This is a genomic window from Endozoicomonas sp. ALD068 (genome assembly GCF_049310145.1).
Taxonomy (GTDB): Bacteria; Pseudomonadota; Gammaproteobacteria; order Pseudomonadales; family Endozoicomonadaceae; genus Endozoicomonas_A.
Window position 1 is genome coordinate 3225001 of record NZ_JBLYNU010000004.1, and the last position, 56881, is coordinate 3281881.

A 56881-nucleotide genomic window follows, 5' to 3' on the forward strand; every position below is an offset into this window, starting at 1 on the left:
ATTCAGCGGTCAGCGCTGTTCAGCGAGGCCGCTATCTTACCGCGACCGTTTTTGTTGTCAAGTGCTTGTTTTCTAAGTCACTTTTCAACTTACCAAGACCGCATTCGTTCACTCAGTGAGCGTTGCGTTTCTGTCTCAGCGGCGGTGCATTCTACGCTGTTCGATCCGATTGTCAATCACCGTTTTAAACGCTGTTGCAATGGATCCTTGCGTGCTCTTTGAGAGCCATGCACCATTCAGTGGAGGCGCATTATACAGGGGAGGTTTGTTCTGCCAACCCCCGGTGAATACCTACACCAGCAGGTCAACTTTCCAACCTTTGGTTATGATCAGTCTCTTTTCATTTTCTTTTCTTTACCAATTAATACATTTGTTTTTTTCACAGTTATTCGTCGGTTAGCGTATATTTAGCTCTTCATTTCGTCATTCCCTTCAGGAGAGATCTGTGAAAAAAATACTCCTCTTTGTTTCAGCGCTTGTAATGAGCCTGAACGTTCAGGCCATTGAGCTAGATGGTGTAAATGTTCCAGAAACGCTAACCCTGGAAAACCAGACTCTGAAACTCAATGGTGCAGGTGTCCGCTCCAAATTTTTTGTTGATCTGTACGTAGGCTCGCTCTTCACCACGGAAAAAGCCAGTGAAGCCAGCAGTGTCTTGAACAGCACAACGCCTGTAGCCATTCAGCTGTTCATCACCTCCACGCTGATCACTTCTGAAAAACTCACTGAAGCCGTTAATGAAGGATTTGAGAAGTCGACCGGTGGCCAGATCGCACCTCTCGAAGATCGACTGACCGCCTTTATCGATGTTTTCAAAGACGAGATTGTTAAGGGTGATAACTTCGTAATGTTTATCACCCCCGGCAAGGGCGTTAATGTCTATAAGAATGGGAAAAAGCTGGCTACCATCGAAGGTGATGACTTCAGCAAAGCTCTACTGGGTGTCTGGCTGGGAGATCAACCTGCCGACGCTGACCTCAAGGCTGATATGCTGGGCCACTGATACTTTCGCAGCCAGTTTACTGGCTGCTTACTCCTGAACCTTTAGCTCTGATCACTGAGAAACTGCTGTTCAATAGTTTCCACGGCATGACAAAAGCGGTCTCCCTGCATTTCACCAAGACATTCTTTCTGCAGATAACCCACCATCGCCTCCCCTATCATGGTGATTACCATTTTGCGATTGTAGAGAGGCAGACTGCTTGCATAACCCAGAGCAAACTGCCTGAGCGGATTCACTATGCAGTCATAGGCAACCCCACAATAAAACCCCTTCCTGGTCTGAGCATCAGAGGCCATTTCAGCCAAACTTCCCACCACTTCCTCAAGATCTTCATGCACATAGGCTGGCTCACCAAATTCGCCAATGGTCTCCGCCAGGTCCACCAGGTAGATTCGATCAGATTCCTGGTCATAGATTTCATTATTTCCATTTCGGTCCGGAAGGTGTAACCGAACCATCCGGCTCAACATTTCGGCAATATTTTTGGCGGGCCGTCTTGGATCTAAATGAGCCAGAGCCAATACCTGCCCATAACGGTAAAAAGCTTTTCTCAGCAAAATTTTCTGTTTGGTATTCAGGGCATGATCTGAGGCAAGATACTGTTGATAGAACAGTTGCAGCCATTCCGGGAAGAAATAGGCATAATGTGAAGCAAGATACTGTTGATTGTAAATGTCACTCAAGTTCCTGCCCGGAACCAGAGGATAACTCAGGATGTAATGCTGCTTTTGATTGAGCATGAAAGTAGCAGCACGATCCGGGAGTACCAGTTCAGCATTCACCCTGACCAACCAGAGGTAAAGCGAAAGCTTCTTTTTCAGCAGCCATTCAGACTCAAAGCGTATCAATTCACATCCATAACAATCTTCTCGAAAGATTTTGACAAACCATTCAGTACCATCAAACAAAACGGTGTAAGCCCGATCGAGCTCGCCACCGGCGGTTATGATTTCTTTAAAGTTTTTACCTTTACCCTGAAATAGCTGGTGTATGGCCTCTTCATAGGTTTGCAGTTCAGAGAAGTCCGGCACCTTCGGTAATTCAACAAATTCTGCCCTGGAGGCACGACTGAGGATGAGTAACAGGATCAGAAAGGAAGATCGGAGAGCGGTCATTTGAAAAAAGCCTCTGATAGCTTAATAACCGTTTTATCGACCTTTAGCCCTATCCCTTAATAAATCAGGCAAGCCAGAGTAGCAGAATGACACTACTCAGAATCAGAGCCATACCACAATATTCACGAGGCGAATGTTTTTCCCTGAACAGACGACTGGAGATAATCAGCGTGAAGAAGAATTCAACCTGCCCCAAGGTTTTGACCAGGGCCGGGTTTTGCAGACTGAAAGCTGTAAACCAGCCGATGGACCCCAGCAGACTGAGAAGCCCGACAGCGCCACTTAACTTCCATTGCTGAATGAGCTTTCCCAGAGTCTGAGGCTCTTTTAACCAGATAAAGCCACCCAAAAGCACCGTTTGCATAAGAACTGTGACAGTCAGTGTATAGGCCGAAGCCACGAGCGGATCATCATCCAGCGACAAACTCGCCTGTCTGACCCAAAGGGTGGTCAAAGCCAGAAGGAACCCTGCGCCGAGGCCAAACGCAGCAGATACCGAAAACAGGGATCGCCATCCTTGCTGCCCGGGCGGGTTCAAAAAGATCAACCCAACCGTCCCCAACAAAACACTGATCCAGCCCGCCCAGCTGAGCATCTGGGAAAAAATAATGGCACCCAACACAGCCACCAGAACCGTCTCAGACTTGGAATAAATAACCCCAATCGCAAAGTTTCTCAGGTGAAAGAGCTTGACGATAACAACCGTAGCAGCGATTTGAGCCAATCCGGCGCCGAAACTGTAGAGCAGGAAAGTGGAAGAGATTTCAGGCAGCTCAGAATCCTGCCAGTGCAGTTGCAGATACAAATAAACCCAAACCAGGGGAAGTGAGAAAACATATCGGGAAAATGTGGTCCCCCAGACACTGACTCGCTCAGAAAGTGTTTTTTGACATGCCGTGCGAAATGCCTGAGCAACAGCGGCCATCAAAGTCAGCCAGATCCAGGTAGACACTGTTTCTCCTCCCTGAAAAAGATGAAGCACACCATCTTACCCATTGGACTTGGTGATGTGGGTAGACGACAAACTTGACATGTGTTCCAAAACCCCGGTGTTGAGCAATGAGGTTTCGGAACAGTCAAATAAAATTGCAACAATCGCAAAATCAATTACGCTAGACACAAGATAAATCATTAAAAGGTAAATTTATCTTGTGGGTTTCAGCTACAAAGCTAGCCAAGATTGAAAGCGTAACCAGCCAAACTATAAGGCGCAAGATCGAAAGCGGTCACTACGAAAAAGTGAAGCAAACCAGTGGTGGTCACTTCCGCATATTCATTAGCCAGTAAAGGAAGATATGCTATGCAAGAGTCAGTTCTGGAGAGCAAAAATCCAGCATTGACACGCAAAAGCATATCTTACTCCAAAAACATCCTGACGCAGAATTTATCAGCGATATTGCCAGTGCTTTCAACTTTAAGCGAAAAGGACTGCAAACCATTCTGGAATCAGCGGTGTGCGGAAATCCAACCCATATTGTGGTTGCCACAAAAGATCGCCTTGCCCGATCAGGATTTGAACTTATCAAGTGGCTTGTTGAATTATCGGGAGGACAAATCGAAGTTTTGGATGACCCGGATAACGCCTGTGAGCCATTCGACACCCAAGAGCTTATCGGTTTCATTACCTCATTCTGCAATAGCCACTACGGGAAGCGATCTGCTAAAAGACGCAAAGGACGCAAAGATAGTAGCGTCAAAAAAGATCAGGTTTTACCCAGAGAATGAGCAAGCCTATCACGATGCCCTGATACTCTATCGCAGGTCGTACAACCTTGCTGTTGAGCGTTTCCGCAATGATGACTATAAAGATGCCAGCGGAAAATTCATCAACATGCGACCCGCCATTAAAGCTCAAGTGGAGCAGGAGCAAAAAGAAAGTGGCAGGGCTTATAACTCGATTGTTTCTGATAATGGAACACTGGCGGCAGCGACCACATTCAAAGCGGTCTGCAAGCACAACAAGAAGCTCAAGGGAGCTAAAGAGGGCTTTGCAGAAATCAGTTTCAAAAGCCGCAAAGGTAGCAGGCACTCATTCTCTATTGACCGTTTGCCAAAGGGATTAAATCCCTGCGTAGAGGCTCTTGGCAAGATTCACCTGACAGAAGATCTGCCAACAGAAGCGATTGGCAAGTCTTGTGTCATAACCTACGACAAAGGTCGCTGGTTCATTCAGGTTCAACAACATATTGAGCTAAATCCCGAAATCCAAGGGAAGGTTAGATGCGTTGGAGTTGACCCCGGAGTTCGCACCTTTGCCACTTGCTACAGCGAAAAAGAGGCGTTGATAGCGGGTAATAACGTTGCAAAAACAAAGCTGTTCCCACTGATGAAGCAAGTGGACAGCTTGATCAGTCAAAAGCAAAAAATCCTGAACACTCAGAAGGGCGTTGAGTTCCCCGATATGCCCCAATGGGCAAGAGATCGGATTATTCATTTCAACAGGGAAATTGACCGGCTGAAATGCAAAAAGGATGACATTGTTCTTGATCTGCATAACCGGCTGGCGTTCGAGTTGGTGTCGAACTACGACGTTGTATTTTTGCCAACCTTTGAGACAAGAGGTATGGTCACACGCAAAGATAAGAAGGTTCGCACCATTCGCCGTAACACCTGCCGCCAGATGCTTGACCTCAATCACTACCAATTCAAAAAGCGGCTTAAGTGGTACGCCAAAAAGTATGGAAAGCATGTAGTTGATTGCAACGAAGCCTATACATTCAAGACTCAATCATGGAACGGGACCATTGACGAAAAATTAGGTTCTTCCAAAATTATTAAGGGTGAGGGCTTCACCGTTGATCGTGATATCAACGGTGCCAGAAATGTCTTTCTTAAGTGTTTGACAAGGTAGCTTGAACCTTAGCCATAACAGCGAGTGTTGCGCTCGTTGCGGTTTTAATCAAGAGGATAGACCTCAGTAGCAAAGCTGGTCGAATTGAACCCTTTCTTCCAGCAATTCTGCCAAGGCCTCCAGACCTTTTTGGTCTTCTTCATCAAAACGGGAAGTGATCGGACTGTCGATGTCCAGAACCGCTTTCACCTCACCCCCTTTAGACAACGGAATCACGATCTCGCTCTGACTGGCTGAATCACAGGCAATATGACCAGGAAATGCAGTCACATCAGCCACTAGCTGGGTGGTTTGGTCCCGGGCAGCAGTACCACAGACGCCCCGGCCAAACGGGATGCGAACACAAGCAGGATTACCCATAAACGGCCCCAGTACCAGCTCATTGCCCCGGACGATATAAAACCCGGCCCAATTTACCTCTGCCATGGTCGTAAACAGCAGGCTGGCAACATTGGCGAGATTGGCTAGTGCATCCATTTCACCCTCAGTCAATGCCTTTGCCTGAGCCACCAATATTCGATAAAAGCTGGCTTTATCCTCCGGCATCTCAACAACTTTAAACATACTTGCACTCATTTAGATACAGCTTGATACAGCCCTAAGTTAGTAGCAGTTCGCAGCAGAGTACGTAGCCACTGCCGTTATTATCACCATCAGAGCCAGTTTATATACAAGTTCAGAGACTCCAAGGGGAACTTATGTCTCTAAAGTCACTCTAACTAATTATAAGGCTAACCGTGCACTTTCCCGAAGCCCGTCTAAGCTGGACTAGTGTTAAGAAGGGGGTGTGTGTTCAAAAGCACAATTAACAGAGAGGCTGTAATGTTCAATTTACATCGAATTCTTGAAGAAATGTCGACCACCGGATGGATCATCGTGGCTTTCTGCCTGGTGGCATGGATTGCCGCTACCTACCTGATGGGAGAGATTTCCGACAAACATTGGGGCGACAGGGAATCCGGTGCTTTGGTAGGCTTCTTCGTACCCGGTATTCTCTTTGTAATTGGCCTTTATATGCTCTGACATTTCTGTCTGGTTGATTCAGCCTGCATCAGCCAGACAATTCACTTTCTGGCTGACCGACCTGGACAAACAGACTGATGAAAAGCATTCTGCACATTTAATAATTAAGAAGGGAATCGGTGCCAGGGAAAGGAATTGTATTGCAGCAACGAATGATTGAATTATCTTTTCGATCATCTCAATTTATTCATCACTTCAAAGATAAATGGCATCCCGTAGGGGACTCGAACCCCTGTTACTGCCGTGAAAGGGCAGTGTCCTAGGCCACTAGACGAACGGGACACAATATTTAGCTAACACCAGGAAAGTGTTAAATTGGTGGAGCTAAGCGGGATCGAACCGCTGACCTCAACACTGCCAGTGTTGCGCTCTCCCAGCTGAGCTATAGCCCCAAAATCTGATGAGTATTATGCAGTTATTTTCTCAATGATCAAGTAGTAGATACTACCGAGGTCTGTGACACTCCCCGCCGTGCGGAGGGTTTACGGCGATTTTGTCAAAAAGCAAATTCATTAAGAGCTCAATCGAACTTTATAAAGACATAAAAAAAACAGTCAAATGACTGTTTTTTTTATGAAGCATTATTATGGTGGAGCTAAGCGGGATCGAACCGCTGACCTCAACACTGCCAGTGTTGCGCTCTCCCAGCTGAGCTATAGCCCCAATTGGCATCCCGTAGGGGACTCGAACCCCTGTTACTGCCGTGAAAGGGCAGTGTCCTAGGCCACTAGACGAACGGGACATAATCTTTTGTGTCTATATGCTTGTGCATACAGCCTTTAATTTGGAGCGGGAAACGAGACTCGAACTCGCGACCCCAACCTTGGCAAGGTTGTGCTCTACCAACTGAGCTATTCCCGCATTTTAAATGGCATCCCGTAGGGGACTCGAACCCCTGTTACTGCCGTGAAAGGGCAGTGTCCTAGGCCACTAGACGAACGGGACACAATCTTTTGTGTCTGTATGCTTGTGCATACAGCCTTTAATCTGGAGCGGGAAACGAGACTCGAACTCGCGACCCCAACCTTGGCAAGGTTGTGCTCTACCAACTGAGCTATTCCCGCATTTTAAATGGCATCCCGTAGGGGACTCGAACCCCTGTTACTGCCGTGAAAGGGCAGTGTCCTAGGCCACTAGACGAACGGGACACAATCTTTTGTGTCTATATGCTTGCGCATACAGCCTTTAATTTGGAGCGGGAAACGAGACTCGAACTCGCGACCCCAACCTTGGCAAGGTTGTGCTCTACCAACTGAGCTATTCCCGCAATGAAGATTATTTAGGACTTCTTCAAAGTCCGGAGCAGGAAACGAGACTCACTCTTTAACTCTGAGGCGACCCCAACCTTGGCAAGGTTGTGCTCTACCAACTGAGCTATTCCCGCAATGAAGATAATTTAGGACTTCTTCAAAGTCCGGAGCAGGAAACGAGACTCACTCTTTAACTCTGAGGCGACCCCAACCTTGGCAAGGTTGTGCTCTACCAACTGAGCTATTCCCGCAATGAAGATTATTTAGGACTTCTTCAAAGTCCGGAGCAGGAAACGAGACTCACTCTTTAACTGTGAGGCGCCCCAACCTTGGCAAGGTTGTGCTCTACCAACTGAGCTATTCCCGCTTAATCAGTGCATTCAACAATGAACTGAGCGACGCAGTCTAATGACTTAGCCGGTCAGAACAATCAGTAAAAATACTATTCACCGACTTTGAAAATGGCATCCCGTAGGGGACTCGAACCCCTGTTACTGCCGTGAAAGGGCAGTGTCCTAGGCCACTAGACGAACGGGACACAATTTTTTATTCAAACGCCCATGACGAACAAAACGTCTGGCTTTGAAAATTTGGTGGAGCTAAGCGGGATCGAACCGCTGACCTCAACACTGCCAGTGTTGCGCTCTCCCAGCTGAGCTATAGCCCCAAAATACTCCTTAACACTCCGGCTCACCCTACCCTTCCTGAAAAGATGTTTGGCTGCCCCGAAACGCAGGGCGAATGATATGGATGCCCCCCTGACCTGTCAAGCTCACTTATGAAAAAATGTTTAATTGAAGCAGATAGTTATATAGTTTTTGATCGCTGGACGCTTTACCGCTCAGGCTTTAAACAAAGCTTCAACCCCTGATAAAGAAAAAGCCGGAAAAATCCAGCCTTTTCTATAGTGAGGGATGAGTCAGGTTTACTCAGACCCAGCTCCCAGTACCCTGAACTCTTTTTCAAAACGCTTGGTTTCTTTCTTGGACAATCCACCCAGAACATCGACCGCATGGCGAAGACGGGCTCGAGTCATGTCGGCACCGAGAATGGCCATAGAATCCATTACCGACCAGGAGTTCGGTGTCCCGGCAATGGCGATAAAGATTGGAGGATTAAAATCTCCCAGCTTCAATCCCATCTCCCCGGCAAGGGTTTTCACTTCAGCAAAGATATTTTCTTTGTTCCACTGCCTGAGCTGCTCCAGTCTCCAAAGGGTGAACTGTAGCACTTTCTTTACCTCAGCCAACGCAAGCTTTTTATGTATAAAGTCTTCTTCTGACAGCTCTAACATGCCAGAGAACATAAAGCTGGCCATGGGAGCAAAGTCAGCCAGAGTTTCGACACGCCCCTGGGCGAAAGGCAGGAACTTCATAATGTAGTCGCTGTTGAGCAACCATTTATGAAGGCGATCGGCAAACTGCTCGGTGCTCAGATCCTCACGAATCCAACTGGCGTTCAGCCACGACAGTTTTTCCTGGTCAAAAATCGGACCACCCAGGGAAATACGCTGGATGTCAAAGTTTTCAACCATCTCTTCCAGGTTAAACTTCTCGCGCTCATCCGGCATCGACCAACCCATACGAGCCAGGTAATTCAGCAGCGCTTCTGGCAGGTAGCCGGCATCCCGATAATAGGTAATACTGGTTGGATTCTTGCGTTTGGATAGCTTGCTCTTGTCCGGATTTCGCAGCAGTGGCATGTGGCAGAGCTTTGGCATTTCCCACTCAAAGTATTGATAAAGCAGCTGGTGCTTGGGTGCAGAACTGATCCACTCTTCACCCCTGATGACATGAGTAATACCCATCAGGTGATCGTCGACCACATTAGCCAGATGGTAAGTAGGCATACCGTCTGCTTTAACCAGAACCTGCATATCCACCTGAGACCATTCAATTTCGATGGTGCCACGCAACATATCTTCTACTTTGCTACTGCCTTGAGAAGGTACCTTCATGCGAATAACATGGGGCTCGCCTGCAGCCATCTTGCTCTGCACTTCTTCTTCAGACAAATGCAGACAGTGACCATCATAACCTGAGCCCTGTTTGGTTTCAGCCTGCTCTGCTCTCAGGGCATCCAGACGCTCAGCGCTGCAGAAGCAACGAAAAGCATGCCCTTTATCAAGCAGCGCTTGCGCGTGCTCGTCGTAAATTTCACGTCTTTCACTTTGACGATAAGGGCCATGAGGACCGCCCACATCAGGGCCTTCATCCCAGTTCAGCCCCAGCCAGCGCAAAGAGTCGAGAATCTGCTGTTCAGATTCAGCGGTACTTCGCGCCTGATCAGTGTCTTCTATGCGAAGCAGAAACTGCCCACCCTGACTTTTGGCGAAAGCCATATTAAACAGGGCAATATAGGCCGTTCCCACATGGGGATCGCCGGTAGGTGAGGGAGCTACGCGAGTACGAACAGTCATGATCTACTAATGAGTAAAGTTTTAAGTGGCCGCTAGTCTACACCCTGCAGGGCCGCATCGACAACGAATCAACGACCGGTTAATACTTGAGGCCAACAATCCGTTCATTAGCGTTGCTCTTGATTAAATCCGCAACGAGCGCAACACTCGCTGTTATGGATAAGGTTCAAGCTACCTTGTCAAACACTTGAGAAAGACATTTCTGGCACCGTTGATGTCACGATCAACGGTGAAGCCCTCACCCTTAATAATTTTGGAAGAACCTAATTTTTCGTCAATGGTCCCGTTCCATGATTGAGTCTTGGATGTATAGGCTTCGTTGCAATCAACTACATGCTTTCCATACTTTTTTGCGTACCACTTAAGCCGCTTTTTGAATGGGTAGTGATTGAGGTCAAGCATCTGGCGGCAGGTGTTACGGCGAATGGTGCGAACCTTCTTATCTTTGCGTGTGACCATACCTCTTGCCTCAAAGGTTGGCAAAAATACAACGTCGTAGTTCGACACCAACTCGAACGCCAGCCGGTTATGCAGATCAAGAACAATGTCATCCTTTTTGCATTTCAGCCGGTCAATTTCCCTGTTGAAATGAATAATCCGATCTCTTGCCCACTGGGGCATGTCGGGGAACTTAACGCCTTTCTGCGTGTTCAGGATTTTTTGCTTTTGACTGATCAAGCTGTCCACTTGCTTCATCAGTGGGAACAGCTTTGTTTTTGCAACCTTATCACCCGCTATCAATGCCTCTTTTTCGCTGTAGCAAGTGGCAAAGGTGCGAACTCCGGGGTCAACTCCAACGCATCTAACCTTCCCTTGGATTTCGGGATTTAGCTCAATATGTTGTTGAACCTGAATGAACCAGCGACCTTTGTCGTAGGTTATGACACAAGACTTGCCAATCGCTTCTGCTGGCACATCTTCTGTCAGGTGAATCTTGCCAAGAGCCTGTACGCAGGGATTTAACCCCTTTGGCAAACGGTCAATAGAGAGTGAGTGCCTGCTACCTTTGCGGCTTTTGAAACTGATTTCTGCAAAGCCCTCTTTAGCTCCCTTGAGCTTCTTGTTGTGCTTGCAGACCGCTTTGAATGTAGCCGCTGCCGCCAGTGTTCCATTATCAGAAACAATCGAGTTATAAGCCCTGCCACTTTCTTTTTGCTCCTGCTCCACTTGAGCTTTAATGGCGGGTCGCATGTTGATGAATTTTCCGCTGGCATCTTTATAGTCATCGTTGCGGAAACGCTCAACAGCAAGGTTGTACGACCTGCGATAGAGTATCAGGGCATCGTGATAGGCTTGCTTATTCTCTGGGTAAAACCTGATCTTTTTTGACGCTACTCTCTTTGCGTCTTTTAGCAGATCGCTTCCCGTAGTGGCTATTGCAGAATGAGGTAATGAAACCGATAAGCTCTTGGGTGTCGAATGACTCACTGGCGTTATCCGGGTCATCCAAAACCTCGATGTGTCCTCCCGATAATTCAACAAGCCACTTGATGAGTCCAAACCCTGATCGGGCAAGACTATCTTTTGTGGCAACCACAATATGGGTTGGATTTTCGCACACCGCTGATTCCAGAATGGTTTGCAGTCCTTTTCGCTTAAAGTTGAAAGCACTGGCAATGTCGCTGATAAATTCTGCATCAGGGTGCTCTTTGAGTAAGATACGCTTTTGCGTATCAATGCTGGATTTTTGCTTTCCAGAACTGACTCTTGCATAGCATATCTTCCTTTACTGGCTAATGAATATGCGGAAGTGACCACAACTGGTTTGCTTCACTTTTTCGTAGTGACCGCTTTCGATCTTGCGCCTCATAGTTTGGCTGGTTACGCCTTCTATCTTGGCTAGCTTTGTAGTTGAACCCCACAAGATAAATTCACCTTTTGACGATTTATCTTGTGCCTGGCGTAATTGATTTTGCGATTGTTGCAATTTTATTTGACTGCTTATTACCGCTTTCACGATGAATCATTAAAAGGGTTATCCCCCCAGCTTTTTCATAGCTTCTCTAACTATGATGTAGTGTTGATTGACACCCAGCTTTCTCATCAGCCAGTTTACTGTAGTGCCCTGAACCAGAAGAGAGAACAAAATCACAGCCAGAGTCATGTCCATAATCAGTTTTTTCTCGGGAATACTGTCAGGAATCGACAGCATCAGTGCAACAGGCACTACACCTCTCAAACCACCCCAAAACATAATGGCTTTGATTTTGTTATCCACCGGACGCCCCACCGGCAGGCGGTTAGATATGGGCAGGAGCAGATAGACGACGACCAAACGACCAATCAAAACAGAAGCAATGGCGATCAACAGGTAAGGGTAATAGTACTGTAAGTGGTCCAGATTTCTGAATAACAGGTTTTCTTTCATCCCCAAAAGCAGGAAAATCAGGCTGTTAGCAATAAAGGCCACAAACTCCCAAAAAGGCGTAATAAAGCTGCGCACCTGTTGAGACAATACTTTTCCTGAATTGGATCGAGTAACGATACCCGCAGCAATAGTTGACATAACACCGGATACTCCCAGAACGTGGTCAGCAACGATAAAGCTGCTATACGCCAGGATAGTGGTATGAGCAATCTGCACAAAGGGCTCGTTTCTGCCCAGCTTCAATAGCCAGTCCATACCGATACCCATGACCAAACCAACCAGTATTCCGCCAAAGAAGATTTCGATAAATGACCAGACTCCGTCGAACAGAACACCGACGCCGAGGCCGCCACCGGCCTGAATAACCGCCAGGACAATCCCGAAGATAACAATTGCTGTGGCATCATTAAACAGACTCTCTGCATCCATCAGCATAGACATTCGAGCCGGCGCTCCAACTTCCTTGAACAGGGCAATAACGGCAACGGGGTCCGTTGCAGAAATCAGCGCCCCGAACAGCATAGCTCCAGCGAGACTGAGAGGAGTCAGCACATTCATGATGACCCCAACCACCAGCATAGAAAGGATTACGCCAAATATGGCCAGATTCAACACCGAAGTCATCTCACGAAACAGATATGGAGGCTTTATGTTGATAGCCGCATCAAATATCAACACCGGAAGCAGGATATACATGATCAGATCATGGGACAGTTCGACCTTTAATAAGGGCCCCAATACGTCAGTGTATTGCGCCAGAATTCCCAGAGCCATGCCGATTACTACCAGACCAATGGTATAAGGAAACCGCAATTTTTTTAGTAATATGGCTGAGCTGGTGGCAAGCAGCAGCAGAGCAGCCAGTATCAGGACCTGTGTAGCAAGGCCGGTTTCATGCATATCAAAACCTCTGAAAACGATTCAATGAGACATCAGGATTATGTCGATTCGGGTAGACCAGGAAGAACAATTGCGCCTGAGGTACCAAGGAAAAATAGCATCCCACCGAGGAATTGACAGCTCAACCAGGAGACTGGTGCAGAGCTTACATCAGCCGTTAACTCCATAGGTTACAAAGACGTAAAGGTGAAGACAATCAGACATCTTAAAATTCAGTATTGTGCTCAACCAGTTTAAAATACAAGCGTTACCCTAATCAGAACCTCAACATGCACATCACACTGAAACAGCTCAAGACATTCCGGGCTGTCGCAAGTCTCGGACAGGTTCGCCTGGCTGCCCAACAGCTTAGCCTTTCTCAACCCGCTACCAGCATGGCCCTTGCCGAGCTGGAGAATCAGCTGGGCTGCCAGCTTTTTGACCGCACTGGCAACAAGCTCCTGATCAATCACCAGGGCGAGCTACTCATGCCTCTGGCCTCCGAGTTACTGGATCGGACGTCTGAAATAGAAACTCTGTTTAGAGATCTGCAAAACACCGAATCGGGTCATCTTCGAATCGGTGCAAGTACCACAATTGGCAACTATTTGTTACCCGATATTCTGGCCCGGTTCAGTGCAGACTTTCCCAGGATCAGCTTTAACATGGATATCCGTAATACCGAGACCATCATCAAGCGGGTAACCAGTTTTGACCTGGATATTGGCTGTGTAGAGGGTCCCTGCCAGCATGAAGATATTGACGTCATCCCCTGGAAAGAAGATGAACTGCTGGTCATCTGCAGCCCTGACAACCCTATAGCTAAACGGGGGGAAATCTCACTGGAAGAACTCAATCACCAGCAGTGGATTCTCAGGGAACCGGGCTCTGGCACCCGAAATATTTTTGATCAACATCTGAGCCAAAAGCTGACTGACCTGCCTATCAAGATGGAACTAAACCAGTCAGAAGCCATCAAAAAGCTGGTACAGTACGGTCAGGGCATCGGCTGCCTGTCCCGGCTTTGCGTCAGCCATGAACTGGAGCTGGGCGAACTGGTTGCTGTCAAAACCTCCGGAATCACCATGAAAAGAACCCTCTCTCTGTTGCTTCACAGGAAAAAGTATCAGAGCCAGATCATTCAACTGATACTGAAAGCTCTTCGCTGACAGAAACCGGAATATTGACTATTTTAAGTGAGCTACTGATGAACAGCGTACAGGGATATTATTTTGCAGCTCACGGCAAAGCCTTCACACTCAAAACCGCTTTTTACCAGCAAGACCATCTGGAATATTGTTTTTCTGATTCTGGCATTCTGGTTGGCCAAAGCTAATGCCTCCGAGTCTGAAGAGACCGAGCCTGCATCGAAAATAAGCAATGCAGAGCTGGAAAAGCTGGATGTCAATGAACTGAAAATGACTGTGCTTACGGACATCTCCAGCACAATAATCAGTGACGAAGAGCTTGCCAGCAGTATCAAGACCAACATCGCAAGCCTGGTCATCAGCCCCCTCATGCTCACACCTGAAGTTCAGGTTGTCGGCAGTGATGAGTTCACACGCCCAATAGCTGTCAGTTTTCAGAAAACCTTTGAGCAGAGCTTGATGAATATGCTTGATGAAGCCCTCCTCAGTCATGCAATAGCGATTATCCACACCCGCAAACCGACCACCCCGCTATGCAATCCTGTGGGCAAAGCACTCAGACAAACCATGTCAGCTTCCATGCAGGATGACCCGCACCGGGTTAAAACCATTCAGGACAGGACTTTCACCCTGCGCAGAATGGCGCAGAAAGGTTCACCTGTGGAGCTTTATGTGGCGTACACCAAAGGCGGTCTGGATAAACGCTCGCCCGAGGAACAGCAGATTTATAAAAAAGAGGTTAATAACACTGCCAATTCCAGTCTCCGTGACAAAGAGATGACCTGCACTGAAATGCCTGATGAAATAGTAGGCGCCTCCTACTTACTGACCACTAAACGAGGAAACACGCTCTTCTTTAGCACTAATGGTACTCAGGCGGCGGATGCTGCTGGCAGTACTGTCTGGAGATTCTGGTTCGGAAGTTTGAAAGATGCTTCCGTCGAAAAGCGTTACAAAGAAGTGATCAAGTACCTCAAAGAAGGTGGTCTGGATATTCCTGTTAAGTAATTGTACCTGAATCGGCCAGTTACCCCCCCTCACTACGATGACAAAGCCCTGACAGGTGATTAGAATCCGCAAACTAAAATTGGTAAACCGCCCCAGATAACTTAAGTATTATGCACAAAGTCATTGAAACCCCGGATGCACCACCTGCCATTGGCCCATACTCCCAGGGGATTCAGTTTGGCAACCTGATTTTCACCTCCGGCCAGCTGCCCATTGAGCCTGAGACCGGAGTAATGTCTGAAGACACCAAAGAACAGGCTCATCAGTGTCTGAAAAATCTAAAGTCTGTTCTGGAAGCCGCAGGCAGCAGCCTGAATAAGGTCAAGAAAGCGACGGTGTTCGTAAAAGATATGAATGACTTCACTGATATCAATGAAGTTTACAAGCAGTACTTTACCTTCCCTTTCCCTGCTCGCAGTTTGGTAGAAGTGGCTCGCCTGCCCAAAGATGTGAAGGTAGAAATTGAAGTCATTGCCACCACTGAGTAGTCAGTTGCGTCAGTAAGGGGGCCTGAACGCCCCCAGTGCTTCACCACATCAAATCGTCCGGAATTTCATAATCCGCGTACCACTCCTGCTCTTCTTGGGTCAGCTCGCTCTGACTTTCAGACTGAACAACCACAGCAGCAGGTTGACGCTCTTCAATCTTTCTGGCCACTGTTGCGGGAATCACCCGATATTCTTCTTCGTCTGCCTGACTCAGAATACCGATCGCATAAAGCCCCCGACTCAGTCTGTTTTGCATGTCTTCAGAGACATAGATCTTTTTAACCTTGCCATCCACCACAAAGTTATAACCCACATCACCGACTTCCCGGGGAATAGTGTTCATCTCAATGAGCTGACAAACCTGTGCAGCAAGCGCCTTTTTCTGACGTTCTTCCTCCAGTTTGCGATTGAGCTCACGATCACGTTCTATCTGGTCGGCTTTCTGCTTTTCCAGTTCAATACGGCGTTTTTCCTGATCGGTCAGCTCACCAGTCTTGGCAGCCTGCTTCTTCTTTTTCTTATTACTGGATTTGGCTTTCAATGCCTGTTGTTTGGTTGCCAGACCAGCGCCCATCAGCTGGTCTCTTAATGATTTACTCATGGATTGCTCAAAATAGATGGATCGAAGATGGATAAAATCTCAGGAGTGATATCTTAGCAGCCGCGTGATTTCGGAGCCAGCCGAACTCTGGTAGATAAGACACATGCCTTCAACAGAGGACTTGCAGTTGAGCATTCAGGTGTTTGAAAATAGGCCACTAAACTCTGGAAAGCAGTCACGGGTGACGCTAACAATGAAAAACAACATCACACTGATCGGTATGCCAGGCGCTGGAAAAAGTACTATTGGTATTATTCTGGCCAAAGATCTGGCCTTTGGCTTTCTGGATACCGATGTACTGATCCAGATCAGCCAACAGAAAACCCTGCAGGATATTGTTGACGGATCAGGCTATATGTCTCTTCGAGACATTGAAGAAGCAGAACTGCTCAAAGTTAATCTTAAACGGCACATCATTGCCACCGGGGGCTCAGCCGTTTACAGCGAAGCCGCCATGAAACATCTTGCTAAAGAATCGGTCATCGTCTTTCTGGATCTGGACCTTGAGCAGATTCGTCAGCGCATTCATAACTTTGATACACGGGGTATCGCTCGTGCAGAAGATCAAACCATTGAGGATCTGTTTGAAGAACGGGTGATGCTTTACAAAAAATACGCAGATGTAACTATCGATTGCCGAACCCTCTGTCAGGACTCGCTGGCACTGGAAATCATTGAGCAGGTTAAACCACTTCTTCAAACAGATTGAGTGATCACAACTACCCGGGGAAAAACAGCAGATAACAAAAAGCCCATGACAGATATTCCGACATGGGCTTTTTTACGCTAACAGACTGTCAATCAGTGAATATCTTTCCAGTATTCGCGCTTGAGCAGCAGAGCTACGATGAAGAGCAGAACCAGGAACAACAAGACATAGATACCCAGCTGCTGACGCTTCTGCTTCACAGGCTCAGCAGAGTATGACAGGAAGTTGGTCAAGTCATACATCGCCTGATCGTATTCAGCCGGAGTCAGGGAGCCTTTGCGCTCAGGATCCACAACCAGACCACAAATCTTCTCACCGGTCAGAGGATCACGCTCGGTCGGGCTTGCACCCTGACAGCTGTCAATCTGAACACCTTGAAGCTCCATCAGCACATGAGGCATACCCACGTCAGGGAATACCTTGTTATTCACACCCCACGGACGCTTTGGATCTTCATAAAAAGTACGCAGATAGGTATAGACCCAGTCTTCACCACGTACCCGGGTCACCATGGTCAGATCCGGTGGCGCAGCACCAAACCATACCTTGGCTTCATCCTTGCGCATACCGTTCTTCATAAGATCACCGATCTTGGCAGACTTTGGTACCAGATTTTCCATCATCAGATCGTGTGGAATACCGATATCGTCGGCTACACGCTCGTAGCGCTGGAACTGAGTCGCATGACAGCCCGCACAAAAGTTCTGATAATACATGGCACCACGCTGCAGCGATGCCTTGTCAGAGTGATCAGTCTCAATCGGATCCAGAGGATAACCTGAACCACCCGCCGCAAATCCAAGCACTGGGACCAGCGAAAACAACAGGGTAATTATTGTTTTTTTCATTATCCGGTCACCCTCTCCGGTACAGGTTTGGTTTTTTCCCATCGTGTATAAAACGGCATCAACAGGAAGAATGCGAAGTAATACAGGGTGCAAAGCTGTGCAATCAGTGTGTAGGTTACTGTCGCCGGCTGAGTTCCTAACCAGGTCAGCACCGCAAAGACAATGGCAAACAGGAAGATCCCAACCTTGCTGATAATACCCTTGTAGCGCCAGGATCTGACCCGGCTGCGATCCAGCCATGGCAGGACAAACAAAATAGCAATCGCTGCCCCCATCATGATAACACCACCGAGCTTGGAGTCGATCGGACCTATGTCAAAGGTGATCGCACGCAGGATGGAGTAGAAGGCTCCGAAGTACCATACCGGTGCAATATGCGCTGGAGTCTTCAGTGCATCGGCCTGCTCAAAGTTAGCGTACTCAAGGAAGAAGCCACCCATTTCAGGGAAGAAGAACATGACACTACAGAACACAAACAGGAAGACTGCAACCCCTACCAGGTCTTTCACGGTGTAGTATGGGTGAAATGGAATACCATCCAGAGGTACGCCGTCCTTGTCTTTCAGCTTCTTGATATCAACACCGTCAGGGTTGTTGGAACCCACTTCGTGCAGGGCAATGATATGCAAGACCACCAAACCCAGAATAACGATAGGCAGAGCCACAACGTGCAGAGCAAAGAAACGGTTCAGAGTAATACCCGAGATCAGGAAGTCACCCCGGATCCACTGCTGCAGGTCTGGACCAATAACAGGGATAGCACCGAACAGGGAAATGATAACCTGGGCACCCCAGTATGACATCTGACCCCATGGCAGCAGGTAGCCCATAAAGGCTTCAGCCATCAGTGCCAGATAAATGGCCATACCAAAGATCCACACCAACTCCCTTGGAGCTCGGTAAGAGCCGTAGATCAGACCACGGAACATGTGGAGGTAGACAACGATAAAGAAGAAAGATGCGCCGGTAGAGTGCATGTAGCGAATCAGCCAGCCGTATTCCACATCACGCATGATGTATTCAACGGAAGCAAAAGCCTGCTCTGCACTGGGCACGTAACTCATGGTCAGCCAGATACCGGTCAGCAACTGGTTAACCAGAACCAGTAGCGCCAGAGAGCCGAAGAAATACCAGAAGTTAAAATTCTTTGGTGCGTAGTATTTACTGAGATGATCTTCCCAGACCTGGGTGACAGGTAGCCTGGCATTAAGCCAATCCATGAAGTTGCCCATTACGTATTCTCCTCATCTTGGCCGACAATGATGACTGTGTCGCTCTCAAAGGTATAAGGAGGCACTTCCAGATTGGTGGGCGCAGGCACTCCCTTGAATACACGACCAGCCAGATCGAACTTCGAACCATGACATGGGCAGTGGTAACCACCTTTCCATTCAGGGTCAAATTCCATCGGTTTAACTTCAGGCATGTATTTGGGTGAACACCCGAGGTGGGTGCAAAGACCGACCAGAATCAGGTACTCATCCTTCACGGAACGGTACTCATTTGCTGCGTACGCTGGCTGTTCTGATTTCTCGGACCTGGGGTCTCTCAACTTGTCATCCAGAGACCTTATATTATCCAGCATGGCCTGGGTTCGTCTTACCACAAACACAGGCTTACCGCGCCATTCAACTACAATCTGCTGTCCCGGCTCCAACTTGCTGAGGTTCACCTTCACAGGAGCACCAGCAGCCTTTGCTTTGGCACTGGGATTCCATGACTTGATAAAAGGTGTAGCGACCCCAACGGCCCCGGCAGCCCCCACCACCGAAGTCGCAGCCACGAGAAAGCGGCGCCGGCTGTTATTTACGCCGTTGTCACTCATTTAACCTACTCTCCCCATCCAGGCAAATGCCCAAAAACTTCTTTTAATTCACGGGTGGGATATTAGCAGGGAGTACAAGAGTTACGTCTCTTACTAAGAGAAAAATCTTTAAATGACCTTTCTCTCACCCCCTGTCAAAGCCTTGTCTGATTATTTGTCCCACCTAAGCAGCAGAGCGTAATGATACTGGTTTTAGTTTCTATACAAAAGCCTTACATGAAGTTTTCCTTAACCTCTGAATCAAACCCTTACGCCACAGGAACTCCAGCCCCCCCCATTGTCCAAGGGCATATTCTATTACATCCAGCCCAGGCCATATTTGTTAAACATCCAACACTGATTAAGTTTGTTTTTTATACAAACAACCTTCGCCAAGGATACAAAACACCAGCGATCGTACCGTTTTCTTTTTTTCAGCCAAAAAAAACGCCCGCATAAAGCGGGCGTTTTCTGCAGCGCCTGAAAACAGGCGCCAGCGACATCAACGCTTGGAGAACTGTGGACGCTTACGCGCTTTGCGCAGACCCACTTTCTTACGTTCAACTTCACGTGCATCACGAGTCACATAGCCAGCTTTACGCAGAGGAGAACGCAGGCTCTCATCGTACTGGATCAGCGCACGAGTGATACCGTGACGGATAGCGCCGGCCTGACCGGAACCACCACCACCGTTAACGGTGATTTTAATGTCGAATTTTTCCAGCAATTCGGTCAGTTCCAGAGGCTGGCGAACAACCATACGAGCAGTCTCACGACCGAAGTATTCGTCCAGGCTACGGCCATTGACAGAAATACTGCCAGAACCAGATTTCAGGAAAACGCGAGCGGTAGAAGACTTACGACGTCCGGTACCGTAGTATTGAGTCACTGACATGGCTACCCCCGATTAAATGTCCAGTTTCTGTGGCTGTTGAGCAGCATGCGGATGCTCAGTACCGGCGTAAACTTTCAGCTTACGGTACATGTCGCGACCCAGAGGGCCTTTTGGCAGCATACCTTTAACAGCTTTTTCAATGACCATTTCTGGCTTGTGCGCAATCAGCTTTTCAAAACTGGCTGAACGCAGGCCACCAGGGAAGCCAGTGTGACGGTAATACATTTTGTCAGACGCTTTACGACCAGTAACATGGACCTTCTCGGCATTAACAACAACGATGTAATCGCCAGTGTCAACGTGAGGAGTGTATTCTGGCTTATGCTTGCCGCGCAGACGGGTTGCAATTTCGGTAGCCAGTCGCCCCAGGGTCTTGCCTTCAGCGTCGACCACGAACCAGTCACGTTTTACGGTTTCTGGCTTTGCACTAAAAGTTTTCATTAAATTCGCCTCAGTAGTATTGCTCTCGCAATACCTGTTCTTACTTGGCCGCCCCTCTCAGGGAACTGATCAGGGATCGAAGCAAGGCTAATAGCTCCGGCAACGACCTGTTCAAACATGGGCGCTCAATTGGGAAACGGGAGCGGTATTATATCGTCTGTTCACAGGAATGAAACCCCCTTCCGACACATTAGAGGATTCCTACGTATCCGCTGATACAAATAATCTGCAAATACCCTTGTGAACATTGTAAATCCGGAGTTATTCTGCCATCAGGCTGAAACCTTTGGAGCTTGATTTCAATGGAATACAGAAAACTGGGGCGCACCGATATTAAAGTCAGCGTCCTTTGTCTCGGCACTATGACCTGGGGCGAGCAAAATACCGAACAGGAAGCATTCGCTCAGCTGGATCGAGCTGTGGACTATGGTGTCAATTTCATTGACACTGCAGAAATGTATCCGGTACCGGCCAGGGAAGAAACTTATTCCCTTACAGAATCTATCATTGGCAACTGGATAAAGCAGCGCGGTAAAAGCAATGATCTGGTCATTGCCACCAAGGTCTGCGGTCCCGGCCTGACATATATAGACGGTGGCCGAATGATGACACCGAATCATATCCATAAAGCCATTGACGGCAGCCTGAAACGACTGGGCGTTGAAGCTATTGACCTTTATCAGCTGCACTGGCCTGATCGTAACACCAACTTCTTCGGAAAGCTCGGTTACGCTCACCAGCACGGCTTCGACGGGACGCCGGTAGAAGAAACACTTTCAGCCCTGGATGAACTGGTTAAGGTCGGCAAGATCAAACACTACGGCCTCTCCAATGAAACCCCCTGGGGTGTTATGGAGCACCTCCGTATCAGCAGCGAAAAGCACCTGCCAAGAGCCGTCAGCATTCAAAACCCCTATAATCTGCTGAACCGTTCTTTCGAGGTAGGTCTTGCTGAAATAACCCACCGTGAGCAGGTCGGTCTTCTGGCATACTCACCATTGGGGTTTGGCGCTCTTTCGGGCAAATACATTGGCGGCGCGCGACCTGAAAACGCTCGATTAACGTTATTCCCTCACTACCAGCGCTACGACTCACCCCAATCTCGCAGGGCCATCGAGGCCTATGTACAGCTGGCAAAAGATTCAGGTCTGGACCCTGCTCAGATGGCACTGGCATTTGTCACATCCCGCCCTTTCCTGACCAGCAACATCATTGGCGCTACCAACCTGGAGCAACTGGAGAGCAACCTCGCTTCCAGTGAATTGCAGCTGTCAGAACCCCTGCTGGAAGAGATTGAAAGCATTCACACCCTGCAGCCGAACCCCGCCCCCTGATTTATTACACCCTTGTTCATCGGGTGTCAGCCTCAATGACACCCAACACCCCTGAAACAACGAGCCTCTTCCAGTGAGCAAAAGGTCAAAACACCGCAAAGCTTCAGGCACTTTCTGAAAGCACGACTCAATCTAGTCAGTCCACCTACTTGAAGGTGAATACTTTTTTGTTAAGAACTGACATCGGCTGGGCAAAAGTCTAAAATCCCCCACATTTCTGATCGGAACTCACCGGAAACCAAAACATGCGTGACTTTATTATCGCCCCCAGCATACTTTCGGCTGACTTTGCCCGTCTTGGAGAAGAGGTGGACAACGTCATTGCTGCCGGAGCTGACTGGGTACACTTTGATGTCATGGATAACCACTACGTACCCAACCTGACCATTGGCCCCATGGTTTGCAAGGCCCTGAGAAAGCATGGCGTTACTGCTCCCATCGATGTCCACCTGATGGTCAACCCGGTAGACCGCATAATCGGAGATTTTATTGAAGCCGGGGCCAGCATGATCACCTTCCACCCTGAAGCCTCTGATCATATTGATCGCAGCCTGCAGATGATTCGTGAAGGTGGCTGTAAAGCCGGTCTGGTATTGAATCCGGCAACCTCTCCCGACGTGATTGAATATGTGATCGACAAACTGGATATGATTCTGCTTATGTCCGTAAACCCGGGCTTTGGTGGCCAGAAATTCATTCCTTCGACTCTGCGCAAACTGCGCCATGCTCGCAAAATGATTGACGACAGTGGGCTGGACATTCGTCTGGAGGTAGACGGCGGCGTCGGTGTACAGAACATTCGCCAGATCGCTGAAGCCGGTGCAGATGCTTTTGTTGCCGGCTCAGCCATCTTCAATGCTGAGGATTATCATGATGTTATCAGCCAAATGCGGACAGAGCTTTCCAAGGCAGAATCCCTCTGAAGCTGACCTCAGGGAGTAGAGTCGCCTGCTGACTCTGTTCCTTCTAAAACCTCGGCCTCTATTACTTCTTCCCTCTGGATATTTGAAAACAATGAAGTTGTTTGAATTGTTGAGCAGTCCCGTTCAATTAATCATGTACGATCTCGATGGCACACTGGTTGATAGTGTTCCCGATCTGGCTATAGCCCTGGATAAAATGCTGACAGAACTCAACCTGCCTGAAGCTGGTGATGAAAAAGCCAGGCTCTGGGTAGGCAATGGTATTCCATCCCTGGTCAAAAGAGCTCTGGCCGATGACATGATGGGAGACCAACCCGGTGTTGTTGAAGAAGGCATCTTTACCAAAGCTATGGAACGGTTCAAACACCACTACGCCATTGAAGTTGGCCAGCACAGCGCTCTTTACCCCGGCGTATTCACCTTCCTCAACCAGATCCACAAGGCGGGCGTCAAACAGGCTGTAGTAACCAACAAATCCGAAATCTTCACCGACTCACTGTTAAAGCATATGGGCATTGACCACTTCTTTGAACTCAGCATAGGTGGTGACAGCCTGAACGAGCAAAAGCCCCACCCGCTGCCCCTTCAGCACACCATGAAGCACTTTGGCTGTACTACGCAGAACAGCCTCATGATCGGGGACTCCAGCAGTGACGTAAAAGCGGCCAGAGCTGCAGATGTAAAAGTGGTGGGCCTTCGCTACGGCTATAACCATGGAGAGCCGATTGAGTCTGCACACCCGGACCTTGTTATCGATAGTCTGACGGATTTGCTATGAAATCTGACCCTGAGCCTGACAGACTGCCAAACTGCAAAGACTCAGGGGAGAGGCAATAAACTACACAATTCAGTAGTCCCAGTGTTTGCATTAACCCTTGCAGTCATATAGTCTCCAACTCTTACTCATACAACTGCGCCCAGAATAATTGCGGAGCCAGCAGTGATAGCAAGTCATTCAGAGACATACATCAATATAAGAGCCACTGAACGGTCAGTGAGACCTTCCACCCCTACCTCAAAGCTTTCCTCCCGGCGATGGCATGGCTGGCCCTGCGCCTGATTAAAAAGCCCCAACTCAGCCAAAACCCTGCGTTTTTTAGTACTTTTTAAACAGCCTGATAATAAAGAGGCCAGTATGACGCCTGAAGCTTTTTCTCGTCTGGCCCGCGAAGGATATAACCGTATTCCTGTAACGCGGGAAATCCTGGCGGATCTGGACACACCCTTGACCACTTACCTGAAGCTGGCCAATGGTCGCTACTCATACCTGCTTGAGTCCGTGGAAGGCGGAGAAAAGTGGGGACGCTACTCAATGATTGGACTACCGTGCAGAACCATACTCCGGGTGTCAGGCTACAACCCCGACTGCAAGGTCACACTGGAAACCGATGGCCAGATTGTTGAAGAGCATAACCCTGAAGATCCTCTGACCTTTATTAAGCAGTTTCAACAGGGCTACAAAGTGGCCGAGCTGCCTGATCTGCCTCGCTTTACCGGCGGACTGGTAGGCTACTTTGCTTACGACACGATCCGTCATATTGAAGAACGGCTGAAACGAACAGCGCCAAAAGATGAGCTAAACAACCCGGACATCATGTTGATGGTTTCTGACGAACTGGTGGTATTTGACAACCTCAGTGGCAAGTTGATTATGGTGACCCATGCTGACCCGGCAGAATCTGCTGCCCTGGAAAAAGCAGAGTTTCGACTGGATGACCTGGTGCGGAGACTGCAAACGACCAATCTACTGCCACCGGCACAGGCTTCACTGAACCCTGCCCGGGAAAATGATTTCAAATCCGGTTTCGGTCAGGATGCCTTTGAAGCTGCAGTAGAAACCATCAAAGAATACATTCTGGCCGGAGACGCTATGCAGGTGGTTCCATCCCAGCGCATGACCATTCCTTTTGACAGCTCACCCCTTAACCTTTACCGGGCTCTGCGCACTACTAACCCATCCCCCTATATGTATTACATGGATCTGGGTGATTTTCATGTCGTAGGCTCATCACCTGAGATTCTTGCCCGTCTTGAAGACGGTGAAGTCACCGTCAGACCTATTGCCGGTACTCGCAAACGCGGTGCCACCGAAGAGCGGGATAAGGCACTGGAACAAGAACTGCTGAATGACCCCAAAGAACTGGCAGAACACCTGATGCTCATCGACCTGGGAAGAAACGACGTTGGGCGTGTAGCTAAAACAGGCAGTGTCAGCCTGACCGACAAGATGATCATTGAACGTTACTCTCACGTTATGCATATCGTATCGAATGTCACCTGTCGTTTAAAAGACGGTATGGATGCCATGGACGTGCTCAAAGCGACACTACCAGCAGGTACACTCAGTGGCGCACCGAAAGTACGTGCCATGGAAATTATTGATGAACTGGAACCTGTCAAGCGCGGGGTTTACGGCGGAGCAGTGGGTTATCTGGCATGGAACGGCAACATGGATACTGCCATTGCCATTCGCACTGCCGTGATCAAAGACCGCAAACTCCACGTTCAGGCTGGTGCGGGCATTGTCGCCGACTCAGTTCCCGAAATGGAATGGAAAGAAACCATGAATAAGGGGCGAGCCCTTTTCAAAGCCGTTGCCATGGCTCAGACAGGTTTGTCTGCTGCTTCCAGCAGCCAGAAGCAGACAGGGGAGCGAAACTAAGATGCTTTTAATGATCGACAACTACGATTCGTTCACCTGGAATCTGGTTCAGTACTTTGGCGAACTGGGTCAGGAAGTGGCAGTGCATCGTAACGACCACATAACTCTGGAACAGATCCAAACCCTAAACCCGGAACGTATAATTATTTCACCCGGCCCCTGCACACCCAATGAGGCCGGTATCTCCATGAAAGCTATTGCTCACTTCAGTGGCAAAAAGCCTATTCTTGGTGTCTGTCTGGGACACCAGAGCATAGGCCAGGTCTTTGGTGGCAAAGTAGTCCGGGCCCGGCAAGTCATGCATGGAAAGGTCTCACCTGTTTATCATAAGGGGCTGGGGGTGTTCACAGGCCTTCCCAACCCGGTCACAACGACCCGCTACCACTCACTGGTTGTTGAAAAAGAGAGCTTGCCAGACTGTTTTGAAATTACCGCCTGGACCCAGCACGAAGATGGCAGCATGGATGAGATCATGGGGATTCGCCACAAGACTCTACCCCTGGAAGGTGTCCAGTTCCATCCGGAATCCATCATGACCGAACGAGGCCACGACATGCTGGAAAATTTTCTGAAGCAATCCTGAAGCAATAAAGCCTTTGGTGACAGAAGCCAGGCCATAGACAACAGACATTCAGACGAACGATTGAGAACACCGACTGGAGCCAGATTACATGAATATTAAAGAGGGCATTTCCCGCGCTGTCAGCCATCTTGACCTGAGCCGTGACGAGATGATGAGCATCATGCGCGACATCATGACAGGCCAGTGCACCAATACCCAGATCGGCTCATTCCTGACCGCCATGCGCATGAAAAGCGAAAGCATTGAAGAAATTACCGGGGCTACCCAGGTACTCAGAGAAATGGTTACTGCGGTTGAAGTTAACGCTGACCACCTGGTGGATATTGTCGGCACCGGTGGAGATGGTGCACACCTGTTCAATGTATCAACAGCTTCCTCGTTTGTCGCCGCCGCCGCCGGTGCCTCTGTTGCCAAGCACGGCAACCGGGGAGTATCCAGTTCCAGCGGCAGTGCTGACCTGCTGGAAAGAGCAGGCATTCAGTTGGACATCAGTCCTGAACAGGTAGCACGCTGTATTGAACATGTGGGCGTAGGCTTCATGTTTGCTCCGGCTCACCACTGTGCCATGAAAAACGTTGTCGGTGTCCGCAGAGAGCTTGGCATAAGAACCTTCTTCAACATCCTGGGACCTATGTCCAACCCCGCCAGTGTAAAAAACCTTGTCATCGGTGTGTTTACCCGTGAACTCTGCCGCCCTATGGCCGAGGTTCTGCGCGAGCTGGGCAACAAGCACATCATGGTCGTACACTCTATGGATGGTCTGGACGAAATCAGTATCGCCAGCGAAACTTTTATAGCTGAGCTGAAAGATGGCGAAATTCATGAATACGTGATCAAGCCAGAGAACTTTGGCATTGAATCCCGGAGCCTGATCGGGTTGAGTGTAGAAGGTTCCGGGGACTCACTGGCGCTAATCAGGGATGCCCTGGGTAAACGGGAAGGCGAATACGCCAGCAAAGCGGCAGACATGATCGCGCTGAACGCTGGTGCGGCCATTTATGTTTCCGGTGTCGCCACCAGTCTGCAGGAAGGGATAGCCATGGCACAGGATGCTATTGCCAGCGGGCTGGGCCTGGAAAAAATGCGTGAGCTGGCCAGCTTCACACAAGTGATTGCGGAGGGGTAACAATGTCTATGCCAACCATCCTCAACACAATTGTTGAGAGAAAACGTGAAGAAGTCGCAGAGCGTCAGGCAACACTGTCCATGCAGGAGGTTATTACCAGAGCCCGTCACACTGAAGAGTCCCGTGGCTTTGCCAAAAGCCTGGAAGCCCGGACAGAAGCCCGGCAGGCAGCGATCATTGCCGAAATCAAAAAAGCGTCTCCCAGCAAGGGGGTGATTCGCGAAAATTTTGATCCGGCCAGCATTGCCCGGAGCTATGAAAAAGCGGGCGCCAGCTGCCTGTCCGTATTGACTGACAGGGACTTTTTCCAGGGTGCTGAAAGCTACCTTCAGGAAGCCCGCTCAGCCTGTGCCCTGCCTGTTTTGCGCAAAGACTTTATGATCGATCCATGGCAGATTTATGAATCCCGCATGATTGGTGCAGACTGCATCCTGCTGATCGCTGCCTGTCTCACAGACGGTGAACTTCAGGAGTTCAGCAGTACTGCCCTGGACCTGGGGATGGATGTTCTGGTAGAGGTCCATGGTGCCGATGAGCTGGAACGTGCTTTACCTCTGGAAGGTACATTGCTGGGCATCAATAACCGAAACCTGCATACTTTTGAAGTCACATTGGACAATACGTTCTCTCTGCTTACTGAGATTCCGGAAGGCAGAAAAGTGATTACAGAAAGCGGCATCCATACAACAGAAGACGTGGATAGTATGTTTTCGAAGGGTGTAAACAGCTTCCTGGTCGGTGAAGCATTTATGCGTCAGGAAGATCCGGGTGACGGGTTGAAAAAACTGTTTAGTCAATACCTTTAACGCCTTAGATTGAGGACCAGCAGCCAAGATCAAACTGTTTTCTACCCAGGCATCAGAGGCTGTCGCAATACTGCCTCCAGCCCCCAGGAGCCTGTCGGACTTAAGACTGTCCTACACGGCAACTGCTCCTGCGTTGCTCTAGCTCCTGCATCCATGCAGTCGTGCGGTTGCGATAAATTGGTCTAAAAATCCTTGTTTCTTCGTCAAATAGCTCGCTACTCCCCTCAGAAACAGAAATTTTTATCCTCAATTTCTTGCAATCCTCGCTACGGACGCTTAAGTCCGACAGGCTCCTGGCCCGGGTTTCGTCTGCTCAAGCAGAAGCTCTCAAAGCCCAACGGATAACTACTTGATGACCCCGCAGGCAATCCTTGAATCGGCGCCTTCTGGCGTGTTATTGCCAATGACAGCAGTGCCGGAGTGGATAACCAGCGAGCGCTCTTTCAGATCAGTCAGTTTCAAATTCTTGGCAACCACCGGAACTGTGGCGAAGCCCTTGTCGTCTACATCAAGCATGGGCAGATCATCAAGAGCACCTCCGGCTGCCAGGGCCGCCTGCATCACGTCATTTTTGGAGCCCGGTTCGCAGCTGGGGTTTTCATGAACACGGAAACCATGCTCTCCGGGCGGCAGGTCATAAAGATTGGGTGTCAACTGCACCCCTCCTCCGGAGGCTTCAGAAACAGTCACTGTTCCCAGTTCTGCTCCTACACCGGAAGGAGAAACCTGATTCACCATGACCGTATAGCTTTCATTGGAGGTACAGGCAGAAAGCATAGCTGCCACGACTACTACACCCGATAGCGCACTGACTTTATTGAACATGATTGCCAACTCCAGGAGAAATGGGATTGTAAAACAGCAATATAGCCATGCTTATTCGGGTTTACTTAATACAGTGCCTTAAAAAACAGGCTTTTTATGGTTTTATTCCAAAAAAACTCATTGACATTCCCGACCGTTATTATGTTGCTTCCGACTCACCAGCATCACGTTTCTTATCAGCCAGAGCCGTTATGGCTCCTGCTCACAGAGCGTACATTAACAGGATGGTTAGCCTGACATCCTGCTGCTGAGGTAAGATAGCGGCTTGATACCCATTGGATTTGGATAAAAGACGATGGGGATATTTTTCTGGCTGCTCTTATGAAGCCTCCACCCCAAGCTCCCGACCTTCACAGCTTGTGGGTTTGAGACTGAGAGCCCTCTTCAAGAAAGGAAAGACGCTGTAATGAAAGCACAAGTCAAATGGGTGGATCAGGAACGTTTTCTGGGACTGACTGACAGTAATAACTCCGTTGTCATGGACGCAGATAGAGCGGTTAAATCCGCACCCAGCCCAATGGAACTGATCCTGATGGGCCTGGGTGGCTGCTCATCTGTTGATGTGATCGGTATTCTGAAAAAAGCTCGCCAGAAGGTCGTTGACTGCCACGTCGATATTCAGGCTGAACGTGCCGACTCTGTACCTGCTGTCTTCACCAAAATTCACCTCAACTTTGTCGTTAAAGGCACCGCAGTAAAAGAATCCCATGTTGAGCGTGCCATAGAGCTGTCTGCAGATAAGTATTGCTCGGTTGCCAAGATGCTGGGTAAGGGTGATGTAGAAATCACCCACAGCTTTGAGATTATTGAAGCCTGAGTCACAGGCATGGCTCGTCAGCCCGGAGGCCAGCTCATCTGACGACCACCAATCAGGTGGAGATGAATGTGGTAAACCGACTGACAGCCATGACTATTACAGTTCATCACCGTTCTGTAGCCGTCTTCGGCAAAACCTTCATCTTTAGCGATCTGACTGGCCACCAGCGCCATTTTCCCCAAAACTGCCTGATCTTCCGGAGTGGCATCGTTAAGTGTTGCGATATGCTTCCTGGGAATGACCTGAACATGAACGGGGCCCTGGGGATTGATATCCCTGAACGCAAGAACATCGTCGTCTTCGTAGACCTTGTCGACGGGGATCTCCCCTTCGACTATCTTGCAGAAAAGACAGCTCATTAATTGACCTCCGGGCCTTTGAGTCGAAAAACTGAATTAAGCCTATCATCAGATTCCTTAGCCCGAAAGGCTCCTGTTGCACTACTCAATCCTGTCTTCCCAAAGCAGCGTCGATCCTACGACAGCAGCTGGCATGACCAGCAAGTTGACAAAAGGAATCAGCATAACCAGAGTGACGGCTGTACCAAAACCCCAGACGTAATTTCGATCCTGCTTCAGACGTTCCAGCATATCATTAAACGACACCCCCCTGTTGTCCGCAGCATAGTCACAGTATTGGATCGACATCATCCAGCTGTTGAACAGAAACCAGAGCACAGGGGTGACGAGGTTCACCACGGGAATAAAGGATAAAATTAACAGAACCACAGCCTTGGGCAGGTAGTAGATGAGTTTTCTGACCTCCCGGCCTACGGCTCTGGGTAACAGGGTCAGCCAGTCTTTCAACTCGTATTCCGGCAGGTCTGACTTGCCATGAAGGTTCTGAACTTTTTCGGCAAGAAGCCCATTGAAGGGTGCCGCGATAAAGTTCCCAACGATGGTAAAAGTAAAAAAGACCACTCCCAGCATGGCCAGGAATAACAGAGGCCAGAGCAGGAATTCAAGGAAAGACAGCCAGTCAGGCAACCAGTTAAGCAGCTGCTCCATCAGCACGCTCATTTGCTGAAGACCGAAATAGATCAGGAATCCAAACACCAGAATATTAACGGTCAGGGGAATCAAGACAAACAGGCGGATGGCCGGATCGGGAAGATAGGATAGACCCTTGAGGAAATAACCGGGTCCACTTCCCGGTGCAGGCGATGGCATGGCAGAGTTCCTTTTATTGATGTTAAGTACCTAACCAGTTGGTTTCGCATATTCTGGACGGCGGCTTTTTCCATCCTTCTGCGTTCCAACTCTAGTTGCGTAGCTATGGCTACGCGCCCGTCGTTGCGCCTTGAAGGATGAAAAAATCCACTCGCCAGAATATGCGAAACCAACTGGCCAGGTACTTACACAACTGCTGACAATTGGCAGTGAAGTTAATGACGAACAAAGGCCAATCGCTGAAGAGATTCTGGTTCTCGTCAGCACAAGCCGTTATTATTCACACAGTTTAACGAATTATGAAGCCTTTACCGTCAGAGATTTTCTTTGTCTCTGACAGTCATTCCTGAACGAGGAGTAAAATGTGAGTGAAGCCAAGCACGTCCAGCTGCTGATTCTGGGTTCCGGTCCTGCAGGATATACAGCTGCGGTTTACGCTGCCAGGGCAAACCTGAAGCCGGTTATGATCACTGGTATGCAACAGGGCGGGCAGTTGACAACCACTACCGACGTGGACAACTGGCCAGGAGGCCCCGAAGGTCTTCAGGGACCCGGCCTGATGGAAGATATGCGCATCCATGCAGAACGCTTTGGTACCGAAATCATCTTTGATCATATCGAAGAAGTCGATCTGAGCAAGAAGCCATACACCCTGAAAGGTAGCGATACCTACACCTGTGATTCCCTGATTATCAGCACGGGTGCCAGCGCCCGCTACCTGGGCCTGGACAGTGAAGAAGCCTTCAAGGGCAGAGGGGTTTCTGCCTGTGCCACCTGTGATGGATTCTTCTACAAAAACAAGGACGTCGTGGTAGTGGGTGGCGGTAATACTGCTGTCGAGGAGGCCCTCTATCTTTCCAACATTGCAAAGAAAGTGACACTCATTCACCGTCGCAAGGGTTTCCGTGCAGAAAAAATTCTGCAGGACAAGATGATCGACCGGGTAGAAAACGGCAACATGGAGCTGGCCCTTGACGCCACATTGGATGAGGTACTGGGAGATAGCATGGGCGTGACAGGCGTTCGCATCAAGGATGTGAATACTGGCGAGACCCGCGAAATCAACGCTGAAGGCTGCTTCATTGCCATCGGCCATACACCGAATACCGGTATTTTTGAAGGCCAGCTGGAAATGAAAGACGGCTACATTAAAGTCAACAGTGGTTCAGAAGGCAACGCAACACTGACTTCCAAAGAAGGCGTATTCGCTGCGGGTGACGTTATGGATCACGTTTACCGTCAGGCTATTACCTCTGCCGGCACTGGCTGTATGGCTGCCCTGGATGCTGAAAAATACCTTGACTCTCTGTCCTGATCACAGTGCCCCGCCATTGAGGCTGTCGTAAAGCTCTGCATACTCTCAGGCCGTTTGGGTCGCGGCCCGGGAGCGGAGGGTGGAGTCTTGCGTCGGCTTCTGTTGTCGGCTTGCAGGCTTAAGAGAGATCAGGAGGTTTTCTGGCTACTCACCGCCTCTTGAGCTTCAGTTGTTACCATGAAGTCTTCAGACAGGGTGCCTTTCTCATCCGGAGCTGTCGTCTTGGGTGCATAGTCCAGCGGCTGCTCCAGAGGCTTCGCACGTTCGTTATGACGCTTGGGAATCTGACCCGACAACAGAGCTGTGCTGCTGATCAGAGAATCACTGAGCTTGTTCTTGACTCTGTCATCGTTACACAGTGAATCGGCTCCGTTAGCCATATGCTCATAGACATCTTTATAGCTGTCCGTCAGCTTGTTGATCAGGTGAGCCGTTGTGTTGAAATGATCGGCTACGTTATCCTGATACTGCTTGAAATCAGCTTCCAGTTCGATCAGCTGAGCTTCCATTTTGCCTCGATCCGAACGGGGGCCTGCCAACAGATGATACAAAAGTGCGCCACCGGTCATACCCGCCAGAAATGCCAAACTGCCTAAAAACCAAAGTACATTCACATTTTCCACAGCATCGCCTCATTGGGTGGAACATTTCACGTCCTTTATTGCTGTCAAAGTTATAATCTTTTATGCGCAAAGTATAGAGCGGTTGTGTAACATCGGGATGCCAAAACATACCTTGTCCTGCTGAAGCCGGAAGGATACATTGTGCTCCGTTATTCCAGACTGCGGCAATGATGGCAGCTCGACTTATGCCTGCCGATACAGGAATGGGCCGGAACTGTTTCAACAACCCTGGAAATGACACCCGTAAACAACGGACCTGGTGAAATAACAACTGTATGACTAGCATGACCCCGGAATCTCGTTACCAGCAGGACTTAAAGAAAGACAGCTTCAGCTATGACCCGGCTCAGGAAGCAGCGGTTCAGCATCTTCAGCGTCTTTTTGATCAGCTGACCGCTGAAGCTCCCCGCAACTCCCTGCTCAGGCGCATCAACCCTTTTGTCGGCAAAGAATCCCATACTGTTCGTGGACTCTACTTCTGGGGAGGCGTTGGCCGGGGCAAAACCTATCTGATGGACACCTTTTATGACTGCCTCCCGTTCTCCGAGAAAAAACGCATGCACTTTCACCACTTCATGCGCTGGGTTCACGGTGAACTGAAAAAGCTGTCCGGAGAAAAAAACCCCCTGGATAAAGTGGCAGAAATACTGGCTGCCGAAACCCGGGTCATCTGCTTTGACGAGTTCTTTGTCTCAGACATCACCGACGCTATGCTTCTGGGTGGACTCTTTGAGCAACTTTTTCAAAGAGGCATTACACTGGTAGCCACTTCCAACGTGGTACCCGATCAACTCTATAAAGACGGCTTGCAAAGAGCCCGATTCCTGCCAGCCATTGACCAGATAAAAGAGCATACCCTGGTGATCAATGTTGATGGTGGCACCGACTATCGCCTGCGCCTGCTGGAAAAGGCAGACACTTACTTCAGCCCTCTGGGAGCGGAAGCTGATCTGCACTTGCAGAAAACATTCGATGACCTTGCACCAGACATAAGTCACTGCAGGGAAGCCGACGTCATTGAGATAGCGGGCCGAGCCATCAACAGCGAACGCACCTGCGAAGACATAGGCTGGTTTAGTTTCGGGGCACTCTGTGACGGTCCAAGAAGCCAGAACGACTACATAGAGCTGGCCTGCCTTTACCAAACCGTCATTCTCGAAAATGTACCCCAGATGGGCGAGAAGAAAGACGATCAGGCCAGACGTTTCATCAACCTGGTGGACGAATTCTATGACCGCAACGTCAAGCTCATTCTGACCGCTGCAACGCCCTTGCCTGAACTCTATACCTCCGGCAGGCTGAACTTTGAATTCCAGCGCACCATCAGTCGTCTGCAAGAGATGCAATCCAGAGAATACCTGTCGCAACCGCACGACCCGATTTTGTCATAAAACAGAGTATTGGGCTCAAATGAGCATGCCCTCGAGCCATGCATTTTGAGCCTGAAACCAGTCCGGGCATAGCTGTCATGCATAACTGAATATCCTGTCTATACTCCCCTCCCGGAAAGACATCGAAAAGCCACTGAGGCAACAGATAGCAAGCTGCCATCTATGTTGTCTTCTGTCTGGTTTTGAATGCGATCAGGACAGCCATAACGTGAAGGAATGTATTAATTTAATACGCTAAGTACTCAGCCATACGGAATCGAATATTTCTGGCTTATTGGGCAGGTGCTCTGCAAGGCGCAACGACGGGAACATAGCAAGCTATGTGACCAGAGTTGCAACGCATCACGACTGCATGGATGCAGGAGCTAGAGCAACGCAGGAGCAGTTGCCGCGAGTGCCTGAACAATAAGTCAGAAAATATAATTTCGTATGGATGAGTACTTACAACAATGCATCAGATGTCTTTCTTACACATACACCATGCAAGCTTTTTATTAGCGCCACGACCTGTTCCCGGAAAAGCAACGTGAGATTTGCGAGGGCATTGATTGCTGATTACCGGGTTGAGGTTTGATTTATTTTGTCAGGGGAAGAGATGTTGTGAGTGAATTATCTACAACCCGGTCTATCGATGGCAAATCGGCAACCGGGGCGAGGTCGCCTTTTGTCCCAAAAGAGTTAATGATTCCTTTTGTATTGCTGGTCAGTTGTTTTGCCTTATGGGGGCTGGCACATAACATGACCGATGTCCTCATCGCCCAGTTCCGTAAGGTCTTCACCTTAAGCGATGCTCAATCCAGCCTGGTGCAGACCGCCTTCTACGGTGCTTACTTTTGCCTGGCCCTTCCTGCCGCCATATACATAAAAAAGTTTTCTTACAAATCCGGTGTGCTGCTCGGAATGAGTCTGTTTGCATTTGGCGCCTTGCTGTTTTACCCAGCCAGCCAGACTATGCAATATTCCCACTTTCTGGCAGCCCTGTTTGTACTGGCTGGCGGGCTTTCCATTCTGGAGACCAGTGCTAACCCTTACATTATTGCCATGGGGCCACAAGAGACCGCTACCCAGAGATTGAACTTCGCCCAGTCCTTCAACCCTTTAGGTTCAATTGTCGGGGTCCTGATCGGGAAATTCTATATCCTGAGCCAGCTCAACCCGGCTTCAGTCGCAGAGCGGGTAGCAATGCCGGTTGCCCAGCTTGAGGCCATCCAGTCCCGGGAATTAATGGCTGTTATGGAGCCATACATAGTGACGGCTGCCATCATTCTGGGAGGCTGTCTGTCTATAGCGCTCTGCAAAATGCCAAAAGCGGCAGATGCTTCCGAAGCATACAGCTATTCAAAATCCTTTAGCCGTCTCTTTAAAAAGAAAATATTTATCCGTGGAGTACTGGGGCAGTTTCTTTACATGGGGGCGCAAATTGGCTGCTGGTCATGGACAATTCGTTATGTCATGAATAATGTCGGAGGCACCGAGGCAGAAGCATCAACCTATTACCTCTATTCAATCCTGTTATTCAGTGGAAGTCGCTTCCTTTGTACCTCTCTGATGCGCTATATCGAACCTGCCAATTTACTGGGGGGGCTTGCCACTGTTGCGGCAGTTATGACTATCGTTGTAATGATGAGCGCTGGCTATGCTGGCATTTACGCTCTGGTGGTTATCTCCGGATGCATGTCACTGATGTTTCCTACCATTTACGGCCTCTCTGTAGCTGGGCTGGGTAAGGACACTGAGCTAGGTGGCAGCTGCCTGATTATGGCCATTCTTGGTGGCGCGGTGCTCACCGCAATAATGGGGCGGATTTCAGATATGGCGGGGATTGGCTGGGCCTTTATTATTCCGCTGATCGGATTTACTTACCTCACATGGTTTGGTCTCAAAGGGAGCAAAGCCTGATTTCATGGTGAAAAGTTTCTGGCAGGTTGCAATGGCTGCACCTGCCAGTTTGCTGAAGCTTAGCTCAGAGTGACTCTTCGATCCCATATGGTTTTTGCAAAAGGTTCATAAATCAGACAGCGAATATACCTCACAGAACTCCGTACTTGCTTTACCCGTTTGAGCGGATAAAAGCAGTAGCCTTCATTACGCTCTCTTTTCAAAACAACCCGGGTCGTGGATGGAATGTGCCAGTACATGAATCGTTGTCTGACAATATTCATGGAAGAATCTCCTGAGAGAGAGAAGGCGTCCCTTCCAATGCAACAGGCATTCCGTGTTCTGCGTTTGAAAGAAACATTAGTCTTCTTCTCCCTATTGGGAAAGTTCCTGACAAAATGCTCCCGAATTATTTACTTTTCCGGTGCTCTCGAATCTGGTCGTAAGCCGCCTGGATTTCCTGGGTTTTCTGCTTGGCGACTTCCATCATCTCTTCGGGCAGACCTTTGGCCACCAGTTTATCAGGATGGTGCTGACTCATCAGCTTACGGTAGGCTCTTTTCACTTCACTGTCTGTTGCAGAAGACTCAACCCCTAGCACTTCATAGGCTTTGGAGAGACTTTTCCCACTGTCTGGACGTGCCCAGCCGCCACCCTGATGCCCCCCGGCATGATAATAAGCTCTCTGAGCCTGAAACCTTTTGTGAAGCAACTCAAAACTGATCTTGCTGACACCCAGTTGATCACATACCTGTTTGAAAACAACCCGCTCAGCCTGAGTCAGGCTGCCATCAGCGTATGCAGCCTGCAGCTGAATTTCAAGAAACAGGGGGAGCAGGGTACTTGAACCTGCGACTCTGCGAAACTCAGCCAGGGCGGCACTGATATCTGCCGAAGGCTGCTTACCCTCGTTAAAAAGATTGATTGCAGCCTCACGCTGATCCGGTGAGAGACGCATCTGATTCATAATGGCCGATGCCATTTCAATCTCATGCTCACTGACTCGCCCGTCAGCCTTGGCCAACTTGCCCATCACCAGAAAAGTGGCCTGAAAAAACGCACTCTGGGCACGCTGACGATTAAAATGCCCCCCGGGACCGCCACCCTGGCGTTGATTGGGATTAATATAATTACGGTTCAACCAGGCGCCCACCAAGCCACCCAAAAACGCCCCGAAAGGTCCTCCAAACACAAAACCGATGAATACACCGATCAGAATTGCCGTCATGTTGCCCTGCTCTGATTTAAATGTCCTTCCAGACTCTGCAAGCGTTCCACTGTGCCGACATCAGTCCAGAGTCCGTGATAATGTTCTCCCGCCACTTTGCCCGAGGCCATTGCATCAATCAACAGGGGTGCGAGTTTAAAGACGCCGGATTTACAATGTGCAAAGAGTTCGGGTGACAATACACTCAGCCCACTGAAAGTCAGCTTGTTCTTACCATCCTTATGAACCCGTCCAAGACTGTCCAGGGCAAAATCACCGACTTTCTTGAAGTCAGGATTATCCACCAACACCAGGTGAGCTAACCCCTTGGGTGTATCTGGTAAAGACTGGAAATCAAAGTCTGTATAAACATCGCCGTTGACCAGCAGGAAAGGATCATCCCCCAGCAACGGTAAAGCCTTGAACACGCCACCACCTGTTTCCAGAGGCTCAGACTCCGCTGAATATTCAATATTCAAGCCCCAGTGGCTGCCTTTACCCAAAGCCGCAACCAGTTTTTCACCGAGCCAGGCATGATTGATTACTATGTCTGTGAAGCCAGTCTCCGAGAGCTTTTCCAGATGATGTACTATCAGCGGTTTACCACCCACTTCTACCAGTGGCTTGGGTTTTTCCAAAGTCAGTGGCCTGAGTCTTTTTCCCAGGCCGGCAGCCAGAATCATTGCTTTCACTGTTCAGTCTCTTTCCGTGTAGCTGTAATACAATCGTTAAGAATGGGTGCCACAGATTGCCTGAGCCATTTGGCATGAAAATCCAGCTCCTGATAACGTTCACAAACATCCATGACATAAGCGAAGGTTGCTGGTATCTCTGGCAGGTACTGAGGCTTGTTATCCCGGAACCAGAGTCGGGAGAATATTCCGAGACACTTGAGGTGTCGCTGCAATCCAATCCAGTCAAACCATTTAAGGCTGGTTTCAAAATTCACATCTTTCAACTGAGGGTGAGACTTGATAAACATCTTTAACCAACTCTCCACCTTGTCTCTGGGCCAGCTGATATAACAATCTTTCAGCAAAGAAACAGCGTCATACAACACGGGACCATGAAGGGCACCCTGAAAATCAATGACCCCCAGGTTCCCTTGCGAGAGCACCATCAGGTTTCTGGAATGAAAGTCACGGTGAACGACCCCTTTGGGTTGTTGCAAAGCTGTCTCGGTAAGCAGTTCAAACAGCTGGTTGAGTTGCCTGCCGGTAGTGCCTTCAATATCCAACCCCAGCAATTCTTTCAGAAACCATTGGGGATAGATTTCCAGCTCTGTCATCAACAGTTCACGGCTATAAGGGGGGAGTGTGTCAGGCTTACACGTCTGGATTTGCAAAATAATATCCAGCGCTTTTCCATAAAACTCGTCAGCACTGCTATCATTGAGGGCCTGAAGCAACAGGGTGTCACCAAAGTCATCCACCAGCATAAAGCCTGACTGATAATCAACCGAGTGTACATCTGGCACAGAAACTCCCTGAGCCTTGAGCAAACCCGCAACGGCAACAAAAGCACGGGAGTCTTCAGTCTCTGGTGGAGCGTCTACTGCCAGCAATGAGCCTTCAGGGAGTTGCAATCGATAATAATTTCTGAAGCCGGCATCACCACCCACAGGAATCATTTGGGCAGCCCGGTCGAGTGTAGCCTGGACCGGCGTTAAAGCCTTGTACGCCCAATGCTTTAATTGCTGCAGACGATCGTTTGGAGAGGGTGTCACTTGCTTTACATGTCCTGTGTTGATTGAGAGGCCACTTACAGATTCAGAGGCTCCATTGCTTATGCCTCTTTTACTCTTGAATGTCTATGCAATATTCGGACTGAACAACTGAAGGTTTAACATCAAGGTGTTGAAATGTATTGCACTGAAAGACAGAGTAACACAGACTAGTAATAGTGATATAACTGACCCTACTGATTGTTTACTGCATGAGCAATCGGGCTCAGTCATAAATTGTCAACAAGCCATGGAATGCAAAGTCTTCGGGCAAAATCACTGTCCGCCTGAAACACTCAGCCGGACAATAGCTCATGGTAAAAAGCAGATGTTCGCTCTACGATTTCCAGAGGTCTGCCAGCAATTGACAGAGACTGACCTGAACTTTCATGTTTTCAGAACAGCTGGCGATCATGATAACCACACACAAGACCCGAAACACTGCTTTACAGATGCCCTTATTAATAGGAAATGCTGCTTCCGGCAGCAGGTTGAGTAACAAGGTTCTCTGTACGCATGACAGAGCAGATTTAAACCGCCATCAACCATGGCACGCCGTTTTGTCTCGCTCCGACATAAACCGGAGTTGTGCAAAAAACCTTCAAACCATGGTAACAAGAACGGCACGGGAAAGTTGAGCTCATGGAGAAATACCCTCTACCTTTCAAACCGGCAACATTAACTCTGGCGATTGCTTCCGTGCTGCTTGCCAGCCAACCGACTGTCAGGGTTTATGCCGAATCCACACTATCAGCAGATGATCATTGGAGCTGTAAAGCCAGCCCGGATGGGTCCGGCTGGCACTGTTCTGCCGAGCCGATGGAGCCTGGTGTTATGAATCGGGCGTCTCGCCCCATTGCGCCGGCTGTGACCCAATCCGCTCGAAAGAAAGCCAGCAGTGAAACAGCGACTGTCGTAACCGGCAACAGCCACGCCAACCTCAGGGAAACGCTAGACTGGGTGCCTAAATCCCGGCTCAGCGAGAATGAACGAAAAGCATTGGATCAGGCAACGCCCTGGTGCACAGGTGACTATTCAGAGCCTGCCCGTCCTGGTAAAAACTTCGCGGGCAACTCTGATACAGCACCCATCATTGCCGAATCAGATGAATCCTCTTTTGGTCAAAATGACATAGGAACTCTTACCGGCAACGTCTCTATCAGACAGGGCAATCGTCAGATCCAGAGTGATACGGCCAGAATGAATCGCGCTACCAACTATGCCGAGTTCGAAGGCAACGTGGTCTACCGTGAACCTGGCACCCTGCTGGTAGGTGATTACGCTGATATGCTGCTCGATAGTGGCCGGGCTACCATCAAGAATGCCAGTTACGCCATGCATGGAGCCCATGCCAGAGGGAACTCCGAACAAATCATTCGCAACGAAGACTCTACACTGGTGCTCGAAGATGCCTCTTACACCACCTGCCGCCCCGGTGATGAAAGCTGGCTGCTAACTGGCAGTAATGTCACTCTTGACCCCAATACCGGTTTTGGTTCAGCGCGAAATGCTGTTATTCGGGTCGAAGGGCTACCCATTTTCTATGCCCCCTACATGTACTTCCCCATTGATGATCGTCGTCAATCCGGCTTTCTGTACCCGACAATAGGCTCAGACAGTGAAAACGGCATCGACTTTACCCTGCCCTATTACTGGAATATTGCCCCGAATTACGATGCCACCATCACGCCTCGCATTTTGTCCAGGCGCGGTCTGCTGCTGGAAAACCAATTCCGCTATATGAATGCAAGCGGAGAAGGTGAAGCAGGTATTGCCGGGCTAACCAGTAAGGACAAGCTGGAAAAAGAAAACCCCTATTACGATCAGGAACGCTGGCTGGCCAATGTGCGTTATAAACAGCGTTTTTCTGAGCGTTGGACGGCAGAGCTCGACTATGCCGACGCCAGTGACAAAAATTATATTGAAGACTTTGGTACCAATCTAAACCTGTCCAGTTCTGGTCCGTTGAATCAGAAGATAGGCACCCAATACCTGGGCGGCAGTACTTACAATAACTGGACCTTCAGTCTCAATGCTCACCAGTTCAAGAACATGAGTCAGACGGCTGATGACCCCTATAACAAACTTCCACAGCTGGTCTTCAGTGGTAACTGGCAAGCAGGAGAAACATTGCAGGTCAATTACCTGGCGGATTACACCCAGTTCAGTCGGGATAAAGACTGGCGCTTCGTCAGAGAGATTCAGCATCCGGACTTTGGTGATCCGGATATCAGAGAAAGTGTTTACGACGAAGGCTACGGTATCAAAAAAGCCGAAGGGGGTCGGGCCTTCGGTCAGGCAGGTGTCAGCTACCCAATGAAGACCATTTGGGGCTTCCTGACACCTGAAGTAAAGGTTCGAAGTGTTAACTACAGCCTCAGCAATCTGGTGGCAAGTGAAGTGATCAACGACCTTCAGGGAGCCTATGGTCAATCTGTCATCGACCCGAATGATTTTACCAAATCTCCGAATACCACAGCGGCTTCCTTCAGCCTGGATAGTGGCCTCTACTTTGAGCGTTTTACCAACCTGTTCGGTACTGACTTCACAAACACTCTGGAGCCCAGGGCCAAGTACCTTTATGTGCCTTATGTCGAGAATCAGGAATACAACCCGATTTTCGACACCGCCGCCATGGGCTTCACCTACGGTTCTCTTTGGCTCGATAACCGCTTCAGTGGCTATGATCGTATTGGCGATGCCAACCAGCTCTCTCTGGGCGTTACCACCCGCCTGATTGAAGACGATGGTTTTGAACGGATGCGTTTTGGTATTGGCCAGATTGTCTATTTCCAGGATCGCAAAGTCTACATAGCCAACAATTTAGGCTACGAGAAAGTTCCGGCTGAGGACATTGATGAAAACTTTGTCGCCATGGATGAAAGACTCAAAAGTGAACTGACCGATCCAACCTCTCCCCTGGCATCGGAATTCATCTACAATTTCAATCGCACAATGAGTCTGAGACAGGATTTCTCCTGGAATACCAACGAAAATCGTCTGGACAACTATGGTCTCTACTATCGTTGGCAGCCTGAACAGCGCAAGACTCTGAACCTGGGTTTCCGTTTCAGGGATCAGGTTGATCGCTATGTTCAAGACAAAGATGGACAAAATATTCAGATCGGCACCGACCAGAATGGCAATCCAATCTTTGAAACTGCTGATAACAACGTGAAGCAGACCGACCTGTCCTTTGCCTGGCCGATCCCCGCAACCACTAGTTGGGTTGGTCTGGGTCGCTGGCAATATGATTTAACCAACAAAAGGAACCTGGAGAGCCTTGCGGGCGTCGAATACAACAGTTGCTGTTATCAGGTTCGATTTTTCTGGCGTTCATGGATCGAAACAGACGATAATATCGACCACCCTGATCCGAAGAGCGGTGTTTTCTTCCAGTTCATCTTGCGTGGACTGGGTAATATCACTGGCAGCTCCGGAACGGAATACTTGCAAGGTATCCAAGGTTACGAGATTCACGAGAAGTAATGATGACGGGATTGAAGAGTCTATTCTTTGCCGCCTGCTGCACCCTTGCAGTAGTCGGCGGTACGGCTAACGCCAAGTCGCTACCATTGGATCGCATTGTTGCCGTCGTCGACAAAGACGTGGTGATGGAAAGCGAGCTAAACAACCGTATCGAAGCTGTTCAGCGTCAGTTGAACAGTCGGGATATTCCCATGCCTCCTGACAACATCCTCAAGAAGCAGGTGCTCGACCAGCTGATCCTTGAAAACCTGCAACTGCAGATGGGTCAGCGCGGCGGAATCCGAATTGATGACTGGGCTTTGAATGACGCCATCAGTAAAATCGCCAAGCGAAACGGTATGTCTGTTGAAGCCTTCAAGAAAAATCTTGAATCAGGCGGCCTGTCTTACGCCGCTGCCCGGGAAGAAATTCGTCGCGAGATGATCATCAACCGGGTGCGTCAACGCCAGATTGCCGAGCGCATCCAGATCAGCGAGCAGGAAGTGGACAACTTCCTCAAGTCGCCGGAAGGACAGGCCAGCATGCAAGTTGAATATCGTCTGGGCCATATTCTCATTGCCACACCAGACAATCCGACACCTGATCAGGTTCGGGAAGCTGAAAAGAAAGCCAACAATATTGCTATTCAGCTTGACAGGGGTGCCAACTTTTCCGAAATGGCGCTCAGCTACTCCGGCGGCCAGAACGCTTTAAATGGTGGCGATCTGGGCTGGCGCTCTGCTGATCAGCTGCCAACTCTTTTTGCTGAACAGGCGTTGAAGATGACAGACGGAGAAGTATCTGCACCGATTCGCAGCCCTGGTGGCTTTCATATCTTCAAACTGATCGACACTCGTGGTAACGAGAAGCATATGGAACATCAGATACACGTTCGTCATATTCTGATCAAGCCCAACGAAATTCGCAGCGATCTTGAAGCGCAGATGCTCGCCAAGAGCCTCTATGACCGAATTGAGAAAGGTGAAGATTTTTCTGAGCTGGCCAAGGCTTATTCTGACGACACTGGCTCAGCTCTCAATGGCGGAGACCTGAACTGGGTTTCTCCCAAGACTCTGGTTCCGGAATTCCAGAAAGCCATGAAAGAAACGCCTGAAAAAGTAGTCAGCGACCCCTTCAAGAGTTCATACGGCTGGCACGTTCTGCAGGTATTGGGTAAACGTAATTCAGACATCAGCGACAAGGTCCGCAGAAACAAAGTGCGTGAAATTCTGGGCAACCGCAAGTTTGAAGAAGAGCTTCAGGTGTGGCTACGTGAAATCAGAGATCAGAGTTACATAGACATACGACTCTGAGACATCCCGAGAAGAATAACGCCCCGGTTTTCCGGGGCGTTGTTTTTTTTGTAGACTCTCTTTTGTGGCACACACTCTATTTTTCATGGCTCATGGCTGACTTATGACACGCAACACACTGCCCAGACTGATCATTACCTCCGGCGAGCCTGCAGGCATCGGACCCGACCTCTGCCTGCAACTGGCTTACCAGAATTTGCCAGTGCAAACAGTGGTCGCTGCCGATCCTGAGCTTCTGGCGCAGCGTGCAGACACTCTGGGAATGGATATAACCTTTGAATTATTCAACCCTGATGAAAAAGAACCTGCCAGAGAAGGAACTCTTCTGGTTGCCCCTGTCTCCCTGACCAAACCCTGCTCAGCCGGACAGCTTAATGAAGCCAACAGCCCCTACGTTCTGGAAATGCTGAGCTATGCCATTGAAGGCTGTCAAAACGGTTTGTTCGATGCCATGGTCACCGCTCCTGTCAGCAAGGAAGTGATCAATAACGCAGGTGTTCCTTTCAGTGGCCATACCGAATTTCTAGCCGAAAAAACCAACACTCAAAAAGTCGTTATGATGCTGGCAACCGAAGGCCTCAGGGTCGCTCTGGCCACCACCCACCTGCCACTTAAGGATGTCTCGTCTGCTATCACACAATCTTCTCTGGAAGAAGTCATCAGAATTCTTCACAGGGATATGGTGACAAAATTTACCATCGAGAACCCCAGAATTCTGGTCTGCGGTCTTAACCCTCACGCTGGAGAAGGGGGTCACCTTGGCATGGAAGAAATAGAAACCATTATTCCGGTACTGAATCAGTTAAACCATGAAGGTATGAATCTGCTAGGTCCTCTGCCAGCCGACACGCTCTTTAACCCGAAATATCTTGAAAATGCTGACGCTGTTCTGGCGATGTACCATGATCAGGGTTTGCCGGTTCTGAAATACAAAGGCTTTGGTAATGCCGTCAATATTACCCTGGGGCTTCCCGTTATTCGTACCTCTGTCGATCACGGCACGGCTCTGGATCTGGCCGGGACTGGAAAAGCCGATTCGGGCAGCCTGTTTACCGCTATCCGCTATGCTCTCGATATGGTTCACTAGGAGCCTGACCGAGAATAGCGCCCGTCTAGGCGACCCCGTAGCGAGGACGGCAGAAAATTGAGGATGAAAATTCGGTTTTGTGAGGAGAATAGCGAGCTATTTGACGAACAAAAGCGGATTTTCAGACCAATTTGCTGCCGCCGCACGACTGCATGGATGCAGGAGCTAGAGCAACGCAGGAGCAGTTGCCGCGTAGGGCAGTCTATTCTCGGTCAGGCTCCTAGCCAAATGGCTTATCTGCCGCTATTATAGCGCCCCCTCTGTTGCTGGTTTAGTTTGTCAAAAGCATGGCTGAAATTCCCTACCACAAGGCCCGTAAACGATTTGGTCAGAACTTTCTGCACGATCACGGTGTCATTCAACGGATTATCCGTTCCATACACCCAAAGGCGGGCGACCGAATTGTGGAAATTGGCCCAGGTCAGGGTGCACTGACCGAATTTCTGCTGGACGCTGCCGGGCAACTGGACGTGGTTGAACTGGACAGAGATCTGATCCCGACTCTGAAGCTCAGGTTTGGCCTGAATCCTGAGTTCAGAATTCACGAAGGAGACGCTCTCAAGTTTGATTTCTCCTCTCTCATTAAAGAGGGTCAAACACTTAGACTGGTGGGCAACCTGCCCTACAACATATCCACCCCCCTGATTTTCCACCTGCTTGAGTTCCAGGGGCTGATCAGCGATATGTACTTTATGTTGCAAAAAGAGGTTGTGGAAAGACTGGCAGCGCAGCCCGGTGAAAAGCACTATGGGCGTTTGGGCATCATGGCCCAGTACTACTGCAAGGTAGACAATCTGTTCGTTGTGGGCCCGGGCTGTTTCAAACCAGCCCCCAAAGTTGACTCAGCCATTGTACGACTTGAGCCTTATAATGAGTTACCTTGCCCGGCGGATGACGTAAACCTTTTGGAAAGGATTGTTCGGGAAGCTTTCCAGCAACGCCGTAAAACCATGCGAAACACTCTGAAAAAGCTGATCTCTGCCGACGCACTCACTGAACTGGGTATTGACCCAGCGAGTCGCCCTGAAACGGTGACGCTGCCCGAGTTTGTTGCCATCGCCAACTATCTGCATACATCTGCCATGAACGACTGAAACAATTGTTCATCACCCTCGGGGATGAACAATTTTTCACCGTGAAAAGCTGCTATTAAATGCTAAACAGCAAGACAGCTTGCATGCCCGCTGCTCACTGAGTTACTACTATTAGCAGGGAAATACAGTTTTCAGTAGTGTGGAGAAGAACCTCCATCCGGCCAACGAAGAAAAGGATATTTTTTCGAGTCGGTCAGAAGCTTATCCTGAAACAGACACCTGATCAGGAAAAGCCTTTGGGCATTTCCACCAGGCATTCCTCAATTTGATGTTAAAAATCAGCAACCTTTATAAGTCATGTATTGCTGCTCCACATTGAAAGGTTCAGGAGATTATAGTTAATGACCGTTTACGCCGTAGGTGATATCCAGGGATGTTACGAACCTCTCAGACGCCTGCTTGACAAAGTCCGTTTCAAGCCTGGCCGCGATCAATTGTGGGTGGCGGGAGATATGGTAAACCGTGGCCCCGACTCACTGGCCACGCTTCGCTACCTGAAAAGTCTCGGTAGCCATTGTACTGCTGTTCTGGGGAACCATGACCTGCACCTGCTAGCTGTTGCTGCACGCGTTCGCCGATCTAAAAGGAAAGACACATTAGCCCCTCTACTCAGCGCCCCTGACCGGGACTCACTGCTTGATTGGTTAAGGTACCGCCCACTGATTCATCATGATAAAAAACGCAAAGTCACCATGGTGCATGCCGGAATTCCCCCGATCTGGACTCTGAAGCAGGCCTGCCTTTATGCAGGCAAGCTGGAAAAAGCGCTTCAGGGAGAAAACTATCAGGAGTTTCTTCAGTTTTTATTCAAATCAGACTCCATCAGCTCTATGGAAGAGGCCTATACCCGTCGAGCTCGTCTCAAACTGACCGCAGCCTACCTGACACGGATGCGTTTTTGTGACCAATACGGTCGGCTTGACCTCGATAACAAGACAGCATCTGCCTCAGAGACATTCGCCCCCTGGTACAGCTTTCCTGACAGCCCGGTCTACAAGGAACGTATTATTTTTGGTCACTGGGCCGCCCTGGAAGGCAACAGTCAGCGAAAAAAAATCCATGCTCTCGATACCGGTTGCGTCTGGGGACGCTGCCTCACTGCCCTGAACCTGGACGACTACACTACCACCTCAGTAGACTGCTGCTATGAGGATGAATGAAATGGCTAAGAGAAGTTTGTTGAACACTTTGGGCCCTTAAGTACTCAACCATACGAAGTCATATTTTCTGACTTTTTGTTCAGGCACTCGCGGCAACTGCTCCTGCGTTGCTCTAGCTCCTGCATCCATGCAGTCGTGATGCGTTGCAACTCTGGTCACATAGCTTGCTATGTTCCCGTCGTTGCGCCTTGCAGAGCACCTGCCCAATAAGCCAAAAATATTCGATTCCGTGTGACTGAGTACTTAGCGCCTTCTTTTGAAATTCTGACTTTGCTCGGAACTCCCGGTATTGTGTTCTCTTTTTTGGTGCTTCAAAAGAGCCTCATGATTCATACAGACTACCCCGCATCCACAGGTTACTGGATCGTAGTCGTCTGCCCCCCAGGCATCACCTGTAAAGATTGCCTCTGGATGCAGCGTGCAGCTGTTTGTTGGGTCATCCATCGTAAACGTAAATTTAAATGTATGGGGTTGCTCAAAGGGTTGTGTTTCTGCCATCTCATTATCATAACAAGTGTGGGTCGTCGAATTCTCCAGCGGACCCAGCGACCAATCAGCTGACTCGCTAATATCGATTATTTGAGGGAGTTTACAGACACCTGCGCAGGAATCGACAAAACAATTTAAACCCAAAGTATGCTGGGGTTGTCCAGAGCCTTCGTTACCGCCGCCAGAGCCTGAAGACCAAAAGCTGGAAAAAGCTTGGGGGGTTGCGGTTCCTGAGGCTTGCTGACCGGATGATGATGCTTCTGCTGATGGCGCTTTTTGTTGTTGACTGTGACCAGGAAGCATCATAGTGGTGACCGCAAACGGGTCACCCTGAGTTGCCTCCAGTTGACCCAACGGTTTATAGAACGGTGAATCGGCGTTCCAATAGCTTTTCAAAAGCGCGCCTACAGCAGCAAGTGCTTCTGCAGTCAGACGTGAGTATGGTTTAGAGTCAGGGGTGCCATTGGTGGTCAGAACCAGTTCGTAAGCAACCAGCAGATTAGCAGCGTAAATCAGTTGCCAAGAAATCGACTCAATAAAAGACGTTTTCACTCCGTAACCGCCAAGACTGAATGCTTCGTTATCAGGTGGCAAATTCGATCCTGAATCGGCGTCGACACCGTATGACGGCTTGTCAGACAATCCATGCTCGCCAGACATTATGGAAAAGCTCTCGCCCGGGTAAACGCCACTCTGTTCAAACTCGACAACAAAACTTCCTTTCAATGATCTGGCCTGACAAATCACAGACAGAGAGAGCATCAGCAACAGCAGTGCCAAAGAGAGTGGTTTTTTCAAAATTTTTTCCTTACATCTGTTTTGTGTTTTATGTCTTCTGTCTTGTGTTTTTGATTTATTAGATTGGAAAAGTAGACAAAGAAAGTGATAGTTCAAGAAAGCAAGCGTATTTTTCTGTCAAAAACCAAAGGTTTCACTGGTAAAAAAACCGCTGCGGCAAACCCGCTACAGCAGAATAGTCACCGGCTTTTTACAACCGTTCTGAAGACTTCTGTCATCTTTTTGTGATTTTGTTTTCTACTTCCTATAAAGTTTCCCTAAGGTCTCGTACAATATTCGCCGACAAAGCCATTAGCGCTATAATGAACCCCCTATAGCGAACTCCGTTAACAGCGGTTCAGCGCCATTGCATCGCGGTGGCTCAACAAGAATGATAAAAGAAGCTACGGAACTGGCTAGATATGGCACGAAAACCAACAAAAACAGCCACATTCGTCTGGGAAGGTAAGGACAAGAGTGGACGGAAGGTCAAGGGAGAAATCCAGAGTGGTAGTATTGCCCTGGTCAAGGCCGAACTCCGTAAGCAGGGAATCAGCACCACAAAAGTCAGAAAAAAAGGTATGTCACTGGGCACAAAGGGCGGCAAGATCAAGCCCATGGACATTGCCCTGTTTACCCGCCAGCTCGCTACCATGATGAAAGCAGGTGTACCCCTGCTTCAGGCTTTTGATATTACCTCTGACGGCATCGAAAAGCCTGCCATGAAAGATCTCATTGGCAAAATCAAGAATGATGTTGCCGGTGGTTCCACCTTGGCCGACGCTCTGAGAAACCATCCCATTCATTTTGATGACCTCTATTGCAACCTGGTCGCTTCCGGTGAGCAGTCAGGCTCTCTGGAGTCACTGCTGGACAGAATCGCCACCTACAAAGAGAAGACCGAGGCCCTCAAGGCAAAAATCAAAAAAGCAATGAAATACCCCATCGCAGTCGTGGGTGTTGCGATGATCGTAACCGGTATTCTGCTGGTCTATGTAGTGCCTCAGTTTGAGGAAGTATTCCAGGGGTTTGGAGCCGAGTTGCCTGCCTTTACCCAGCTGGTTATCGGTATCTCTGAAGTGGTTCAGAGTTCATGGCATCTGGCGATAGCCGTTCTTGTCGCCTTCGGATTCCTGTTCAAAAAACTGTTGCAGAAGTCCAAAGCAACCAGAGACAAAATGGATCGAATCACCCTCAAGATCCCGGTGATTGGTGTTATTCTTGATAAATCAGCGGTAGCCCGATTTGCCAGGACTTTATCGACGACGTTTGCCGCCGGTGTCCCCCTGGTGGATGCCCTCGATTCGGTTGCCGGTGCTGCAGGTAACGTCGTCTATTTCGATGCTACCCAACGGATCAAGGAAGACGTATCCAGCGGTCAGCAACTCCAATTTGCCATGAGAAACTCCGGCATATTCCCTGCCATGGCCGTTCAGATGGTGTCGATTGGTGAAGAATCTGGCGCTCTGGATGAAATGCTCGATAAGGTCGCTACCTTTTACGAAGACGAAGTCGACAACATGGTAGATGGACTGACCAGTTTGATGGAACCTTTGATCATGTCGGTTCTTGGTGTGCTGGTTGGTGGTCTTATTATTGCCATGTACTTGCCTATCTTCCAGTTGGGGTCTGTTGTGTAGAAACATTTTGATGATGACCTGAAAAAAGCACTGGAGGCTGGTGATTTAGTGGAGATTAGCTATGAGTGATTTACTGGACGCAATGCATGAAACCTCCAAGGGCTTGTATGACGCTGGCATTATGAATACCACGACCATGCACAAGTTCGATGCACTATGTTTACCACCAGTAAAGGCGTTGGCTCCAACGCAGATTAAGCATTTGCACCCTAAATGCAAAGTCAGCCAGTCTGTCTTTGCAGCATTTTTGAATGTTAGCCCGTCCACCGCCGTGCAGAAATGAGAAACGGTCAGCAGCACACGAGGCCGGAATTCTGTCCAATTGGGCTTCAAATGACTCGGGTGACATGATTGGGCGAGGTGTTACGGCGTTTTTGCTAGGAGCCTGACCGAGAATAGCGCCCGTAGCGAGGACGGCAGAAAATTGAGGATGAAAATTCGGTTTAGTGAGGAGAATAGCGAGCTATTTGACGAACAAAAGCGGATTTTCAGACCAATTTGCTGCCGCCGCAGTAGGGCAGACTATTCTCGGTCAGGCTCCTAGCGTGCTGGCTAATTCTATACATGTTTCGACGGGCAGCCACATATCAAGTTTTGTTTCATCTTCTGGATAGGCTAGACAAAAACCATATTGTTCATAAAATGAAACAACGGTTGCCATCATTGGATCAACAAATAATCCGATAGTTGAAATCTGGTCTGCAACAAGTACCGTTCGATAAATAGCATCAATTAGTAACATTTCCCCTAATCTCTGCCCTTGATATGAGGTAGCTACGGCGAGTCTTGCAAGCTTTACGGCACTCAGAGGATGCGGGTACTTCTGGTAATATTGATGTGCCGGAGGAACTGTTACTGAATATCCAGTCAGAGTGTAATAACCGGTGATAGTCTTTGATGACGATTCCTGGCAAGCCACATAGGTTTTTGAAATGTGTTTTACACTCTTTTGTCGAGCCTGCTGTTGTAAAAATCTATTTAATTCTTCAATACCGCAATCAAAGATCTTGCGATCATGATTGCGTGTGATTTCCTCAATGATTAGTGACATTCACAGTGTCCTTATAATTCCTGGCTGCTTCCAATAATTTCCCATTTGCTTTAGGAGGATTTTCCAGGGCTTCAAATAGTGCATCAGCCCCCTTCATGGAAAGTTGTAATGATTCAGTTTGTGTTATCACAGTGCGAGCCTTCTCCATTGCAGAATCAATTAGAAACTGAGAAAGAGATGCACCGGAATAATCAGCAGCTCGTTGGATAATGTCCTGAATATCCTTGGATGTTCGTGCTACAAGCCGTGTTTCTTTACGATCTGGAATTGAGGCCATAAATCACCTATTAGTTAATTATCGAATAGATGTGTGTCATTATGGCATACAGGAAGATCATTAACCAATAAATTAATTGCCTCACCACATGGTATTCGGCCTGCAAAATTGCTTTCACCCGGTGGCTTATGGATTCGTTCCCGAGCTCCTGTGGTTGCTTCATCTTTGCTCTGGCAGGTCTGAAGCCAATTTCTGCCAGCCTGGTTCTGTTCAACAAGAGAACCAACGGTTAATTCACACAGGTCAATACTGGACCTCGCAGGTTCCTGAGAAATCCATCCTGTACCTCTGCACCGGTCACAGATCCCGGCCAGGCTGAAACTGCCTCACCAATTCGGCAGTTCTGTGCTGACACCATTCCCAACAAAATGAAGTCCCAAGCGAACACATGATATCGAGACTCAATCCTGCGGCTATAGTACCTTCTGTCTTCGCTTCACAACCAGCGTTATCTCTGGCTGTGCAAGACGCACTTCCGGTCCTGCCCAATTTGGAACGCACTGCGTTCCAGTTTGCAAAAGCCAGATAAAAAGCGCATGTAAAGCAGGTCGCGACATTCGCCTATGCGTAGCCCCTGTGCGTGGAGTTAGCTGTCATCGTCAGCATTTTGGATACGGGGGTAGTTACCTGAAATTTCAAAGAGTGAGTGAGCTATAAGTGCAAGCCTATAAAGAGAAGCCATGCCAGTGTGATGAATATATGCATCATTAATAAGTGCAGCTATGGCTCTTTCATTTTCTGTATCTGAATTGTAATTTGCCTGGCTACCATTGTAAAAATGGTTAAATCTTTTAAATGTATTAAAATCCCAATCTCTAGTCCTGTTTCTAATAAATTTGATAACTGAAGATCCTCGACCGAAATTTCTTTTAAGCTTAGCTAAGGCTTCTTGTTCGTGGAGCGTATATTCTTGAGTGTTTTTTCCCAAATCCGGGTCATCTCCATAATTAAGCCATTGCCCTACAATATCAGAGCAATAACTTGTATTCTTAACCATAATAATGCCTGTATTCGGTAAATGACCACCATCTAAGAAATCTGACTCTTCATAGTACCAGTAGTCCCGAGAAGTTATAATGCAAACTTTCTCATCAACTGAATCTATTATTTTATCAAGATGGCTTTGATCATTCTTGAAATCATTGATCACAATATCATCATCAATCCAGGCAATCCATTTCCCAGGTTTTACCCGACCCTCTTTCAGGAATTTCTTAATTAAAAATATTTTCCCCCAATAAGGCTGCATACCTTGCATCCAATTCATCAAATCTACTGAGTCATCATCCTGACTATTCTGGCTAAACAATACAAACTTATAGTTAGTGCGTCTTGCTTTTGAAAATGCCAAATGATTTTTTGCAACGGCCAGTGAATAGGGTTTCCAGGTTCCTCCCGATAGAATAAAGTCTATATTTTTCAATCCATGTATTGCATTGCCATCAATTTCAGAGGCATTTGGAACAGAAGAAAGAGCTGCTTTAAGAATATTTGGCTTGTTGAAATTTGTCTTGGAATATCTAGAATAATTATCTCGATATGATTTAGATTGTCCTTCAAAATCAGCTTTATTACTGATTTCTAATTCAAGGTTATTTTTAACATTCACATATAAATAACTCTCTTTAGAAAGCTCTGTATAAATATATTTATTTAAATTATGCTTTTTATCCTCATTTTCTATTTCAGTGATACTTTGCTCATATGGGCTTTTCCAGAATCTATTATCACCATCGCTTGGAATTGTGCTGTCAGCTGAAAGCCATAAAGGGATTAATGATAGAGAAATGTATCTATATTTTTTCATAACGCTTAGAATTCCATTTAATATTCATATATTTTCGGCATCATCATGATATTTTAAACAGGATGGGATGCAACTAACAAAACCTTCCAACCGACGCACCTCAGGCGTGCGGTTGAAGGCGGACCCGCTGTGTCATGATTATTGTCCCGGTTATTAATTAATCTACTAATAAAACCGTCGGCGGTAGACAGTTTATCGTTCCTCGTTATTCTGAAGAACGGAAAGCCGCTATAAGTACCTGGCCAGTTGGTTTCGCATATTCTGGCGAGTGGATTTTTTCATCCTTCAAGGCGCAACGACGGGCGCGTAGCCATAGCTACGCAACCAGAGTTGGAACGCAGAAGGGTGGAAAAAGCCGCCGTCCAGAATATGCGAAACCAACTGGTTAGGTACTTATTATTGAAAAAGCTTTTACCATCCGTTAATCGCTCTGTTCCCTGCGTTGACTAAGAAAAAGGCATTAGCGAGTGGCTGGCAGCATTTGAAGCGATTGCTGCAGAACTCTAGACAAATCCACACTGACTATATTGGGTGCCTTGGCTGGTAACAGTTTCCGGCACCTGTCAGTATTTTTAATACATTGTCATTATGGTCTGAGTCGCTGGCAGGCCATAAAGACTTTCAAAGGATAACCCGACAACTCAATTGAGACTGCACCCAAGAATGCACTGACGCCAAAAATCAAGTAGAGTAACCCCAGAAACAGCCATGAGCCATAGTGTCGCTGCTATCGAATTATAATGCGTCTCTGAACCTGAACGAGTGGCACTTTAATACTAAGAAAACCGGATTTATTGACTAATGGCACTCATAGAATTACTGCAATCTTCGCCCACTTACTTCTACCTGACCCTGACTCTGGTCGGCCTTCTGGTCGGTAGTTTTCTCAATGTTGTTATTTTGCGCCTGCCGGTGATGATGGAACGTCAGTGGAAGCTGGATTGTCTGGAAACACTTCATCCGGACAAGGTGCCCACTGAGATGGAGCCTTATAACCTGATCAAGCCCGACTCCACCTGTCCAGGCTGTGGTCACAAGATTCGGGCCTGGGAAAATATTCCGGTTATCAGCTACCTGTTTTTGAAAGGTCGTTGTTCTTCCTGCAAAGCCTCTATTTCTGCCCGCTATCCGATCATTGAGATGATCTCTGCCCTGCTGACCGTTGCTGTTGGTATCTACTTTGGCGCCACTCTCCAGACAGTTTTACTTTGCTTTTTAGTCTGGTCCCTGCTGGCATTGACCATGATTGACCTGGACACCCAACTGCTGCCAGACAGCATTACCCTGCCCTTACTCTGGCTGGGCTTACTGACCAACAGCTTTGAATTATTTATTCCGTTGCAGGACGCAGTGCTGGGTGCTGCTGCCGGTTATCTTTCGCTCTGGTCTGTTTACTGGTTATTCAAACTGCTGACGGGCAAAGAAGGTATGGGCTATGGTGACTTTAAACTACTCGCTGCGCTCGGTGCCTGGATAGGTTGGCAAATGCTGCCACTGATTATTCTGCTGTCTTCACTGGTAGGAACCATTGTCTCAGTGGTACTGATCATTCTCAAAAAACAGGAACGGAGCAAACCTGTTCCTTTTGGACCTTATCTGGCCGCTGCCGGTTTTATTGCCCTGCTTTGGGGGGAAACACTGGTTCAATCTTATCTGCAGATTATGGGGCTGTGAGCTGAGCATGAGTAAGTTGGTTATTGGCGTAACGGGCGGCATCGGCAGTGGTAAAACAGCCGTTACCGACTACTTTTCCAGTCTCGGTATTACCGTGGTGGACGCAGACCAGGCTTCAAGAGAAGTGGTGGAACCCGGTCGGCCAGCTCTGCAAAAAATTGCAGAACGACATGGTCAGGATATTCTTACTGATGAAGGTACACTGGATCGAAGAAAACTCAGGGATATTATTTTCAATGACGACAGCGAACGTGTATGGCTGGAACAGCTGCTGCACCCTTTGATCCGTCATCAAATTATTCAGGAACTGGCAGCGTCTGAGTCTCCTTACACCATCATCGTTTCACCGCTTCTGGTGGAAACCGATCAACATGTGCTCACCGATCGCATTCTGGTTGTCGATGTCCCTGAAGACATTCAGCTTTCAAGAACCATGAGTCGGGACGGCATGGGCAAAGAACAAACCCGGGCCATTATGGCCAGGCAAGCCTCCCGGCAACAGAGGCTGGAGAAAGCCAGCGACGTAGTTGATAACAGCGGCTCTCTGGAGCAGCTGTTTCAACAGCTGGATGAGGTTCACAAGACTTACATGGCTTTGGCAAACGCATGAGCCCTGTTGGGGAAGCCTGGTTTTGCCCGGACCCTCAAATGCCCGGACGCCATCCGTTGGTAATCGGGTATCGGCGGTCTCGCCCAAAACCACGGGGAGTAATGCGAACCCCGACCACCGCCTGCCGACGTTTGAACTCATTAACATCAATCAGGCGCAGTACCCGATAGACAGTATCCCGGTCAAAACCGGATTCGATAATGGCTTCCGCGCTTTTATCTTCTTCCACATACATTTCGATGATTCGATCCAGTTCATCGTAGGGAGGCAGGCTGTCTTCATCCACCTGATCCGGTGCCAGTTCGGCGGAAGGCGGGCGATCGATCACTCGTTGCGGAATCACATAGCCCAAAGAATTTCGGTACTCGGACAATTCAAAAACAAGCGTTTTTGGCACATCTTTCAGGGCATTGTAACCACCGCACATATCACCATAGAGCGTGGCATAGCCTACCGCCATTTCACTCTTGTTACCGGTAGTGAGGACCATGTAACCTTTTTTGTTGGAAATAGCCATCAGCATAACGCCCCGGCAACGGGACTGAAGGTTTTCTTCTGTAGTGTCCTTTTGGGTATTCTCAAACTGGGCACTCAGCGTTTCCATAAACGCATCAAACATCGGTGCAATGGGCATGACGGAGTAATCGACACCCAGAATATCGGCTTCTTCACGGGCATCTTCCAGACTAATGTTTGAGGTATAACGGAATGGCATCATAACCGCCTGCACCCGCTCAGCGCCCAGGGCGTCAGAGGCAATGGCCAGAGTCAGAGCGGAATCAATACCACCAGATAAACCTAAAACAACGCCTTTGAAGCCATTTTTATTCACATAATCACGAACACCTGTAACCAGAGCTTTGTAAACCCTTTCATGAAGGCCTGGCAGCTCTGCGACGTCTTCCTGGTCAAAAGCCTTGTCTACTATGTCGAAACGGGTTGTGTAGAGACCTTCAGCAAAGTAATCGGCCCTGACAGCAACCTGCCCATTGCCGTTCATAGCAAAAGAGCCACCGTCAAACACCAGTTCATCCTGACCACCCAGCAGGTTGACATAAAGCACAGGAAGACCCGTTTCCAGACAACGGCTGCGGATGGTTTGGTAACGGATAGATTGCTTATCTTTGTGAAAGGGAGACGCATTGAGACTCAAAATCAGCTCGGCCCCGGCATCCGCAGCCTGCTGGGCTGAAGAGGGATAC

54 protein-coding genes and 14 tRNA genes (1 of these 68 cut by a window edge) are annotated in these 56881 nt (G+C 48.7%); 28 read left to right on the forward strand and 40 right to left on the reverse strand.

Annotated elements, in window-relative coordinates; all coding sequences use genetic code 11:
• The first annotated feature begins 445 nt into the window (after nucleotides 1-445).
• On the forward strand, nucleotides 446-1003 hold the full coding sequence (locus tag ACO6V5_RS11005) for a chalcone isomerase family protein (RefSeq protein WP_422133012.1): 558 nt from the start codon (nucleotides 446-448) through the stop codon (nucleotides 1001-1003).
• A 41-nt stretch (nucleotides 1004-1044) separates the two neighbouring features.
• On the opposite strand, the gene ACO6V5_RS11010 is transcribed toward ACO6V5_RS11005, so the two are convergent.
• Both ACO6V5_RS11010 and ACO6V5_RS11015 read right to left on the reverse strand, forming a co-directional pair.
• Nucleotides 1045-2118, reverse strand: a complete 1074-nt coding sequence (locus tag ACO6V5_RS11010) for a hypothetical protein (protein WP_422414036.1) — start codon at nucleotides 2116-2118, stop codon at nucleotides 1045-1047.
• A gap of 64 nt (nucleotides 2119-2182) precedes the next feature.
• Entirely contained in the window at nucleotides 2183-3070 is an 888-nt protein-coding gene (locus ACO6V5_RS11015) for a DMT family transporter (RefSeq protein WP_422133010.1), read from the reverse strand.
• A gap of 401 nt (nucleotides 3071-3471) precedes the next feature.
• Here ACO6V5_RS11015 and ACO6V5_RS11020 point away from each other — a divergent pair, with 401 nt between their 5' ends.
• Both ACO6V5_RS11020 and ACO6V5_RS11025 read left to right on the forward strand, forming a co-directional pair.
• Nucleotides 3472-3843 carry an IS607 family transposase gene (locus tag ACO6V5_RS11020; protein ID WP_422492196.1) on the forward strand — a complete coding sequence of 124 codons (372 nt, stop codon included), beginning with the start codon at nucleotides 3472-3474 and terminating at the stop codon, nucleotides 3841-3843.
• Nucleotides 3821-4969 carry an RNA-guided endonuclease InsQ/TnpB family protein gene (locus ACO6V5_RS11025; RefSeq protein WP_422492197.1) on the forward strand — a complete coding sequence of 383 codons (1149 nt, stop codon included), beginning with the start codon at nucleotides 3821-3823 and terminating at the stop codon, nucleotides 4967-4969. Before ACO6V5_RS11020 ends, ACO6V5_RS11025 begins: the two co-directional genes overlap by 23 nt.
• Nucleotides 4970-5032: 63 nt before the next feature.
• Here ACO6V5_RS11025 and ACO6V5_RS11030 read toward each other — a convergent pair whose 3' ends face one another.
• Nucleotides 5033-5533: a GAF domain-containing protein gene (locus tag ACO6V5_RS11030; RefSeq protein ID WP_422133008.1), complete on the reverse strand. Its 501-nt coding sequence runs from the start codon at nucleotides 5531-5533 to the stop codon at nucleotides 5033-5035.
• A 258-nt stretch (nucleotides 5534-5791) separates the two neighbouring features.
• Between ACO6V5_RS11030 and ACO6V5_RS11035 the strand changes: the two genes are divergently transcribed.
• Entirely contained in the window at nucleotides 5792-5992 is a 201-nt protein-coding gene (locus tag ACO6V5_RS11035) for a hypothetical protein (RefSeq protein WP_422133007.1), read from the forward strand.
• Nucleotides 5993-6198: 206 nt separating this feature from the next.
• Here ACO6V5_RS11035 and ACO6V5_RS11040 read toward each other — a convergent pair.
• From ACO6V5_RS11040 to ACO6V5_RS11125, 18 genes are all read right to left on the reverse strand, one after another.
• A tRNA-Glu gene (locus tag ACO6V5_RS11040) sits at nucleotides 6199-6274 on the reverse strand.
• A gap of 34 nt (nucleotides 6275-6308) precedes the next feature.
• Nucleotides 6309-6384 (reverse strand) — tRNA-Ala (locus ACO6V5_RS11045).
• Nucleotides 6385-6579: 195 nt separating this feature from the next.
• A tRNA-Ala gene (locus ACO6V5_RS11050) sits at nucleotides 6580-6655 on the reverse strand.
• A gap of 3 nt (nucleotides 6656-6658) precedes the next feature.
• A tRNA-Glu gene (locus ACO6V5_RS11055) sits at nucleotides 6659-6734 on the reverse strand.
• A gap of 43 nt (nucleotides 6735-6777) precedes the next feature.
• A tRNA-Gly gene (locus tag ACO6V5_RS11060) sits at nucleotides 6778-6853 on the reverse strand.
• 8 nt (nucleotides 6854-6861) lie between these two features.
• A tRNA-Glu gene (locus ACO6V5_RS11065) sits at nucleotides 6862-6937 on the reverse strand.
• A gap of 43 nt (nucleotides 6938-6980) precedes the next feature.
• A tRNA-Gly gene (locus ACO6V5_RS11070) sits at nucleotides 6981-7056 on the reverse strand.
• A gap of 8 nt (nucleotides 7057-7064) precedes the next feature.
• A tRNA-Glu gene (locus tag ACO6V5_RS11075) sits at nucleotides 7065-7140 on the reverse strand.
• Nucleotides 7141-7183: 43 nt separating this feature from the next.
• A tRNA-Gly gene (locus ACO6V5_RS11080) sits at nucleotides 7184-7259 on the reverse strand.
• A gap of 34 nt (nucleotides 7260-7293) precedes the next feature.
• A tRNA-Gly gene (locus ACO6V5_RS11085) sits at nucleotides 7294-7376 on the reverse strand.
• A gap of 34 nt (nucleotides 7377-7410) precedes the next feature.
• Nucleotides 7411-7493, reverse strand: a tRNA-Gly gene (locus ACO6V5_RS11090).
• Between the two features lie 34 nt (nucleotides 7494-7527).
• A tRNA-Gly gene (locus tag ACO6V5_RS11095) sits at nucleotides 7528-7609 on the reverse strand.
• 95 nt (nucleotides 7610-7704) lie between these two features.
• Nucleotides 7705-7780, reverse strand: a tRNA-Glu gene (locus ACO6V5_RS11100).
• 53 nt (nucleotides 7781-7833) lie between these two features.
• Nucleotides 7834-7909 (reverse strand) — tRNA-Ala (locus tag ACO6V5_RS11105).
• A 258-nt stretch (nucleotides 7910-8167) separates the two neighbouring features.
• On the reverse strand, nucleotides 8168-9661 hold the full coding sequence (gltX, locus tag ACO6V5_RS11110; protein WP_422414121.1) for a glutamate--tRNA ligase: 1494 nt from the start codon (nucleotides 9659-9661) through the stop codon (nucleotides 8168-8170).
• Between the two features lie 171 nt (nucleotides 9662-9832).
• Complete coding sequence (locus tag ACO6V5_RS11115; protein ID WP_422492199.1) at nucleotides 9833-11038, reverse strand: RNA-guided endonuclease InsQ/TnpB family protein; 1206 nt, start codon at nucleotides 11036-11038, stop codon at nucleotides 9833-9835.
• Nucleotides 10959-11381, reverse strand: coding sequence for an IS607 family transposase (locus tag ACO6V5_RS11120; RefSeq protein WP_422492200.1), 423 nt, complete (start codon nucleotides 11379-11381; stop codon nucleotides 10959-10961). The genes ACO6V5_RS11115 and ACO6V5_RS11120 overlap by 80 nt, the downstream gene beginning before the upstream one ends.
• A 255-nt stretch (nucleotides 11382-11636) precedes the next feature.
• A complete protein-coding gene (locus tag ACO6V5_RS11125; protein ID WP_422133005.1) occupies nucleotides 11637-12929 on the reverse strand; it encodes a cation:proton antiporter in 1293 nt (430 codons plus the stop codon).
• Between the two features lie 269 nt (nucleotides 12930-13198).
• On the opposite strand from ACO6V5_RS11125, the gene ACO6V5_RS11130 reads away from it, so the two are divergent.
• The 3 genes from ACO6V5_RS11130 (at nucleotide 13199) to ACO6V5_RS11140 (ending at nucleotide 15552) form a co-directional block, all read left to right on the forward strand.
• Complete coding sequence (locus ACO6V5_RS11130; RefSeq protein ID WP_422412216.1) at nucleotides 13199-14077, forward strand: LysR family transcriptional regulator; 879 nt, start codon at nucleotides 13199-13201, stop codon at nucleotides 14075-14077.
• A gap of 63 nt (nucleotides 14078-14140) precedes the next feature.
• Nucleotides 14141-15064, forward strand: coding sequence for a hypothetical protein (locus ACO6V5_RS11135; RefSeq protein ID WP_422412218.1), 924 nt, complete (start codon nucleotides 14141-14143; stop codon nucleotides 15062-15064).
• Nucleotides 15065-15174: 110 nt separating this feature from the next.
• Nucleotides 15175-15552 carry a RidA family protein gene (locus ACO6V5_RS11140; protein WP_422133002.1) on the forward strand — a complete coding sequence of 126 codons (378 nt, stop codon included), beginning with the start codon at nucleotides 15175-15177 and terminating at the stop codon, nucleotides 15550-15552.
• A gap of 40 nt (nucleotides 15553-15592) precedes the next feature.
• On the opposite strand, the gene ACO6V5_RS11145 is transcribed toward ACO6V5_RS11140, so the two are convergent.
• Nucleotides 15593-16153: a DUF2058 domain-containing protein gene (locus tag ACO6V5_RS11145; protein ID WP_422412220.1), complete on the reverse strand. Its 561-nt coding sequence runs from the start codon at nucleotides 16151-16153 to the stop codon at nucleotides 15593-15595.
• 193 nt (nucleotides 16154-16346) lie between these two features.
• Between ACO6V5_RS11145 and ACO6V5_RS11150 the strand changes: the two genes are divergently transcribed.
• Nucleotides 16347-16862, forward strand: coding sequence for a shikimate kinase (locus ACO6V5_RS11150; RefSeq protein ID WP_422133000.1), 516 nt, complete (start codon nucleotides 16347-16349; stop codon nucleotides 16860-16862).
• Between the two features lie 92 nt (nucleotides 16863-16954).
• Here ACO6V5_RS11150 and ACO6V5_RS11155 read toward each other — a convergent pair whose 3' ends face one another.
• The 5 genes from ACO6V5_RS11155 to rplM form a co-directional block, all read right to left on the reverse strand.
• Nucleotides 16955-17710, reverse strand: coding sequence for a cytochrome c1 (locus tag ACO6V5_RS11155; RefSeq protein ID WP_422132999.1), 756 nt, complete (start codon nucleotides 17708-17710; stop codon nucleotides 16955-16957).
• Nucleotides 17710-18942 carry a cytochrome b gene (locus ACO6V5_RS11160; protein WP_317142580.1) on the reverse strand — a complete coding sequence of 411 codons (1233 nt, stop codon included), beginning with the start codon at nucleotides 18940-18942 and terminating at the stop codon, nucleotides 17710-17712. The genes ACO6V5_RS11155 and ACO6V5_RS11160 overlap by 1 nt, the downstream gene beginning before the upstream one ends.
• Nucleotides 18942-19535: a ubiquinol-cytochrome c reductase iron-sulfur subunit gene (gene petA / locus ACO6V5_RS11165; RefSeq protein WP_422412223.1), complete on the reverse strand. Its 594-nt coding sequence runs from the start codon at nucleotides 19533-19535 to the stop codon at nucleotides 18942-18944. The genes ACO6V5_RS11160 and petA overlap by 1 nt, the downstream gene beginning before the upstream one ends.
• Before the next feature lie 481 nt (nucleotides 19536-20016).
• Nucleotides 20017-20409: a 30S ribosomal protein S9 gene (gene rpsI / locus ACO6V5_RS11170; RefSeq protein WP_252176279.1), complete on the reverse strand. Its 393-nt coding sequence runs from the start codon at nucleotides 20407-20409 to the stop codon at nucleotides 20017-20019.
• Nucleotides 20410-20421: 12 nt separating this feature from the next.
• Nucleotides 20422-20850 (reverse strand): 50S ribosomal protein L13, encoded by a 429-nt coding sequence (rplM, locus tag ACO6V5_RS11175; protein WP_252176280.1) that lies wholly within the window; start codon nucleotides 20848-20850, stop codon nucleotides 20422-20424.
• Nucleotides 20851-21152: 302 nt separating this feature from the next.
• On the opposite strand from rplM, the gene ACO6V5_RS11180 reads away from it, so the two are divergent.
• From ACO6V5_RS11180 to trpC, 7 genes are all read left to right on the forward strand, one after another.
• Entirely contained in the window at nucleotides 21153-22184 is a 1032-nt protein-coding gene (locus tag ACO6V5_RS11180) for an NADP(H)-dependent aldo-keto reductase (protein WP_422412228.1), read from the forward strand.
• A gap of 245 nt (nucleotides 22185-22429) precedes the next feature.
• Nucleotides 22430-23107, forward strand: coding sequence for a ribulose-phosphate 3-epimerase (gene rpe, locus ACO6V5_RS11185; protein ID WP_422132996.1), 678 nt, complete (start codon nucleotides 22430-22432; stop codon nucleotides 23105-23107).
• A gap of 91 nt (nucleotides 23108-23198) precedes the next feature.
• The gene (locus ACO6V5_RS11190; RefSeq protein WP_422412230.1) at nucleotides 23199-23885 is read left to right on the forward strand and encodes a phosphoglycolate phosphatase; all 687 of its coding nucleotides are present in this window, start codon (nucleotides 23199-23201) and stop codon (nucleotides 23883-23885) included.
• A 357-nt stretch (nucleotides 23886-24242) separates the two neighbouring features.
• Nucleotides 24243-25769, forward strand: coding sequence for an anthranilate synthase component I (gene trpE / locus ACO6V5_RS11195; protein WP_422132994.1), 1527 nt, complete (start codon nucleotides 24243-24245; stop codon nucleotides 25767-25769).
• A 1-nt stretch (nucleotide 25770) separates the two neighbouring features.
• Nucleotides 25771-26352 (forward strand): aminodeoxychorismate/anthranilate synthase component II, encoded by a 582-nt coding sequence (locus ACO6V5_RS11200; RefSeq protein ID WP_422132993.1) that lies wholly within the window; start codon nucleotides 25771-25773, stop codon nucleotides 26350-26352.
• A gap of 88 nt (nucleotides 26353-26440) precedes the next feature.
• The gene (gene trpD / locus ACO6V5_RS11205; protein ID WP_422132992.1) at nucleotides 26441-27478 is read left to right on the forward strand and encodes an anthranilate phosphoribosyltransferase; all 1038 of its coding nucleotides are present in this window, start codon (nucleotides 26441-26443) and stop codon (nucleotides 27476-27478) included.
• 2 nt (nucleotides 27479-27480) lie between these two features.
• The gene (gene trpC / locus ACO6V5_RS11210; RefSeq protein ID WP_422132991.1) at nucleotides 27481-28284 is read left to right on the forward strand and encodes an indole-3-glycerol phosphate synthase TrpC; all 804 of its coding nucleotides are present in this window, start codon (nucleotides 27481-27483) and stop codon (nucleotides 28282-28284) included.
• A gap of 345 nt (nucleotides 28285-28629) precedes the next feature.
• Here trpC and ACO6V5_RS11215 read toward each other — a convergent pair whose 3' ends face one another.
• Entirely contained in the window at nucleotides 28630-29109 is a 480-nt protein-coding gene (locus tag ACO6V5_RS11215) for a superoxide dismutase family protein (RefSeq protein ID WP_422132990.1), read from the reverse strand.
• Between the two features lie 406 nt (nucleotides 29110-29515).
• Here ACO6V5_RS11215 and ACO6V5_RS11220 point away from each other — a divergent pair, with 406 nt between their 5' ends.
• Complete coding sequence (locus ACO6V5_RS11220) at nucleotides 29516-29926, forward strand: OsmC family protein (protein ID WP_422132989.1); 411 nt, start codon at nucleotides 29516-29518, stop codon at nucleotides 29924-29926.
• Nucleotides 29927-29943: 17 nt separating this feature from the next.
• Here ACO6V5_RS11220 and ACO6V5_RS11225 read toward each other — a convergent pair whose 3' ends face one another.
• Together ACO6V5_RS11225 and cysZ are read right to left on the reverse strand one after the other, a co-directional pair.
• Nucleotides 29944-30285, reverse strand: coding sequence for a histidine triad nucleotide-binding protein (locus ACO6V5_RS11225; RefSeq protein ID WP_422132988.1), 342 nt, complete (start codon nucleotides 30283-30285; stop codon nucleotides 29944-29946).
• A gap of 81 nt (nucleotides 30286-30366) precedes the next feature.
• A complete protein-coding gene (cysZ, locus tag ACO6V5_RS11230) occupies nucleotides 30367-31095 on the reverse strand; it encodes a sulfate transporter CysZ (RefSeq protein ID WP_422132987.1) in 729 nt (242 codons plus the stop codon).
• Nucleotides 31096-31459: 364 nt separating this feature from the next.
• Here cysZ and trxB point away from each other — a divergent pair, with 364 nt between their 5' ends.
• Nucleotides 31460-32410: a thioredoxin-disulfide reductase gene (trxB, locus tag ACO6V5_RS11235; RefSeq protein WP_422132986.1), complete on the forward strand. Its 951-nt coding sequence runs from the start codon at nucleotides 31460-31462 to the stop codon at nucleotides 32408-32410.
• A 128-nt stretch (nucleotides 32411-32538) separates the two neighbouring features.
• Here the strand turns inward: trxB and ACO6V5_RS11240 are convergent, their stop codons facing one another.
• Nucleotides 32539-33033 carry a YhcB family protein gene (locus tag ACO6V5_RS11240; RefSeq protein WP_422137470.1) on the reverse strand — a complete coding sequence of 165 codons (495 nt, stop codon included), beginning with the start codon at nucleotides 33031-33033 and terminating at the stop codon, nucleotides 32539-32541.
• Between the two features lie 284 nt (nucleotides 33034-33317).
• On the opposite strand from ACO6V5_RS11240, the gene zapE reads away from it, so the two are divergent.
• Both zapE and fucP read left to right on the forward strand, forming a co-directional pair.
• Nucleotides 33318-34424, forward strand: coding sequence for a cell division protein ZapE (gene zapE, locus ACO6V5_RS11245; RefSeq protein WP_422412237.1), 1107 nt, complete (start codon nucleotides 33318-33320; stop codon nucleotides 34422-34424).
• Between the two features lie 600 nt (nucleotides 34425-35024).
• Nucleotides 35025-36323 carry an L-fucose:H+ symporter permease gene (fucP, locus tag ACO6V5_RS11250; RefSeq protein ID WP_422412612.1) on the forward strand — a complete coding sequence of 433 codons (1299 nt, stop codon included), beginning with the start codon at nucleotides 35025-35027 and terminating at the stop codon, nucleotides 36321-36323.
• Nucleotides 36324-36382: 59 nt separating this feature from the next.
• On the opposite strand, the gene ACO6V5_RS11255 is transcribed toward fucP, so the two are convergent.
• From ACO6V5_RS11255 to ACO6V5_RS11270, 4 genes are all read right to left on the reverse strand, one after another.
• Nucleotides 36383-36586, reverse strand: coding sequence for a hypothetical protein (locus ACO6V5_RS11255; RefSeq protein ID WP_422132983.1), 204 nt, complete (start codon nucleotides 36584-36586; stop codon nucleotides 36383-36385).
• A gap of 125 nt (nucleotides 36587-36711) precedes the next feature.
• On the reverse strand, nucleotides 36712-37530 hold the full coding sequence (gene djlA / locus ACO6V5_RS11260) for a co-chaperone DjlA (protein WP_422412614.1): 819 nt from the start codon (nucleotides 37528-37530) through the stop codon (nucleotides 36712-36714).
• Complete coding sequence (murU, locus tag ACO6V5_RS11265) at nucleotides 37527-38192, reverse strand: N-acetylmuramate alpha-1-phosphate uridylyltransferase MurU (protein ID WP_422137082.1); 666 nt, start codon at nucleotides 38190-38192, stop codon at nucleotides 37527-37529. The genes djlA and murU overlap by 4 nt, the downstream gene beginning before the upstream one ends.
• 5 nt (nucleotides 38193-38197) lie before the next feature.
• Entirely contained in the window at nucleotides 38198-39235 is a 1038-nt protein-coding gene (locus ACO6V5_RS11270; protein ID WP_422137467.1) for an aminoglycoside phosphotransferase family protein, read from the reverse strand.
• Between the two features lie 639 nt (nucleotides 39236-39874).
• Here ACO6V5_RS11270 and ACO6V5_RS11275 point away from each other — a divergent pair.
• From ACO6V5_RS11275 to ACO6V5_RS11295, 5 genes are all read left to right on the forward strand, one after another.
• Entirely contained in the window at nucleotides 39875-42721 is a 2847-nt protein-coding gene (locus ACO6V5_RS11275) for an LPS-assembly protein LptD (RefSeq protein WP_422132980.1), read from the forward strand.
• Between the two features lie 2 nt (nucleotides 42722-42723).
• A complete protein-coding gene (locus ACO6V5_RS11280; RefSeq protein WP_422492201.1) occupies nucleotides 42724-44013 on the forward strand; it encodes a peptidylprolyl isomerase in 1290 nt (429 codons plus the stop codon).
• A 103-nt stretch (nucleotides 44014-44116) separates the two neighbouring features.
• The gene (gene pdxA / locus ACO6V5_RS11285) at nucleotides 44117-45100 is read left to right on the forward strand and encodes a 4-hydroxythreonine-4-phosphate dehydrogenase PdxA (RefSeq protein ID WP_422412619.1); all 984 of its coding nucleotides are present in this window, start codon (nucleotides 44117-44119) and stop codon (nucleotides 45098-45100) included.
• Nucleotides 45101-45387: 287 nt separating this feature from the next.
• Nucleotides 45388-46194 (forward strand): 16S rRNA (adenine(1518)-N(6)/adenine(1519)-N(6))-dimethyltransferase RsmA, encoded by an 807-nt coding sequence (gene rsmA, locus ACO6V5_RS11290; RefSeq protein WP_422412621.1) that lies wholly within the window; start codon nucleotides 45388-45390, stop codon nucleotides 46192-46194.
• Nucleotides 46195-46535: 341 nt separating this feature from the next.
• Entirely contained in the window at nucleotides 46536-47354 is an 819-nt protein-coding gene (locus ACO6V5_RS11295; RefSeq protein WP_422132976.1) for a symmetrical bis(5'-nucleosyl)-tetraphosphatase, read from the forward strand.
• Between the two features lie 243 nt (nucleotides 47355-47597).
• Here ACO6V5_RS11295 and ACO6V5_RS11300 read toward each other — a convergent pair whose 3' ends face one another.
• Complete coding sequence (locus tag ACO6V5_RS11300; protein WP_422412623.1) at nucleotides 47598-48641, reverse strand: hypothetical protein; 1044 nt, start codon at nucleotides 48639-48641, stop codon at nucleotides 47598-47600.
• Nucleotides 48642-49042: 401 nt separating this feature from the next.
• On the opposite strand from ACO6V5_RS11300, the gene ACO6V5_RS11305 reads away from it, so the two are divergent.
• The gene (locus ACO6V5_RS11305) at nucleotides 49043-50260 is read left to right on the forward strand and encodes a type II secretion system F family protein (RefSeq protein ID WP_422132974.1); all 1218 of its coding nucleotides are present in this window, start codon (nucleotides 49043-49045) and stop codon (nucleotides 50258-50260) included.
• A 61-nt stretch (nucleotides 50261-50321) separates the two neighbouring features.
• A complete protein-coding gene (locus ACO6V5_RS11310; RefSeq protein WP_422132973.1) occupies nucleotides 50322-50543 on the forward strand; it encodes a transcriptional regulator in 222 nt (73 codons plus the stop codon).
• Between the two features lie 249 nt (nucleotides 50544-50792).
• Here the strand turns inward: ACO6V5_RS11310 and ACO6V5_RS11315 are convergent, their stop codons facing one another.
• The 3 genes from ACO6V5_RS11315 to ACO6V5_RS11325 form a co-directional block, all read right to left on the reverse strand.
• Nucleotides 50793-51311, reverse strand: a complete 519-nt coding sequence (locus ACO6V5_RS11315) for a hypothetical protein (protein ID WP_422412626.1) — start codon at nucleotides 51309-51311, stop codon at nucleotides 50793-50795.
• Nucleotides 51295-51588 (reverse strand): DUF1778 domain-containing protein, encoded by a 294-nt coding sequence (locus ACO6V5_RS11320; RefSeq protein WP_422132971.1) that lies wholly within the window; start codon nucleotides 51586-51588, stop codon nucleotides 51295-51297. Before ACO6V5_RS11320 ends, ACO6V5_RS11315 begins: the two co-directional genes overlap by 17 nt.
• Nucleotides 51589-52174: 586 nt before the next feature.
• Nucleotides 52175-53395, reverse strand: a complete 1221-nt coding sequence (locus ACO6V5_RS11325; protein WP_422132970.1) for a hypothetical protein — start codon at nucleotides 53393-53395, stop codon at nucleotides 52175-52177.
• An 801-nt stretch (nucleotides 53396-54196) separates the two neighbouring features.
• Between ACO6V5_RS11325 and ACO6V5_RS11330 the strand changes: the two genes are divergently transcribed.
• Together ACO6V5_RS11330 and coaE are read left to right on the forward strand one after the other, a co-directional pair.
• Nucleotides 54197-55069, forward strand: a complete 873-nt coding sequence (locus tag ACO6V5_RS11330; protein ID WP_422132969.1) for a prepilin peptidase — start codon at nucleotides 54197-54199, stop codon at nucleotides 55067-55069.
• 7 nt (nucleotides 55070-55076) lie between these two features.
• Nucleotides 55077-55679 carry a dephospho-CoA kinase gene (coaE, locus tag ACO6V5_RS11335; protein WP_422132968.1) on the forward strand — a complete coding sequence of 201 codons (603 nt, stop codon included), beginning with the start codon at nucleotides 55077-55079 and terminating at the stop codon, nucleotides 55677-55679.
• Nucleotides 55680-55713: 34 nt separating this feature from the next.
• On the opposite strand, the gene ACO6V5_RS11340 is transcribed toward coaE, so the two are convergent.
• A protein-coding gene (locus tag ACO6V5_RS11340; RefSeq protein WP_422137463.1) for an NAD+ synthase crosses the window boundary here: on the reverse strand, nucleotides 55714-56881 show its 3' portion. The gene runs 455 nt beyond the window's last position; 1168 of the gene's 1623 nt are visible here — the last part of the coding sequence; the start codon falls outside the window, past its right edge — the gene reads right to left on this strand; it ends in the stop codon at nucleotides 55714-55716.

Excerpts from the sequence above, each read along its gene's own strand:
- ACO6V5_RS11160 (WP_317142580.1), bottom strand. The coding sequence starts at position 18,942 with ATGGGCAACTTCATGGATTGGCTTAATGCCAGGCTACCTGTCACCCAG.
- ACO6V5_RS11215 (WP_422132990.1), bottom strand. The coding sequence starts at position 29,109 with ATGTTCAATAAAGTCAGTGCGCTATCGGGTGTAGTAGTCGTGGCAGCT.
- ACO6V5_RS11010 (WP_422414036.1), bottom strand. The coding sequence starts at position 2,118 with ATGACCGCTCTCCGATCTTCCTTTCTGATCCTGTTACTCATCCTCAGT.
- rpe (WP_422132996.1), top strand. The coding sequence starts at position 22,430 with ATGCGTGACTTTATTATCGCCCCCAGCATACTTTCGGCTGACTTTGCC.
- cysZ (WP_422132987.1), bottom strand. The coding sequence starts at position 31,095 with ATGCCATCGCCTGCACCGGGAAGTGGACCCGGTTATTTCCTCAAGGGT.
- ACO6V5_RS11145 (WP_422412220.1), bottom strand. The coding sequence starts at position 16,153 with ATGAGTAAATCATTAAGAGACCAGCTGATGGGCGCTGGTCTGGCAACC.
- coaE (WP_422132968.1), top strand. The coding sequence starts at position 55,077 with ATGAGTAAGTTGGTTATTGGCGTAACGGGCGGCATCGGCAGTGGTAAA.
- ACO6V5_RS11320 (WP_422132971.1), bottom strand. The coding sequence starts at position 51,588 with ATGGCCTCAATTCCAGATCGTAAAGAAACACGGCTTGTAGCACGAACA.
- ACO6V5_RS11180 (WP_422412228.1), top strand. The coding sequence starts at position 21,153 with ATGGAATACAGAAAACTGGGGCGCACCGATATTAAAGTCAGCGTCCTT.
- djlA (WP_422412614.1), bottom strand. The coding sequence starts at position 37,530 with ATGACGGCAATTCTGATCGGTGTATTCATCGGTTTTGTGTTTGGAGGA.
- ACO6V5_RS11140 (WP_422133002.1), top strand. The coding sequence starts at position 15,175 with ATGCACAAAGTCATTGAAACCCCGGATGCACCACCTGCCATTGGCCCA.
- zapE (WP_422412237.1), top strand. The coding sequence starts at position 33,318 with ATGACCCCGGAATCTCGTTACCAGCAGGACTTAAAGAAAGACAGCTTC.
- rplM (WP_252176280.1), bottom strand. The coding sequence starts at position 20,850 with ATGAAAACTTTTAGTGCAAAGCCAGAAACCGTAAAACGTGACTGGTTC.
- ACO6V5_RS11315 (WP_422412626.1), bottom strand. The coding sequence starts at position 51,311 with ATGTCACTAATCATTGAGGAAATCACACGCAATCATGATCGCAAGATC.
- trpE (WP_422132994.1), top strand. The coding sequence starts at position 24,243 with ATGACGCCTGAAGCTTTTTCTCGTCTGGCCCGCGAAGGATATAACCGT.
- ACO6V5_RS11310 (WP_422132973.1), top strand. The coding sequence starts at position 50,322 with ATGAGTGATTTACTGGACGCAATGCATGAAACCTCCAAGGGCTTGTAT.
- ACO6V5_RS11295 (WP_422132976.1), top strand. The coding sequence starts at position 46,536 with ATGACCGTTTACGCCGTAGGTGATATCCAGGGATGTTACGAACCTCTC.
- trpD (WP_422132992.1), top strand. The coding sequence starts at position 26,441 with ATGAATATTAAAGAGGGCATTTCCCGCGCTGTCAGCCATCTTGACCTG.
- pdxA (WP_422412619.1), top strand. The coding sequence starts at position 44,117 with ATGACACGCAACACACTGCCCAGACTGATCATTACCTCCGGCGAGCCT.
- ACO6V5_RS11275 (WP_422132980.1), top strand. The coding sequence starts at position 39,875 with ATGGAGAAATACCCTCTACCTTTCAAACCGGCAACATTAACTCTGGCG.
- ACO6V5_RS11030 (WP_422133008.1), bottom strand. The coding sequence starts at position 5,533 with ATGTTTAAAGTTGTTGAGATGCCGGAGGATAAAGCCAGCTTTTATCGA.
- ACO6V5_RS11305 (WP_422132974.1), top strand. The coding sequence starts at position 49,043 with ATGGCACGAAAACCAACAAAAACAGCCACATTCGTCTGGGAAGGTAAG.
- trpC (WP_422132991.1), top strand. The coding sequence starts at position 27,481 with ATGTCTATGCCAACCATCCTCAACACAATTGTTGAGAGAAAACGTGAA.
- ACO6V5_RS11330 (WP_422132969.1), top strand. The coding sequence starts at position 54,197 with ATGGCACTCATAGAATTACTGCAATCTTCGCCCACTTACTTCTACCTG.
- ACO6V5_RS11225 (WP_422132988.1), bottom strand. The coding sequence starts at position 30,285 with ATGAGCTGTCTTTTCTGCAAGATAGTCGAAGGGGAGATCCCCGTCGAC.
- rpsI (WP_252176279.1), bottom strand. The coding sequence starts at position 20,409 with ATGTCAGTGACTCAATACTACGGTACCGGACGTCGTAAGTCTTCTACC.
- ACO6V5_RS11130 (WP_422412216.1), top strand. The coding sequence starts at position 13,199 with ATGCACATCACACTGAAACAGCTCAAGACATTCCGGGCTGTCGCAAGT.
- ACO6V5_RS11220 (WP_422132989.1), top strand. The coding sequence starts at position 29,516 with ATGAAAGCACAAGTCAAATGGGTGGATCAGGAACGTTTTCTGGGACTG.
- ACO6V5_RS11325 (WP_422132970.1), bottom strand. The coding sequence starts at position 53,395 with ATGAAAAAATATAGATACATTTCTCTATCATTAATCCCTTTATGGCTT.
- petA (WP_422412223.1), bottom strand. The coding sequence starts at position 19,535 with ATGAGTGACAACGGCGTAAATAACAGCCGGCGCCGCTTTCTCGTGGCT.
- ACO6V5_RS11155 (WP_422132999.1), bottom strand. The coding sequence starts at position 17,710 with ATGAAAAAAACAATAATTACCCTGTTGTTTTCGCTGGTCCCAGTGCTT.
- ACO6V5_RS11035 (WP_422133007.1), top strand. The coding sequence starts at position 5,792 with ATGTTCAATTTACATCGAATTCTTGAAGAAATGTCGACCACCGGATGG.
- gltX (WP_422414121.1), bottom strand. The coding sequence starts at position 9,661 with ATGACTGTTCGTACTCGCGTAGCTCCCTCACCTACCGGCGATCCCCAT.
- rsmA (WP_422412621.1), top strand. The coding sequence starts at position 45,388 with ATGGCTGAAATTCCCTACCACAAGGCCCGTAAACGATTTGGTCAGAAC.
- murU (WP_422137082.1), bottom strand. The coding sequence starts at position 38,192 with ATGATTCTGGCTGCCGGCCTGGGAAAAAGACTCAGGCCACTGACTTTG.
- ACO6V5_RS11190 (WP_422412230.1), top strand. The coding sequence starts at position 23,199 with ATGAAGTTGTTTGAATTGTTGAGCAGTCCCGTTCAATTAATCATGTAC.
- ACO6V5_RS11200 (WP_422132993.1), top strand. The coding sequence starts at position 25,771 with ATGCTTTTAATGATCGACAACTACGATTCGTTCACCTGGAATCTGGTT.
- ACO6V5_RS11150 (WP_422133000.1), top strand. The coding sequence starts at position 16,347 with ATGAAAAACAACATCACACTGATCGGTATGCCAGGCGCTGGAAAAAGT.
- ACO6V5_RS11125 (WP_422133005.1), bottom strand. The coding sequence starts at position 12,929 with ATGCATGAAACCGGCCTTGCTACACAGGTCCTGATACTGGCTGCTCTG.
- ACO6V5_RS11255 (WP_422132983.1), bottom strand. The coding sequence starts at position 36,586 with ATGAATATTGTCAGACAACGATTCATGTACTGGCACATTCCATCCACG.
- ACO6V5_RS11280 (WP_422492201.1), top strand. The coding sequence starts at position 42,724 with ATGACGGGATTGAAGAGTCTATTCTTTGCCGCCTGCTGCACCCTTGCA.